Source organism: Kitasatospora sp. NPDC048194 (assembly GCF_043202455.1).
Classification (GTDB): Bacteria; Actinomycetota; Actinomycetes; order Streptomycetales; family Streptomycetaceae; genus Kitasatospora.
In genome coordinates this window covers 54,105-110,953 of the sequence record NZ_JBIDAK010000013.1, presented here as the reverse complement: position 1 = coordinate 110,953, position 56,849 = coordinate 54,105, and the positions used below count along the sequence as shown (strand labels likewise).

Annotated in this window: 45 protein-coding genes and 1 pseudogene (2 of these 46 cut by a window edge); 11 read left to right on the top strand and 35 right to left on the bottom strand. The window is 74.7% G+C overall.

Going from position 1 to position 56,849, the window contains the following annotated elements:
• Nucleotides 1-14, top strand: partial view of a hypothetical protein gene (locus ACGF07_RS18135; protein ID WP_392899787.1) — the end only. It extends 655 nt beyond the left edge of the window; the window shows 14 of its 669 coding nt (coding positions 656-669); the start codon falls outside the window, past its left edge; the stop codon is at nucleotides 12-14.
• A 95-nt stretch (nucleotides 15-109) separates the two neighbouring features.
• On the opposite strand, the gene ACGF07_RS18130 is transcribed toward ACGF07_RS18135, so the two are convergent.
• Nucleotides 110-1,585, bottom strand: a complete 1,476-nt coding sequence (locus ACGF07_RS18130) for a DUF6350 family protein (protein ID WP_392899785.1) — start codon at nucleotides 1,583-1,585, stop codon at nucleotides 110-112.
• A 132-nt stretch (nucleotides 1,586-1,717) separates the two neighbouring features.
• On the opposite strand from ACGF07_RS18130, the gene ACGF07_RS18125 reads away from it, so the two are divergent.
• Complete coding sequence (locus ACGF07_RS18125) at nucleotides 1,718-3,580, top strand: sigma factor-like helix-turn-helix DNA-binding protein (RefSeq protein WP_392899783.1); 1,863 nt, start codon at nucleotides 1,718-1,720, stop codon at nucleotides 3,578-3,580.
• 99 nt (nucleotides 3,581-3,679) lie between these two features.
• Here ACGF07_RS18125 and sucD read toward each other — a convergent pair whose 3' ends face one another.
• The 5 genes from sucD to ACGF07_RS18100 form a co-directional block, all read right to left on the bottom strand.
• Nucleotides 3,680-4,570 carry a succinate--CoA ligase subunit alpha gene (gene sucD / locus ACGF07_RS18120; RefSeq protein ID WP_350735845.1) on the bottom strand — a complete coding sequence of 297 codons (891 nt, stop codon included), beginning with the start codon at nucleotides 4,568-4,570 and terminating at the stop codon, nucleotides 3,680-3,682.
• Between the two features lie 19 nt (nucleotides 4,571-4,589).
• Nucleotides 4,590-5,762, bottom strand: coding sequence for an ADP-forming succinate--CoA ligase subunit beta (gene sucC / locus ACGF07_RS18115; RefSeq protein ID WP_350735842.1), 1,173 nt, complete (start codon nucleotides 5,760-5,762; stop codon nucleotides 4,590-4,592).
• A gap of 290 nt (nucleotides 5,763-6,052) precedes the next feature.
• On the bottom strand, nucleotides 6,053-7,234 hold the full coding sequence (locus ACGF07_RS18110) for a VWA domain-containing protein (RefSeq protein WP_392899779.1): 1,182 nt from the start codon (nucleotides 7,232-7,234) through the stop codon (nucleotides 6,053-6,055).
• Nucleotides 7,235-7,403: 169 nt separating this feature from the next.
• A complete protein-coding gene (locus ACGF07_RS18105; RefSeq protein ID WP_392899776.1) occupies nucleotides 7,404-9,800 on the bottom strand; it encodes a DUF5682 family protein in 2,397 nt (798 codons plus the stop codon).
• Nucleotides 9,797-10,879 carry an AAA family ATPase gene (locus tag ACGF07_RS18100; protein WP_350735833.1) on the bottom strand — a complete coding sequence of 361 codons (1,083 nt, stop codon included), beginning with the start codon at nucleotides 10,877-10,879 and terminating at the stop codon, nucleotides 9,797-9,799. Before ACGF07_RS18100 ends, ACGF07_RS18105 begins: the two co-directional genes overlap by 4 nt.
• A 257-nt stretch (nucleotides 10,880-11,136) precedes the next feature.
• On the opposite strand from ACGF07_RS18100, the gene ACGF07_RS18095 reads away from it, so the two are divergent.
• Together ACGF07_RS18095 and ACGF07_RS18090 are read left to right on the top strand one after the other, a co-directional pair.
• A complete protein-coding gene (locus tag ACGF07_RS18095) occupies nucleotides 11,137-12,444 on the top strand; it encodes an SWIM zinc finger family protein (RefSeq protein ID WP_392899773.1) in 1,308 nt (435 codons plus the stop codon).
• 14 nt (nucleotides 12,445-12,458) lie between these two features.
• Nucleotides 12,459-14,060: a DUF5691 domain-containing protein gene (locus ACGF07_RS18090; protein WP_392899771.1), complete on the top strand. Its 1,602-nt coding sequence runs from the start codon at nucleotides 12,459-12,461 to the stop codon at nucleotides 14,058-14,060.
• Between the two features lie 77 nt (nucleotides 14,061-14,137).
• Here the strand turns inward: ACGF07_RS18090 and ACGF07_RS18085 are convergent, their stop codons facing one another.
• Nucleotides 14,138-14,545: a cobalamin B12-binding domain-containing protein gene (locus tag ACGF07_RS18085; protein ID WP_350503520.1), complete on the bottom strand. Its 408-nt coding sequence runs from the start codon at nucleotides 14,543-14,545 to the stop codon at nucleotides 14,138-14,140.
• 339 nt (nucleotides 14,546-14,884) lie between these two features.
• Here ACGF07_RS18085 and ACGF07_RS18080 point away from each other — a divergent pair, with 339 nt between their 5' ends.
• Complete coding sequence (locus tag ACGF07_RS18080) at nucleotides 14,885-15,673, top strand: M23 family metallopeptidase (RefSeq protein WP_392899768.1); 789 nt, start codon at nucleotides 14,885-14,887, stop codon at nucleotides 15,671-15,673.
• 10 nt (nucleotides 15,674-15,683) lie between these two features.
• On the opposite strand, the gene pcrA is transcribed toward ACGF07_RS18080, so the two are convergent.
• The 3 genes from pcrA to ACGF07_RS18065 form a co-directional block, all read right to left on the bottom strand.
• Nucleotides 15,684-18,317 carry a DNA helicase PcrA gene (pcrA, locus tag ACGF07_RS18075; protein ID WP_392899765.1) on the bottom strand — a complete coding sequence of 878 codons (2,634 nt, stop codon included), beginning with the start codon at nucleotides 18,315-18,317 and terminating at the stop codon, nucleotides 15,684-15,686.
• Between the two features lie 90 nt (nucleotides 18,318-18,407).
• Nucleotides 18,408-19,112, bottom strand: coding sequence for a response regulator transcription factor (locus tag ACGF07_RS18070; protein ID WP_350735815.1), 705 nt, complete (start codon nucleotides 19,110-19,112; stop codon nucleotides 18,408-18,410).
• Nucleotides 19,105-20,553, bottom strand: a complete 1,449-nt coding sequence (locus ACGF07_RS18065) for a PspC domain-containing protein (protein WP_392899920.1) — start codon at nucleotides 20,551-20,553, stop codon at nucleotides 19,105-19,107. Before ACGF07_RS18065 ends, ACGF07_RS18070 begins: the two co-directional genes overlap by 8 nt.
• Nucleotides 20,554-20,816: 263 nt before the next feature.
• On the opposite strand from ACGF07_RS18065, the gene ACGF07_RS18060 reads away from it, so the two are divergent.
• Nucleotides 20,817-22,280, top strand: a complete 1,464-nt coding sequence (locus ACGF07_RS18060; protein WP_392899762.1) for a PspC domain-containing protein — start codon at nucleotides 20,817-20,819, stop codon at nucleotides 22,278-22,280.
• Nucleotides 22,277-22,486: a hypothetical protein gene (locus ACGF07_RS18055; RefSeq protein ID WP_350735809.1), complete on the top strand. Its 210-nt coding sequence runs from the start codon at nucleotides 22,277-22,279 to the stop codon at nucleotides 22,484-22,486. The genes ACGF07_RS18060 and ACGF07_RS18055 overlap by 4 nt, the downstream gene beginning before the upstream one ends.
• Nucleotides 22,487-22,493: 7 nt before the next feature.
• Here the strand turns inward: ACGF07_RS18055 and ACGF07_RS18050 are convergent, their stop codons facing one another.
• From ACGF07_RS18050 to ACGF07_RS18005, 10 genes and pseudogenes are all read right to left on the bottom strand, one after another.
• The gene (locus ACGF07_RS18050) at nucleotides 22,494-22,778 is read right to left on the bottom strand and encodes a Rieske (2Fe-2S) protein (RefSeq protein WP_350736011.1); all 285 of its coding nucleotides are present in this window, start codon (nucleotides 22,776-22,778) and stop codon (nucleotides 22,494-22,496) included.
• A 207-nt stretch (nucleotides 22,779-22,985) separates the two neighbouring features.
• Nucleotides 22,986-23,522 (bottom strand): annotated as a pseudogene (locus ACGF07_RS18045) (DoxX family membrane protein); the annotation flags it as partial.
• A gap of 219 nt (nucleotides 23,523-23,741) precedes the next feature.
• On the bottom strand, nucleotides 23,742-25,337 hold the full coding sequence (gene guaA, locus ACGF07_RS18040; RefSeq protein ID WP_392899759.1) for a glutamine-hydrolyzing GMP synthase: 1,596 nt from the start codon (nucleotides 25,335-25,337) through the stop codon (nucleotides 23,742-23,744).
• A gap of 988 nt (nucleotides 25,338-26,325) precedes the next feature.
• Entirely contained in the window at nucleotides 26,326-27,726 is a 1,401-nt protein-coding gene (locus ACGF07_RS18035; RefSeq protein ID WP_392899917.1) for an acyltransferase family protein, read from the bottom strand.
• A 96-nt stretch (nucleotides 27,727-27,822) separates the two neighbouring features.
• On the bottom strand, nucleotides 27,823-29,484 hold the full coding sequence (locus ACGF07_RS18030; protein ID WP_392899756.1) for a hypothetical protein: 1,662 nt from the start codon (nucleotides 29,482-29,484) through the stop codon (nucleotides 27,823-27,825).
• 422 nt (nucleotides 29,485-29,906) lie between these two features.
• The gene (locus tag ACGF07_RS18025) at nucleotides 29,907-31,709 is read right to left on the bottom strand and encodes an FAD-dependent oxidoreductase (RefSeq protein WP_392899753.1); all 1,803 of its coding nucleotides are present in this window, start codon (nucleotides 31,707-31,709) and stop codon (nucleotides 29,907-29,909) included.
• A 55-nt stretch (nucleotides 31,710-31,764) separates the two neighbouring features.
• A complete protein-coding gene (locus ACGF07_RS18020; protein ID WP_392899750.1) occupies nucleotides 31,765-33,408 on the bottom strand; it encodes a succinic semialdehyde dehydrogenase in 1,644 nt (547 codons plus the stop codon).
• A 99-nt stretch (nucleotides 33,409-33,507) separates the two neighbouring features.
• Nucleotides 33,508-35,256, bottom strand: coding sequence for a protein kinase (locus ACGF07_RS18015; protein WP_392899747.1), 1,749 nt, complete (start codon nucleotides 35,254-35,256; stop codon nucleotides 33,508-33,510).
• A 162-nt stretch (nucleotides 35,257-35,418) separates the two neighbouring features.
• A complete protein-coding gene (locus tag ACGF07_RS18010; protein WP_392899744.1) occupies nucleotides 35,419-36,498 on the bottom strand; it encodes a protein kinase in 1,080 nt (359 codons plus the stop codon).
• Between the two features lie 349 nt (nucleotides 36,499-36,847).
• A complete protein-coding gene (locus ACGF07_RS18005; protein ID WP_392899742.1) occupies nucleotides 36,848-38,719 on the bottom strand; it encodes a serine/threonine-protein kinase in 1,872 nt (623 codons plus the stop codon).
• 254 nt (nucleotides 38,720-38,973) lie between these two features.
• Between ACGF07_RS18005 and ACGF07_RS18000 the strand changes: the two genes are divergently transcribed.
• Nucleotides 38,974-39,543, top strand: coding sequence for a hypothetical protein (locus tag ACGF07_RS18000; RefSeq protein WP_392899739.1), 570 nt, complete (start codon nucleotides 38,974-38,976; stop codon nucleotides 39,541-39,543).
• 64 nt (nucleotides 39,544-39,607) lie between these two features.
• Here the strand turns inward: ACGF07_RS18000 and ACGF07_RS17995 are convergent, their stop codons facing one another.
• From ACGF07_RS17995 to ACGF07_RS17980, 4 genes are all read right to left on the bottom strand, one after another.
• Nucleotides 39,608-40,735 carry a GuaB3 family IMP dehydrogenase-related protein gene (locus ACGF07_RS17995; RefSeq protein ID WP_350735784.1) on the bottom strand — a complete coding sequence of 376 codons (1,128 nt, stop codon included), beginning with the start codon at nucleotides 40,733-40,735 and terminating at the stop codon, nucleotides 39,608-39,610.
• Nucleotides 40,736-40,918: 183 nt separating this feature from the next.
• A complete protein-coding gene (guaB, locus tag ACGF07_RS17990) occupies nucleotides 40,919-42,421 on the bottom strand; it encodes an IMP dehydrogenase (RefSeq protein ID WP_350735781.1) in 1,503 nt (500 codons plus the stop codon).
• 351 nt (nucleotides 42,422-42,772) lie between these two features.
• Nucleotides 42,773-43,489: an RNA polymerase sigma factor ShbA gene (gene shbA, locus ACGF07_RS17985; RefSeq protein WP_350735779.1), complete on the bottom strand. Its 717-nt coding sequence runs from the start codon at nucleotides 43,487-43,489 to the stop codon at nucleotides 42,773-42,775.
• A gap of 333 nt (nucleotides 43,490-43,822) precedes the next feature.
• Nucleotides 43,823-44,434 (bottom strand): response regulator transcription factor, encoded by a 612-nt coding sequence (locus ACGF07_RS17980; RefSeq protein WP_014136228.1) that lies wholly within the window; start codon nucleotides 44,432-44,434, stop codon nucleotides 43,823-43,825.
• Between the two features lie 564 nt (nucleotides 44,435-44,998).
• Between ACGF07_RS17980 and ACGF07_RS17975 the strand changes: the two genes are divergently transcribed.
• The gene (locus ACGF07_RS17975) at nucleotides 44,999-45,325 is read left to right on the top strand and encodes a WhiB family transcriptional regulator (RefSeq protein WP_350735776.1); all 327 of its coding nucleotides are present in this window, start codon (nucleotides 44,999-45,001) and stop codon (nucleotides 45,323-45,325) included.
• Between the two features lie 97 nt (nucleotides 45,326-45,422).
• Here ACGF07_RS17975 and ACGF07_RS17970 read toward each other — a convergent pair whose 3' ends face one another.
• The 3 genes from ACGF07_RS17970 to groES form a co-directional block, all read right to left on the bottom strand.
• Nucleotides 45,423-46,427: a LysR family transcriptional regulator gene (locus tag ACGF07_RS17970; RefSeq protein ID WP_392899734.1), complete on the bottom strand. Its 1,005-nt coding sequence runs from the start codon at nucleotides 46,425-46,427 to the stop codon at nucleotides 45,423-45,425.
• 595 nt (nucleotides 46,428-47,022) lie between these two features.
• Nucleotides 47,023-48,654 carry a chaperonin GroEL gene (gene groL / locus ACGF07_RS17965; RefSeq protein ID WP_350735770.1) on the bottom strand — a complete coding sequence of 544 codons (1,632 nt, stop codon included), beginning with the start codon at nucleotides 48,652-48,654 and terminating at the stop codon, nucleotides 47,023-47,025.
• 117 nt (nucleotides 48,655-48,771) lie between these two features.
• A complete protein-coding gene (groES, locus tag ACGF07_RS17960; RefSeq protein WP_014136232.1) occupies nucleotides 48,772-49,077 on the bottom strand; it encodes a co-chaperone GroES in 306 nt (101 codons plus the stop codon).
• A gap of 334 nt (nucleotides 49,078-49,411) precedes the next feature.
• Between groES and ACGF07_RS17955 the strand changes: the two genes are divergently transcribed.
• A complete protein-coding gene (locus tag ACGF07_RS17955; protein WP_392899730.1) occupies nucleotides 49,412-50,587 on the top strand; it encodes a methyltransferase domain-containing protein in 1,176 nt (391 codons plus the stop codon).
• Nucleotides 50,588-50,595: 8 nt separating this feature from the next.
• Here ACGF07_RS17955 and ACGF07_RS17950 read toward each other — a convergent pair whose 3' ends face one another.
• The 5 genes from ACGF07_RS17950 to tsaB all read right to left on the bottom strand — a co-directional run bounded on the left by ACGF07_RS17950 (nucleotide 50,596) and on the right by tsaB (nucleotide 54,320).
• Nucleotides 50,596-51,507, bottom strand: a complete 912-nt coding sequence (locus ACGF07_RS17950; protein ID WP_350735764.1) for a polysaccharide deacetylase family protein — start codon at nucleotides 51,505-51,507, stop codon at nucleotides 50,596-50,598.
• Nucleotides 51,508-51,672: 165 nt separating this feature from the next.
• Nucleotides 51,673-51,978 (bottom strand): hypothetical protein, encoded by a 306-nt coding sequence (locus ACGF07_RS17945; protein WP_392899728.1) that lies wholly within the window; start codon nucleotides 51,976-51,978, stop codon nucleotides 51,673-51,675.
• Nucleotides 51,975-53,081, bottom strand: a complete 1,107-nt coding sequence (gene tsaD, locus ACGF07_RS17940) for a tRNA (adenosine(37)-N6)-threonylcarbamoyltransferase complex transferase subunit TsaD (RefSeq protein ID WP_392899725.1) — start codon at nucleotides 53,079-53,081, stop codon at nucleotides 51,975-51,977. Before tsaD ends, ACGF07_RS17945 begins: the two co-directional genes overlap by 4 nt.
• Entirely contained in the window at nucleotides 53,074-53,622 is a 549-nt protein-coding gene (rimI, locus tag ACGF07_RS17935) for a ribosomal protein S18-alanine N-acetyltransferase (protein WP_392899915.1), read from the bottom strand. The genes tsaD and rimI overlap by 8 nt, the downstream gene beginning before the upstream one ends.
• 23 nt (nucleotides 53,623-53,645) lie before the next feature.
• Nucleotides 53,646-54,320, bottom strand: a complete 675-nt coding sequence (gene tsaB / locus ACGF07_RS17930; RefSeq protein WP_350735755.1) for a tRNA (adenosine(37)-N6)-threonylcarbamoyltransferase complex dimerization subunit type 1 TsaB — start codon at nucleotides 54,318-54,320, stop codon at nucleotides 53,646-53,648.
• Between the two features lie 157 nt (nucleotides 54,321-54,477).
• On the opposite strand from tsaB, the gene ACGF07_RS17925 reads away from it, so the two are divergent.
• Nucleotides 54,478-55,044, top strand: coding sequence for a hypothetical protein (locus tag ACGF07_RS17925; RefSeq protein WP_392899912.1), 567 nt, complete (start codon nucleotides 54,478-54,480; stop codon nucleotides 55,042-55,044).
• 11 nt (nucleotides 55,045-55,055) lie between these two features.
• On the opposite strand, the gene ACGF07_RS17920 is transcribed toward ACGF07_RS17925, so the two are convergent.
• The 3 genes from ACGF07_RS17920 to ACGF07_RS17910 form a co-directional block, all read right to left on the bottom strand.
• Nucleotides 55,056-55,253 carry a hypothetical protein gene (locus ACGF07_RS17920; protein ID WP_392899722.1) on the bottom strand — a complete coding sequence of 66 codons (198 nt, stop codon included), beginning with the start codon at nucleotides 55,251-55,253 and terminating at the stop codon, nucleotides 55,056-55,058.
• 109 nt (nucleotides 55,254-55,362) lie between these two features.
• The gene (gene tsaE, locus ACGF07_RS17915) at nucleotides 55,363-55,857 is read right to left on the bottom strand and encodes a tRNA (adenosine(37)-N6)-threonylcarbamoyltransferase complex ATPase subunit type 1 TsaE (protein ID WP_392899719.1); all 495 of its coding nucleotides are present in this window, start codon (nucleotides 55,855-55,857) and stop codon (nucleotides 55,363-55,365) included.
• Between the two features lie 97 nt (nucleotides 55,858-55,954).
• Nucleotides 55,955-56,849 carry the 3' portion of an alpha/beta fold hydrolase gene (locus ACGF07_RS17910; protein ID WP_392899716.1) on the bottom strand. 392 nt of this gene lie beyond the right edge of the window, so the window shows 895 of its 1,287 coding nt (coding positions 393-1,287); its start codon lies off the right edge, out of view; the stop codon is at nucleotides 55,955-55,957.

Sequence of the window (56,849 nt, the reverse complement as noted above, 5' to 3'; positions counted from 1 at the left end):
GCAACGCCGAGTAGGCGGCTCGCCGACCGGGCGTCGGGCCGCAGGGGCGCGGGCGCCGGACTGAGGGGGCATCAGGCCGGGGTGGTGGCGGGCCGCGCGGGCGACGGGCTCAGCCGGTGGGGTCCCCGCCCGCCAGGCGCCGCACGAGCGCGTACGTACGGGCGCGCAGCCGCAGTGCGCTCCGGCGCGCGGGCGCCGAGAGCCGGGCGCAGGCGCCCACGGTGGCCGCCCTGGCCCGAGGGGCCGCCGGAGCGAGCGCGCGGTGGCGCACCAGCAGGGCTCCCGGAACGGCGACCAGGGCGAACCAGCCGGCCGCCGCCGGGCCCGTCCACCACGGCACCGGCCCCAGCCAGGCCATCCGCCCGCCCGCCAGCGCGCCGCCCGACAGCCGGCCCAGCACCGCCGCACCGGCGCCGAGCAGCAGCGCGGCCGCCAGCGCCGCCGCCACCGTCGCGGCGGGCGGCCAGGGCGCGCCCCGCCCGTCGACGCGCTCGCCGCCCGGTCCGTCGCCGTACCCGTCACCCCACTCGTCGCCGTCCCCGGTGCCGTGCGTCTCGCCGGGCCCGGCGCCGCGCGCCTGCGGGGAGGGCCGACCGGCCGCCGCACGGCCCAGCAGGACGGCCGGCACCACTCCCGCCAGCAGCGGCAGGGCCAGCGCCGCGAGCCGCCAGCCGCCCGGGCCCTCCTCGGGCAGCAGGGCGAACAGGGGGAACTCCGGCACCGGCCCGAGCTCCGTTCCGCCCGGCGACACCCGGGTGCCCGCACCGACCACGAAACCCGGGCCCAGCGCGTACGCGGAACCCCACAGCACCGCGTTCGGCAGCAGCAGCACGGTGAGCAGCAGCAGCCCGAGCAGCGCGGCGGGACCGCCCCGGAGCAGGGACATCCCGCGCCCGCCGCCGGTCATCGCGTCCACCACCGCCGCCACCGCGACCAGCGCTCCGCCCGCCGCGACCAGCCCCGCACCCGCCGCTCCGGCCGCCCGCCGCACCGCGGCCGAGCCGCCGGTCGGCCGCCAGCCCGGGGGCAGCCGGTCGAGCAGGGACAGCGGCAGGCCCTCGGCCGGGCCGGGTCGGGCCGAGCGGACACCCGCGGCCACCGCCAGGGCGGCGAACAGGCCGACCGCCAGGAGGTCCGGCAGCACCCGGCTGCGGAACGGGCCGCCGCCCGCGCAGTGCAGTGCCACCGCGACCGCCACCGCGCAGTAGCCCGACCACAGCGCCAGCGGACCGCTCCGGGAGGAGCGCAGCGCACGCCGGGACACCACCCCGGCGGCCGCCCGGTACAGCCGCACCGCCGCCAGGGCGGCGAGCAGCAGCGGGGTGACGGTCAGCGGGGCGTCCCCGCCACCGCGCAGCACCGGCGCGCCGTGCCCCAGCAACCAGAGGGCGCCCGCCAACCGGGTGGCGCCCGCCGCGCCCGAGTCGGCGTACGGTGTCACGATCCAGAGTCCGACCACCGGTACGGTGACCACCGCGAGGCCGACCAGCGCCGTCCGCACTCCCGTCAACAGGTCGGCCAGCACAGGGCGTCCGCCCAATTCGCCGGGCACTTCCAGGATCGGACGGCCCATCAGCTGTGTCATGGGGCTCATGCTGCCAAGGCGACTCGCCATGCTCCGTGAAGCGGCAAACCGCCGCCGTGTCCCAGATTATTGGCTTATGCGCCTTTTCAGACCCTGCCCCCAAGCCGCCGGAGCCCCGGCCCGGAGCGTCTGATGACCACGCCCCCCACCCGCGCCACCGACCCGCTGCGGAAGCTGACACCCCGTGAGGCCCAGGCCATCGCCCACCTCGCCGCCGGCCACGACCTCCAGCACACCGCCTCGGCCCTCGGGGTCACCCCCGGCACCGCGCGCAACTACCTCCACCGCGCCATGCGGAAGCTCGGCTGCCCCACCGAGTCCGCCGCCGTCGCCCTCATCAGGACCGCGCCCCCCACCGGGCCCGGCCGACGACCACCGGACGCACCCGCCCGGCCGGACGCGTCCCCGGCGGCCACCGGGGAACACGGCGGCGTGACGGCCGACCCGGCCGCGGCCCGCGACCCGTCCGCCCCCCGGCCCGGCGGGAAGGGGCGGCACCGCCGCTCCCCCGGTCGCGAGGGCCGGGCCGGCGGCGCGCCCACGCAGGAACGGACCCAGGACACCCGGACGGCCGCCCGGGCCGGTGCGCCGCCCGAGGCGCCCGAGACGCCCGAGACAGTTCATGAACCCCTGGGCGCCGGGACGGACACGGCCGCGGCCGCGGTCACGGAAGCGGGGACCGGCACGGCCGCGCGACAGCACGCGGCCGCACCACGGCACACGGCGCACTCGGCCGATCCCGGCGCTCCCACCGCCCGCGACGGGCGGCCGCAGCCCACCGCCGGGCAGGACGCACCCGCCGTCCACCCCGCGCCCGGCCGGGCCGCCGCCCCGGAGCGGCACGCGCCCGCGCCGCGGACGGCGACGCCGGCACCGGTCCTCCGGGGCGCCCCGGCGCCCTCCGCCGACCGCAGGGAGCGCATCGAGCTGGCGCTCACCGAGGCCGGGAGCGGGCGGGACCTCTCGGACGAACCCGCGCCGAGCTTCGACGACCTCTACGAGCAGACGTACACCCGGCTGGTGCAGCAGGTGTTCCTGCTGACCGCGTGCCGGCACCGGGCGGTGCACTGCGTGCGGCGGGCGTTCGGGCAGGCGCGGCGCGGCTGGGACGAGGTGATCCGCTCCGGCGACCCGGAGGGCTGGGTCCGGGTGCGGGCGTCCGAGCTGGCGCTGTCGCCGTGGCACCGGGGCGGGCCGCGACGGGCGCACGCGTGGACGCTGCCGCACCGGCGGATCAGGGTACGGCCGGCGAACGAAGCCCAGGCGGTCCTGCCGGACCACGACCGGCTGACCGACCGGGACAAGGCCCTGCTGAAGGCCCTGCGCCGGCTGTCCCGGCCGCAGCGGCGGGCGCTGGTGCTGCACGACGGGCTGGGGCTGCCCGCGGCGGCGATCGCGGTCGAGGTGGAGTCCACCCTGGCGGCCGCCGAGGGCCGGGTCTGGGCGGCCCGGGCGGCGTTGGCGCAGTCGGTGCCGGACCTGGTCGGGCCGGACCCGACGGCCCCCGGCTTCGCGGACGGGCTGAGCGGGCTGCTGCACCGGGCGGCGGTACGGGGGTGCCCGGAGCCGCACCGCTCGCCGGTGCCGGTGCTGCGGGCCCGGCACCGGTTGTCGACGGCGAGCCGGACGGGCGCGGCGGCGCTGCTGACGGTCGCGGTGGGCGGGGCGACGGTGGCGACCCTGGCCGGGCTGCGACCTGCGGCGCTGTTCCAGCCGAGGGTGCAGCCGACGCCCGCGCTGTGCGTGCCGGCCCCCACCGCGGAGGTCGAGCCGCCCGGAGTGCCGCTGCTGCCGGGCGGGGCGCCGAACGGCATCGCCAGTCTGTGGTGCAGCCCGGCGGCCGGCCTGGAGGCGGTGGTGGTGGACCGGCAGCCGCAGGCGGTGGCGCGCTGGGAGCTGCCGCCCTCGGTGGTCCAGGCGCCGCCGCCGCAGCAGGGCCCGGCGGCCTGTCCGCTGTGGTCCCCGCTGCCCTGCACGACGGGCCCCAGGCACTGACACCGCGGGCACCGGAACCGCGAGGACCGGAGCCCCGGCGCCGAAACGGCGAGCGCCCCCGCCCGGGAGGGCGGGGGCGCTCGCTGCGCCGGAGCGGGATCAGGCCTGGGCGGCGATGATCTCGCGGGCCAGGCGGGCGGTCTCGGACGGCGTCTTGCCGACCTTCACACCGGCGGCCTCGAGGGCCTCCTTCTTCGCCTGGGCGGTGCCCGAGGAACCGGAGACGATGGCGCCGGCGTGGCCCATGGTCTTGCCCTCGGGGGCGGTGAAGCCCGCGACGTAGCCGACGACCGGCTTGGTCACGTTCTCCTTGATGAAGGCCGCGGCGCGCTCCTCGGCGTCGCCACCGATCTCACCGATCATGACGATGATCTCGGTCTCCGGGTCCTCCTGGAACGCCTTGAGGGCGTCGATGTGGGTGGTGCCGATGACCGGGTCACCGCCGATGCCCACGGCCGAGGAGAAGCCGATGTCGCGCAGCTCGTACATGAGCTGGTAGGTCAGGGTGCCGGACTTCGAGACCAGGCCGATCTTGCCGGCGCTGGTGATGTCGGCCGGGATGATGCCGGCGTTCGACTGTCCGGGGCTGATCAGGCCGGGGCAGTTCGGACCGATGATCCGGGTCTTGTTGCCCTTGGCGCCGGCGTGGGCCCAGAAGGCGGCGGTGTCGTGCACCGGGACGCCCTCGGTGATCACAACGGCCAGACCGATCTCGGCGTCGATGGCCTCGACGACGGCGGCCTTGGTGAACGCCGGCGGGACGAAGACGACGGTGACGTCGGCACCGGTCTTCTCCATCGCCTCGGCGACCGAGCCGAACACCGGGATCTCGGTGCCGTCGACGTCGACCGTGGTGCCGGCCTTGCGCGGGTTGACACCGCCGACGATCTGGGTGCCGGAGGCGAGCATGCGGCGGGTGTGCTTCATGCCCTCGGAGCCGGTCATGCCCTGGACGATGACCTTGCTGTCCTTGGTAAGGAAGATAGCCATGGTGTGAAAGTCCCCTTCCTTACTTGTTGGCCAGCTCGGCGGCGCGGTCCGCGGCGCCGTCCATGGTGTCCACCTGCTGGACCAGCGGGTGGTTGGCGTCGGTCAGGATCTTGCGACCCAGCTCGGCGTTGTTGCCGTCCAGACGGACGACCAGCGGCTTGGTGACCTCCTCGCCCTTCTCCTCGAGGAGGGCCAGGGCCTGCACGATGCCGTTGGCGACCGCGTCACAGGCGGTGATGCCGCCGAAGACGTTGACGAAGACCGACTTGACGTCCGGGTCGCCCAGGATGATCTCCAGGCCGTTCGCCATGACCTCGGCCGAGGCGCCGCCGCCGATGTCGAGGAAGTTGGCGGGCTTGACGCCGCCGTGCTTCTCACCGGCGTAGGCGACCACGTCGAGGGTGCTCATGACGAGGCCCGCGCCGTTGCCGATGATGCCGACCTGGCCGTCGAGCTTGACGTAGTTCAGGCCCTTGGCCTTGGCGGCGGCCTCGAGCGGGTTGGCCGCGGCCTTGTCCTCCAGCGCCTCGTGCTCGGGCTGGCGGAAGTCGGCGTTCGCGTCCAGCGAGACCTTGCCGTCGAGGGCGATGATCCGGCCGTCACCCGACTTGATCAGCGGGTTGACCTCGACCAGGAGGGCGTCCTCCTTGACGAAGACGGTCCACAGGGTCTGCAGGACCTCGGCGATCTGCGGGGCGACGTCGGCCGGGAACTTCGCGGCGGCCACGATCTCGGCGGCCTTCTCCGCGGTCACGCCCTCGTTCGCGTCCACCGGGATCTTCGCGAGGGCCTCGGGCTTGGTGGCCGCGACCTCCTCGATGTCCATGCCGCCCTCGACGCTGGCCATGGCCAGGAAGGTGCGGTTGGCGCGGTCCAGCAGGTAGGAGACGTAGTACTCCTCCTGGATGTCCGCGGTCTGGGCCAGCATCACCTTGTGCACGGTGTGGCCCTTGATGTCCATGCCGAGGATCTGCTCGGCCTTGGCGACGGCGTCCGCCGGGTCGGCGGCGAGCTTGACGCCACCGGCCTTGCCTCGGCCACCCACCTTCACCTGAGCCTTGACGACGGCGCGGCCGCCGAAGCGCTCCGCGATGGCGGCAGCGTCTGCGGCGGTCTCGATGACATCGCCGTCAAGCACGGGCACGCCGTGCTTGGCGAAGAGGTCCCTCGCCTGGTACTCGAACAGGTCCACGTGTTTGTCCTTGTTCGTGGTCGCGGATTGTGTCTCTACGAGCGTGCCACGGCAGGATCTTCGCTGCGGGTCGTCGGGGCGGTGCGGGTACGCAGAGGTACGGCCTTGCGGCCCACACAGCCACGGGCGCACACGTCAATCAACACGCGCGTCACGTCCGTCTGGCAGGTTATCCCCGTGGGACGGGCCTGTTCCGCCCGGGGCCTGTCCGGCTTGGGTGAGAACCGTCACAGATCAGCCCGGACGCCCGGTCCGCCGATCGGGCGGGTTCACCCGCCCGGGTGAGGCCGTCACACCCCCCGTTCCGCCCCCTTGACCAGGTGCCACGGGAGCGGGCGCTTCTCGATCGCCGCCGCCATGATCTCGGGGAAGACGTCCGGGGTGCAGGCGAAGGCCGGGGCGCCGAGGGCGGCCAGCGCGGCCGCGTGGGCGTGGTCGTACGACGGTGCGCCCTCGTCGGACAGCGCGAGCAGGGCGATGAACTGGACGCCGGCCGCCTTCATCGCGGCGACCCGCTTGAGCATGCCGTCCCGAATGCCGCCCTCGTAGAGGTCGCTGATCAGCACCACGACGGTCTCGGACGGCCGGGTGATCCTCGACTGGCAGTAGGCGAGCGCGCGGTTGATGTCCGTGCCGCCGCCGAGCTGGGTGGCGAACAGGACGTCGACCGGGTCGGTGAGCTGCTCGGTGAGGTCGACCACCGAGGTGTCGAAGACGACCAGCCGGGTGTCCAGGGTGCGCATCGAGGAGAGCACCGCGCCGAACACCGCCGAGTGCACCACCGACGGCGCCATCGAGCCGGACTGGTCGACGCAGAGGATGACCTCCTTCTTCACCGCGCGCTGGGCGCGGGCGTAGCCGACCAGCCGCTCGGGGACGACGGTGCCGTGCTCCGGCAGGTAGTTCTTCAGGTTGGCCCGGATCGTCCGGTCCCAGTCGATGTCCCGCTGACGCGGCCGGTTCACCTTCGCGCTGCGGTCGAGGGCGCCGCCCAGGGTGGCCCTGGTCCGGTCGGCGAGCCGGCGCTCCAGGTCGGCGACCACCTTGCCGACCACGGCGCGGGCGGTCTCCCGGGTGGTCTCGGGCAGCGCGTGCTTGAGCGAGAGCAGGGTGCCGACCAGGTGCACGTCCGGTTCGACGGCCTCCAGCATCTCCGGCTCCAGCAGCAGCCGGTCCAGGCCGAGCCGGCTGATCGCGTCCTGCTGCATCAGCTGGACGACGGTCGACGGGAAGTACTCGCGGATGTCGCCCAGCCAGCGGGCCACCTGCGGGGCCGAGCCGCCGAGGCCGGCGCTGCGGCGACCGCCGCGCGGGGCCCGGCCGCCCTCCTCGGGAGCGCTCCGGTAGAGCGCGGCCAGGGCGCCGTCCATCGCGGCGTCGCGGCCGCGCAGGGTGCAGCCGGTGCCGTCGGCCTCGCCGCCGAGCACCAGGCGCCAGCGGCGCAGCCGTTCGTCGGTCGTGGGCGCTGCCATCTCGGCCTCCTGCTTCAGCGGTAACGCGGTGGTCGGGTGTTGCGGTGGGTGGTGCGGGTGGGCGGCGCGGCCGCCGGGTGCTGCGGTGGCGGGGTGGTGCGGTGGCCGGGTGGTGCGGTGGCCGGGTGGTGCGGGTGAGCGGTGCGGCCGGCATCAGGTGCCACCGGCGTCAGGTGTCGCGGCCGGTGGTCTGCCGGGGGATCCTCGGGCGGACGCCGAGCAGCAGGGCCACCACGGGGACGGCCGCTTCCGCGCGGTCCCGGTCCAGTTCGCCGGCCGTCCCGGACGCCGCCGGGGGCGCGCCCAGCGGGCCGGCCGCGACCCGGCCGCCGATGGTGGTGCGCACGCCCGCCTCGAGGCCGGCGAAGGTGCGGCGCAGCAGCGGCAGGACGTCGGTGAAGACCTCGCCGCTCACCCCCGTCAGCCACTCGTCCAGCAGGGCGAGCAGCCGGGGGTCGTGCAGCAGCAGGGCGCCGCCGCCGGTGAGGAAGCCCTCGACCCAGCCGGCCGCGTCGGCCGGGGCGCTGGCGACGGACAGCACCAGCCGCAGTCGGCGGCCGGCCTGCTCCGAGTCGAGCCGGCCGTCGTCCAGCAGCAGCCGGACGGCCCGGCCGCGCAGCAGACCGGGGGCGCCGGTGGCCGGTCCGCCGGACGGCTCGCGGGCGGCCAGCGAGCGCAGGGCGGCGGCCCAGCGGTCGGCCAGGCCGGCCGGGCCGACGCGGTCCGGTGCCCCCTCGGCGGCCCCCGGGCCGCCCGGCGTCCCCGGACCGGCCGCGTCCGCCGCCGGGTCGGCGGTCCCGCCCCCGGCGGAGGCCAGCAGGCCGATCGCGCCGTGCACCTCGTCGATCCGCACGCGCATCGCCGCCGCGCTCTCCGCGTCCAGGCCGACGCAGGCGGGTGGCAGTCCGACGCAGACCCGCTCGGCCAGGCCCGCCGCCGCCTCGGCGAGCGCGCCGTGGTCGGTGCCGCGCACGTCGCCGTAGCGCAGCGCGCGGACCAGCGCGGGCAGCGCGCCGGCCAGGTGGGCGACGTCGGTGTCCAGGGCCGCGCAGTCGGTGAGCACCCGCATCACGGCGGGCAGCGCGTCGGACAGCCCGGCCAGCAGGCAGGTCTCCACCAGCCCGGTCAGCTCGGCGAGTTCGCCGGCGGCGCGGGCGGTGCCGACCGCCTTGTGGCCGGCGGCCTCCTCGACCGTGGTGCCCCACTGGGCGGCCTCGGCGATCCGGACCGAGAACTCGGGCTGCCAGCACAGCCGCCAGCTCTCCCGGAAGGTGCCGGTGGAGGCCACCGAGGAGCGGGCGGGCACGCCCCACTCGATGCCGAGCAGCCGCAGCCGGTGCAGCAGCCGGGACCGGGCGGCGTCGGTGTCCTTGCGCAGGTCCAGGTCGAGGTCCCGCGGCGCGGCCGCGGGCTTGAGGCGCAGCGAGCGCTGCAGCCGGGCGAGGTCGCGCTGCAGCGGCACCGTCGGTGCGGCGTCGGGGACCTCGCCGAGTTCGTCGCCGACCACCAGGCGGTCCCGGACGAGCTCCAGGGCGACCTCCGAGCCCTCGCAGAGCACCGCGCGGACGGCGTCCAGGGTCTCGGTCAGCCCGGCGAGCGGACGGCCGCGCAGCACCGCGAGGGTCTCGGCGAGCCGGACCGCCTCGATGACGTGCGCGGAGGAGACCGGGTGGTCCTCGGCGCGCAGCAGCTCGGCGGCCCGGGTGAGCCAGCGCGGCACCGGGTCGCCGGTGGTGGTGAACAGGTGGTGGTACCAGCCGGGCGACTGGACGCCCGCGCCGTAGCCGGTGGACTGGGAGAGCCGGCGGTGCGTCCACGGGATCCAGGTGATGTCCGCCCGTACCTTCTTCGGCAGCTCGGCGAGCAGCGCCCGGTCGTGGGCGACGGTGGGCATCGCCGCCAGCGCGGGGACGTGGAAGGCCCCGCAGACCACGGCGATCCGGCGGTGGCCGGCCCGGCGGGCGGCGCGGATCCGCTGGCGCATGTGCGCCTCGCGCAGCCGGTCCCGGCGGGACTCGCCGAGCCCCTCGGCGCGCAGCGCGCCCATCGCCTCGGCGACGGCGGCGAACGGCGCCAGCACGTCCTCTCCCGGGGCGCGATGCTCGATGACGTCCTCCCACCAGCGCTCCGGGTCGTCGTACCCGGCGGCTTCGGCGAGCAGGGCCAGCGGGTCGGCGGCCGGTCCGCCGGCGCCGTCGGTGCCGCCGGTGCCGTCGGCGTCGGCGGTGCCGTCGGCACCGGTGAGCGGCTCGAAGCCGTAGCCGGCGGGCAGGTCGATGAAGTGGACCGGCAGGCCGTGCTCGACGCCGTGGCGGATCGCCACCCACTCGGGGGAGAACTCGGCGTACGGCCAGAAGGCGGCCCGCGCCGGGTCGTCCACGGCGTGGGCGAGCAGGGCGACCGGCGGGACGAGGTCCTTCCCGGCGGCGAGGTGGACGATGTCGTCGGCCTCCGGCGGTCCTTCGATCAGCACCGCGTCCGGCTGCCACTGCGTCAGCGCGGCGGCCACCGCCCGGGCCGAGCCCGGTCCGTGGTGCCGGATGCCCAGCAGGGCGACCTCGGTCATGCCGTCACCTCGCGGGCGGCGCGGTAGAAGTCCTTCCAGCCGTCGCGCTCGCGCACCACCCCTTCGACGTACTCGCGCCACACCGCCCGGTCGGCGACCGGGTCGCGGACGACGGCGCCGACGACGCCGTCCGTCACGTCTCCGGCGCGCAGCACGCCGTCGCCGAAGTGGGCGGCCAGGGCCAGGCCGTTGGTGACCACCGAGATCGCCTCGGCGGTGGAGAGGGTGCTGCTCGGGGTCTTCACCTTCGTCCGGCCGTCCACCGTGACCCCGGCCCGCAGCTCGCGGAAGACGGTGACCACCCGCCGGATCTCCTCGGCGCCGCCGGGCAGTTCGGGCAGCTCGAGCGAGCGGCCGAGCTGGTTGACCCGGCGGGTGACGATGTCGACCTCCTCCTCCAGCGAGCCGGGCAGCGGCAGCACCACGGTGTTGAAGCGGCGGCGCAGCGCGCTGGACAGCTCGTTGACGCCGCGGTCCCGGTCGTTGGCGGTGGCGATCACGTTGAAGCCGCGCACGGCCTGGGTCTCGGTGCCCAGTTCCGGTACCGGAAGGGTCTTCTCGGACAGGATGGTGATCAGGCTGTCCTGCACGTCGGCGGGGATGCGGGTCAGCTCCTCGACCCGGGCGATCCTGCCGTCGGCCATCGCCCGCATCAGCGGCGAGGGCACCAGGGCGTCCCGGCTGGGGCCGTGGGTGAGCAGCTGGGCGTAGTTCCAGCCGTACCGGACGGCCTCCTCGGGGGTGCCGGCGGTGCCCTGCACCAGCAGGGTGGAGTCGCCGCTGATCGCCGCGGCCAGGTGCTCGGACACCCAGGTCTTGGCGGTGCCGGGCACACCGAGCAGCAGCAGCGCGCGGTCCGTCGCCAGGGTGGTGACGGCGACCTCCACCACCCGGCGCGGGCCGATGTACTTGGGGGTGATCGCGGTGCCGTCGGGCAGCTCGCCGCCGAGCAGGTAGGTCGCCACGGCCCACGGGGAGAGCTTCCAGCGCTCGGGGCGCGGCCGGTCGTCCTGCGCGGCCAGTGCGGCCAGTTCGCCGGCGAAGGCGTCCTCGGCGTGTTGCCGCAGAACGTCGGTCATGAGGGCTCCTTCGGGTCGGCGCCGGGCACACGGGTGGCCCGGCGACGGGGTGATCGGGGGGAGCCAGGTCGGCGTCCCGGCCTGTGGGAACCACCCTGCAACGTGCCACTGACAACGCCCGGGCGGTGGCCGGCGGAGCGCGGAGGCGACGGCCGGCGGAGCGCGGAGGGGCGGCCGGCGGACGGCCGGTGGGGTGTCGGCCCGCGCACCGGACGGTCAGTCAGCCGCTGTCAGTGCCGCCGCCTACCGTCGGTCGCATGGAGGAACGCTGGAGCACCGAACACGTCCTGTCCCTGGCACCTGACGCCCCGTCGCGGAAGGCCGCAGGCAAGCTCTCGTCGCCCGCGCCGTGGTCCGGGACGGGCACCGACGGCGCCGCACTGTGGGGCGAGTGCCAGGGCAGCGGCCGGACGCCGTACCGCACGGTGGTCGAACTCGCCACGCCCGCCTACCAGTGCAGCTGCCCCAGCCGGAAGTTCCCGTGCAAGCACGCGCTCGGGCTCCTCCTGCTGTGGAGCAGCGCCGCCGAGGCCGTACCGGTCGGCGAGCCCGCCGGGTGGGCGGCCGAATGGCTCGCCGCCCGGCAGGAGCGCGCCGCGAAGCGCGCGGCGCCTCCGGCGGCCCCGGCGGACCCGGAGGCCGCGCGCCGCCGGGCCGAACGGCGCGGCGCCCGGGTCGCGGCCGGCGCGGCCGAGCTGCGGCTGCGCCTGGCCGACCGGGTCCGGCACGGCCTGGCCGACCAGTCCACCGCCGGGCCCTGGGAGGAGGTCGCCGCCCGGATGGTCGACGCCCAGGCCCCCGGACTCGCCACCCGCGTGCGCGAGTTGGACGACCTGCCGGAGGAACGGATGTTGGAGGAGTACGCCATGCTGCACCTGCTCGCGACCGCCGCCACCCGGGTCGACGAACTGCCGTCCGAGCTGGCCGCCACCGTCCGCGCCCGGGTCGGCTACACCCTGGACGCCGCCGAGGTGCTGGCCGGGCCCACCGTCCGGGACCGCTGGCAGGTGCTCGGCAGTCGGGACACGGCCGACGAGCGGCTCACCACCCGCCGGGTGTGGCTGCGCGGCGCCAAGACCGGCCGGCACGCCCTGGTGCTCGCCTTCGGCCGCCCCGGCCAGGCCCCCGACGTCGCCCTGCCCACCGGCCACCTGCTGGAGGCCGAGCTGGCCTACCACCCCGGCGCCCGCCCGCTGCGCGCCGCACTCGGCACCCGCTACGGCGCCCCCGAACCCGGCCCGGCCGCCGCACCGGCCGGGCTCACCGTCGCCGAGGCGGTGGCCGGGTACGGCACCGCGGTGGCCGACGACCCGTGGCTGGACAGCTGGCCGACCGTCCTCGCCGGAGTCGTCCCGGTCCGCACCCCGGACGGCTGGTGCCTGACCGACGGCCACCACACCGTCGCGGTCCGCACCTCGGCCGTCCCGGAGGCGGCGCTGTGGCGGCTGGCCGCGGTCTCCACCGGCCGCCCGCTGACCGTCTTCGGCGAGTACGGCCACCAGGGCTTCGCCCCGGTCACGGCCTGGCCCGCCGACCACCGCCCGGTCGGCCTCACCAACCCGTAGGAGGACGACGGAACATGACGACCATCCAGGACCCGTGGGAGACCTTGCGGACCAGCGCCCTGCTCGGCACCGACCGCCGGCCCGTCCCGGCCACCGCCCTGCCGTTCGCGGAGGCCGTGGACCCGGACGACCCGGCCACCGCGCTGCTGGAGCTGGCCGCGCTGGCCACCGTCCGCCGCCGGGCCGGGGCACTGCCCGTACCGGCCGTCGAACCGCCCGGCCCGCCCGCGCCCCCGGACACCCGCCCCGAACTGCCCGAGGCCGCCGCCCACCGGCTGGCCGTGCTGCTCGCCGGACGCTCCGGCAGCGGCGGCACCCTGGCCAACCTGCTGCCGCAATGGCTCACCGCCGCCCGCGCCCAGGGACTCCGGCCGCCCGCCGCGCTGATACCCGGTCTGCTCGACGCCGCCCGCGCACGCAGTGAACTGCGCCCCGACGCCGTCGCGTTGGCCGGTCCGCTGGGCCGCTGGCTGGCCGAGCAGAACCCCGACTGGCGGTTCGTGCTGCGCACCGCCCCGCCCGAGCCGACCCGGCAGCCGGAGGGGGCCGGCGACCACCGGATCTGGCACGAGGGCCTGTTCGCCGAGCGGGTCACCCACCTCACCCTGCTGCGCCGCAGCGACCCGGCCGCCGGGCTGGAGCTGCTGCGGAGCACCTGGTCCACCGAGCGCGCCGAGGACCGGGTGCTCTTCCTGGACGCCCTGCAGGACGGCCTCTCCCCCGCCGACGAACCGTTCCTGGAGGCCGCGCTCTCCGACCGCAGCAAGAACGTCCGGACCACCGCCGCCGAGCTGCTCTCCACCCTGCCCGGGTCCGCGCTGGCGCACCGGATGGCCGAGCGGGCGCTGGCCGCCGTCCGCCTGGCGGAGGGCGGCACCCATCTGGTGGTCACCCCGCCCGCCGAGTGCGACGAGCGGATGCAGCGCGACGGGATCGCGCCGACCTCGCCCACCGGGCGCGGCGAACGGGCCTGGTGGTTCGGCGAGGTGGTGGCCGCCGCCCCGCTCGCGACCTGGGCGCGGAGCACCGGCCTGAGGCCCGAGCAGTTGCTCGCGCTGCGGGTCGGCGACAGCGTGGACGAGACCAGCAGCAGCTGGGCCGACGACCTGCGCGAGGCCTGGGCCCGCGCCGCCGTCCGCCAGCAGGACGCCGAGTGGGCCCGCGCGCTGCTCGGGCCCGCGCCCGCACCGCCGGCGGCCCGCGGCACCGGGCGGGCCAGGGCCCAGCGGGTCACCGGGGCGCCGGCCAAGCTGCTGGCCGTCCTCCCGCCGGAGGAGCGGGCCGCCTGGACGGCCGCCTTCATCGAGGTGCACGGCCTGGGCGAGGCCTTCCAACTGCTCGGCGCCTGCGCCACCCCGTGGACACCGCCGCTGTCCCTCGCGGTGGTGACGGCGCTGGCCCGCGCCGCCGCCTCCGGCGCGTACCCGTGGAGCCACAGCGGGGTGCTCGGGATGACGGAACGCGCGCTCGCCCCCGAGACGGCCGACGCGGTGGAGGAGCTGGCCGCCGGGGCCGCGCCCGACACCGCCTGGTCGGAGACCTTCGCCCAACTGGCCTGGACGCTGCGCTTCCGGGCGGCGATGCTGGGCGAGCTGACGGCCCGACCGGCGCGGTGAACGGCCGAGCGGGCCGGTCCGCACAGGTGACCGGCCCGCTCGCCGCGCCCGAGCTCAGCCGCCCGCCGCGCGGGACGTCAGCCGGCGGCGCGCAGGTTGGCCTCGACCCAGGCCACCACGTCCCGGGTGGGCGTGCCCGGGGTGAAGATGTCGGCGACGCCCATCGCCTTGAGCTCGGCGATGTCCTCGTCCGGGATGATGCCGCCGCAGAAGACCTTGATGTCCTCCGCGTCGCGCTCCTTCAGCAGTTCCAGCACCCGCGCGCACAGCGTCATGTGGGCGCCGGAGAGGATCGACAGCCCGATGCCGTCCGCGTCCTCCTGGATCGCGGTGTCGACCACCTGCTCGGGCGTCTGGTGCAGCCCGGTGTAGATGACCTCCATGCCGGCGTCGCGCAGGGCGCGTGCGATGACCTTGGCGCCACGGTCGTGACCGTCCAGTCCCGGCTTGGCGACCACCACACGGATCGGCCCCGACACACTCATCACTGCCTCCTGGACCTCGTCGTCCACTTTCCGACCGGACCTAGTGGGCCCACGGGCGCGGTTGACGCGGTTAACGCTCGATAACCAACCAACCTGAGGGGAGATTAGCGCCACCCGGCCCGGTTGGCCGCGCCGCCTCCCAAGAGGAGGGCAAAGTCACAGCTTCAGGACTTGCTACCCGCGGGTAGAGCGGTCTCGGGCGCGCCGCGGCCCCGGGTGCCCCGGGCGACCCCTTGACAACCGGAGGTTTTTCCGGGGCGTCGGCCTTGGGACTACAGTCACGGCTGTTCACCCCGCGCCCGACGACGTGCCCGAGGCCCACCGAGGAGGCAGCCCCTGATGGCTCCCGAAGCAGCCGCCCGCCCGACCCGTGCGGAGCTGCGCCTCGCCGCCCGCGAGCAGTCCCGCGCCCAGCGCCGCGGCGCCGCCAAGGCGGCCACCCGGGCCGCACTGTTCCGGGTCGCGGTCCCCTCGGTCGCCGCGCTCGGGGTCGCCGGGGCCGCGGCCGTCACGGTGGTGCAGGAGCAGGCCGACCGGGTGTCCCCGCAGGCGGCGGCAGCCGACGCCCCGGACGCCGCGGCCGCCCGGCAGACGGCCCGGCAGGCCGTGGACGCCACCGACCAGACCCAGGCCTCGCGCGGCGACGCCCGTCAACCGCTGGCCGGCACCCAGCCGGTCGACGCCCCGGCGGCCGGCGCCCCGACGGCCCAGCCGACCCCGGAACCGGCCAAGCCCAAGGTGGTCATGCCCGTCGCCCAGCACGGCCTCGGCGAGTTGTTCGGCGCGGCCGGCACCCACTGGGCCCGGCGGCACACCGGCATCGACTTCCCGGTGGACGGCGGCTCCGAGGTCTACGCCGTCACCGACGGCACCATCCGCACCCAGTGGAACCCGTTCTACGGCTACATGTCGATCCTGAAGACGAGCGACGGCACCGAGGCCTGGTACTGCCACCTGCGCGCCTACAAGGTGCGCAAGGGCCCGGTGAAGCAGGGCGACGTGATCGCCTTCGTCGGCAGCAGCGGCAACAGCACCGGACCGCACCTGCACTTCGAGGTGCGGCCGCAGGGCGGCGGGCCGGTCGACCCGCTGCCCTGGTTCCTCGCGAACGGGCTCGACCCCCGCTAGGACATACCCGCTAGAGCTTCTCCACCGGGGCGTAGCGCAGCAGCAGCTGCTTGCGCCCCTCCGAGCCGAAGTCGACCGTGGCCTGCGCCCGGTCACCGACGCCGGTGACGCCCACCACCGTGCCCAGGCCGAAGGTGTCGTGGGTGACCCTGTCCCCGACCGCGAGCGAGACGACCTCGCGCTCGACGACCTTGCCGCCGCGCCGCGCCGACTGGCCCCAGCCCGCCTTCGGCGAGGCGGCCGCCGAGGAGGACCCGGCGGAGCGCGACCCGCCCGAGGAGGACTTGCCCCAGGACGAGCCCGAGGAGAAGCCGCGGCCGGCCGGCGCCTGCGCGGCGCCCGTCCGCTTCCACTCGACCAGCGTGTCCGGGATCTCCTCCAGGAACCGCGAGGCCGGGTTGTAGGCCGGCTGCCCCCACGCGCTGCGCAGCACCGAGCGGGTCAGGTAGAGCCGCTCCCGCGCCCGGGTGAGCCCCACGTAGGCGAGCCGGCGTTCCTCCTCCAGCTCCTTGACCTGGTTGAGCGCCCGCATGTGCGGGAAGATCCCGTCCTCCATGCCGGTCAGGAAGACGACGGGGAACTCGAGGCCCTTGGCGGTGTGCAGGGTCATCATCGTGATGACGCCCTGCCCCTCCTCGTCCTCGTCGGGGATCTGGTCCGAGTCGGCGACCAGCGCGACCCGCTCCAGGAAGTCGGCCAGCGAGCCGACCGGCGGCGCGCCCTCCTCCCCGGCGTCCGGTCGCTCGCCCGGGTCCTGCTCGTACTCCAGGGCGACGGAGGCGAGTTCCTGCAGGTTCTCCACCCGGGTCTCGTCCTGGGGGTCGGTGGAGGCCTGGAGCTCGGCCAGGTAGCCGGTCTCCTCCAGGACGGCCTCCAGCACCGCCGCCGGGCCCGCGCCCGACTCGACGACCTGGCGCAGCCCGGCCATCAGGGTGTTGAACTTCTTGACCGCGTTGGCCGAGCGCGCGGCCATCCCGTACGCCTCGTCCACCCGGACCAGCGCCTGGGCGAAGGAGATCCGCTCCCGCGCGGCCAGCGCGTCGATCATCGCCTCGGCCCGCTCGCCGATGCCGCGCTTGGGCACGTTGAGGATCCGGCGCAGCGGCACGGTGTCCTCCGGGTTGGAGAGCACCCGCAGGTACGCCAGGACGTCCCGGACCTCCTTGCGCTCGTAGAAGCGCACCCCGCCGACCACCTTGTACGGCAGGCCGACCCGGATGAACACCTCCTCGAACACCCGGGACTGGGCGTTGGTGCGGTAGAAGATCGCGACGTCGCCGGGCTTGGCCTCGCCCTTGTCGGTGAGCCGGTCGATCTCGTCGGCGATGAACTGGGCCTCGCCGTGCTCGTCGTCGGCGACGTAGCCGATCACCTTCTCGCCGTGGTCCCCGGCCGTCCAGAGCTTCTTCTCGCGCCGGTTGGCGTTGCGCTCGATGACGGCGTTGGCGGCGCTCAGGATGGTCTGGGTGGAGCGGTAGTTCTGCTCCAGCAGGATCGTGGTCGCGTTCGGGTAGTCCTCCTCGAACTGGAGGATGTTGCGGATGGTCGCGCCGCGGAAGGCGTAGATCGACTGGTCCGCGTCGCCGACCACGCACAGCTCGGCCGGGGGCACCTCGGCGAGCCGGCCGGCGGCGGGGTTCACGAGGTCGCCGTCGGCGGTGCGCTTGGGCGCGGCCGCGACGGACCCTCCGCTCAGCTCCCGCACCAGCATGTACTGGGCGTGGTTGGTGTCCTGGTACTCGTCGACCAGGATGTGCCGGAAGCGGCGGCGGTAGTGCTCGGCGACGTCGGGGAAGGCCTGCAGCAGGTTCACCGTCGTCATGATGATGTCGTCGAAGTCCAGCGCGTTCGCCTCGCGCAGCCGCCGCTGGTACAGCGCGTACGCCTCGGCGAGCTTCTTCTCCATCGGGTTGGCGGCCTGGTCGGCGAAGGTCTCCTCGTCGATCAGCTCGTTCTTCAGGTTACTGATCTTCGCCATGAAGGCCTTCGGCGGGAACTGCTTCGGGTCCAGGTCGAGGTCGCGGCAGACCAGCGACATCAGCCGCTGCGAGTCGGCCGAGTCGTAGATCGAGAAGCTGGAGGTGAAGCCCAGCTGCTTGGACTCGCGGCGCAGGATCCGCACGCAGGCGCTGTGGAACGTGGACACCCACATCGCCCGGGCGCGCGGGCCGACCAGCGCCTCGACGCGCTCGCGCATCTCGCCGGCCGCCTTGTTGGTGAAGGTGATCGCCAGGATCTCCCCCGGCTGCACCCCGCGCGCGCCCAGCAGGTACGCGATCCGGTGGGTCAGCACCCGGGTCTTGCCGGAGCCGGCGCCGGCCACGATCAGCAGCGGCGAGCCCGCGTGCAGCACCGCCTCGCGCTGCGGGTCGTTCATCCCCTCGAGCAGCTGCGCCGGGTCCACCACCGTCCGGGCGGCTCCGTTGCGGTACCAGGCGTCCCGCTCGGCCTCGGCGGCGCCGCCCGGCTCCTTGAAGGCGGTGGACCGGAACAGCCCCTCCGGGATGGCCTCCTCGTACGCGTCGTACGGCGCGTCGTCCTCGTACGGCGGGGGCTCCTCGTCGAGCGGGGCGGCGGGCTGCTTCGACCCGGCGGCGGGTGCCTCGAAACCGGGGAGCGGGAGGTCGTCAAAGAGGCTACTCATGGCACTGACGAGTCTATGGCCACCCGCGGACAAGCCCGCCCGGTCCGTGGAAACCGGCCGGACGGGCTCGCCCCGGTGCCCGCGGCGGGCTCAGACCAGGCGCCGCGCGGTGGCCCAGCGGGTGAGCTCGTGGCGGTTGCTGAGCTGGAGCTTGCGCAGGACGGCGGAGACGTGGCTCTCGACGGTCTTCACCGAGATGAAGAGCTGCTTGGCGATCTCCTTGTAGGCGTAGCCGCGGGCGATCAGCCGCAGCACCTCGCGCTCGCGCTGGGTGAGGCGGTCGAGGTCCTCGTCCACCGGCGGGGTGTCGGTGGCGGCGAAGGCGTCCAGGACGAAGCCGGCCAGCCGGGGCGAGAAGACGGCGTCGCCGTCGGCGATCCGGAAGATCGCGTCGACCAGGTCGGTGCCGGTGATCGTCTTGGTGACGTAGCCGCGCGCCCCGCCCCGGATGACGCCGATGACGTCCTCGGCCGCGTCCGAGACGGACAGCGCCAGGAACTTCACCCCGCCCTGCTCGCCCATCAGTCCGGCCGAGCGGCGCAGCACCTCGACGCCGCCGCCGCCGGGCAGGTGCACGTCGAGCAGCACCACGTCCGGCCTGGTCTCGGCGACCACCCGGACCGCCGAGTCGACGTCGTCGGCCTCGCCGACCACGTCGATGCCGGTCGCCTCGGTACGGCCGATCTCGGCCCTGACCCCCGTCCGGAACATCCGGTGGTCGTCCACCAGGACGACCCTGGCCGTGCGCCCCCCGCCTTCGGTCGGGGGGACCCCGGCCGGCGCTGCCTCAGTCATTCGTTCTCTCCATCTCCAGCTCGACCTCGGTGCCGCCGCCCGCCGCCGGCCGCACCCGGGCGGTGCCGCCGTTGCGCTTCATCCGGCCGATGATCGACTCCCGTACGCCCATCCGGTCCTCGGGCACCGTGTCGGGGTCGAAGCCGGGGCCGTGGTCGCGCACGAACACCGACACCGTCCTCCCCTCCACCTCGGCGTAGACCTGGACCGGTCCCCCGCCACCGTACTTGGCCGCGTTGACGGTCGCCTCCCTCGCGGCCTGCATCTGTGCCGCGATCCGCTCGTCCATCGGGCAGTCGCCGACGATGACCAGCTCGACCGGGACGCCGTGCCGGTCCTCGACCTCGGCGACGGCGGCGCGCAGGGTCTCCGCCATGGTGTCCGGCGCGGCCTCGGCGGCGGCCTCCGGCCGGTACAGCCACAGCCGCAGCTCGCGCTCCTGGGAGCGGGCCAGCCGCAGCACCTCCTTGGGGTCCTCGGCCCGACGCTGGATCAGGGTCAGGGTGTGCAGCACCGAGTCGTGGATGTGCGCGGCGATCTCGGCCCGCTCCTGGGCGCGGATGCGGGCGGTGCGCTCGGCACCGAGGTCCTGCCACAGCCGCAGGCCGTACGGGCCGAGCAGGACCAGCACCCCGGCGAGCACCGCGAGCGAGGCCTCGATCACCGAGCCGAGCGTGGAGCCGCTGCCCTGCATGGCCAGCAGCGCGATGGTGCCGGCCATCGCGAGCAGCACGCCGGCGCCGACGCGGGTGTAGGCGCCGCGGCGCTTCTCGCCCTCCTCGATGCCGAACCAGCGCTGCCAGCGCGAGTCGTCGGCCTGCCGCCAGACCAGCGCGACGCCGACCCCGATCGCCAGCAGCGGCCAGGTGTAGGGCTTGGCGGTCTGCCAGCCGAGCACGTTCAGCAGGGCGATCAGCCCGATCACGACCATGACCAGGGCGGCGAGTTGGCCGAGGCCGCCCTGCCCGCTCCGCGCGGCCGGCCGCAGGGCGGCGGCTCCGGCGCCCGCGGCGGTCACGGTGGTCCCCGCGGTCTCGGTGGTGCCGGCCGTCCCGGTGGTGCCGGCCGTCCCGGTGGTGCCTGCGGTCCCGGGCGCCGCACCGGCCTCGCCGCCGGCGGCGGGGGGAGCCACCGGCTCGCCCTGGAGGGCGTGCTGGAGCAGTTCGCGCAGTCGGCCGACCCAGCCGCGGCCGGGCTTGGACAGCCGGGTGCCCGGCCGGAGCCAGGGCGAGGTCGGGATGTAGACGCCGTTGACGTTCACCCAGTGGGTGCCACCGCGCTGCGAGGGCTCGCCGATGCCGATCGGCACCACGAACCAGAACGCGGCGTACAGCAGCGCGCCGATGCCCTGCGCGAAGAACAGCAGGACGAAGGCGAGCCGGACCCAGCGCACCGGCAGCCCGAGGTGCACCGCCAGACCGTGCGCGACGCCGCCCAGCATCCGCCCCTGCGGGCTGCGGTAGAGCCTGCGGTACGGCGGCCGCCCGCCGTCGGGCACGGTCGGGTCACCGCCGGCCGGCGCAGCTGCGTCGGGGGCGAGGGATCGGGGGTCGGTACCGGGTGCTGCCACGCCACCGATGGTTCCACGCGCGGACGGCCGGGCGCATCAGGGTGTGCCCCTGGCCGGTATCAGGGACAAGTCAGGGTACGGGCAGGGCCGGGCCCGGTTGGGCCGGACCGGCCCCTGCCGGAAGGATGGAGCCCATGACCGAGGACCACCGCATCCAGGAGGCCGGGCCCGCCGCCCCGCCGGAACCGGAACGCCCGCCGCTGACCCGGACCGAGCACCACCGGGTGGTGGCCGGCGTCTGCGGCGGCCTCGGGCGGCACCTGGACATCGACCCGGTGGTCTTCCGGGTGGTCACCGTGGTGCTCTGCCTCTCCGGCGGCCTCGGACTGTTCCTGTACGGCCTGGCCTGGCTGATCGTCCCCACCGAGGGCGCCGCCGACGGCAAGGGCCGGGGGGCGCGGACCGAGCTCCAGCGGGTGCTGACCGGCCGGGTCGACGGCCAGTCCGTGGGGGCGGTGCTGCTGACCGTGATCGGCACCGGGGTGTTCTTCTCCTCGATGGGCGACGGCGACCAGCTGTTCCCGCTGCTGCTCCTCGGCGGCCTGGTCTTCCTGGCGGTGCGCTACGACCCGGACCGCCGCCGCGGCCGGATCCGCGGGCGCCGGCGCGGCGGACCGTACGACCGCCACTTCCCCGGGGCCGAGGACCACACCTGGCCGGGCCCCGGACAGGACGACGCGGCCCGCGCCCGGCACGCCGCCGACCAGGCCGCCGGCACCGTCCCCGCCGACTCCCCCGTCCCCGGCCCGAGCGGCTACCTGTGGGATCCGCGCCACCCCGAGCGCAACCCGTACGGCGCCACCGCCCCGGCCTCCTCGGCCACGCCTGCCTGGGGGACACCCCGGCCGGAGGCCGGAGGGGGCACGAAGCTGCCGCCGCCGGGCAGCCCGGCCCAGGCCTGGTGGCAGCGCGCCGACCTGCCGGAGGGCGATCCGCTGCGCAAGGGCCGCCCGGACGGCCGCCGCGAGCCGGCCGCCGTCCGGCACCCCAAGGAGCACTCGGCGCTCGGCTTCTTCGGCCTCCTGCTGGCGATCGGCGCGGCGACCGCGGTCTGGTCCGCCTCGGTCGGCCACACCGACGTCACCAGGCTGAGCACCGTCGTCCTGGCCACCGGGCTGCTGGTGATCGGCCTGACGCTGCTGCTGGCGGCGAAGTTCGGCAAGGCCCGCAAGCTCGCGGTGCTGGGCCTGCTGGTCACCCTGGCGCTGGCCTTCGTCGGCCGTACGCCGCACGCCGTGCAGGACGCCATCGGCGACCGCTCGTGGACGGTCGCCTCGGCGGCCGACCTGAAGGACCGCTACAACCTGGGCGCCGGCGACATCCGGCTGGACCTGGCCGGGCTCGACCCCGCCGGGGGCTCCCTGGCGACCAGGGTCGACCTCGGCGCCGGCCAGCTGACCGTCACCCTGCCGCCGGACGTCACGGTGAACCTGGTGGCCCGGGTCGGCGTCGGCAGCATCAACGTCCCCGGCGACCACAACAGCGGGACCGGGCGGCACACCTACCTGCTCAGCCCCCCGGTCGGCCACGCCTCCAAGGGCACGCTCGACCTCCAACTCGGCATCGGCATCGGCGACATCAAGGTGGTCCAGCAGTGAGGAAGCACCGGCTCGACCTGTTCTCGCTGATCGCGGGCGCCCTGTTCACCGCGATCGCCGTGCTCTACCTGGTGGCGGCGCTCGACGACCGGACGGTGAACGGGCGGATCGTCGTCCCGGTCGCCTTCATCGTGCTGGGCGTCGGAGGCCTGGCCGGCGCCGTGGCCGCGGTGGCCCGGCGCAACCGGCCCGACCGCGACGGCTGAGCCGTGCTCAGCTCTGCAGCGGGCCCAGGGTCAGCTTGTCGCCGTCCTTGCGGACGGCGTACCTGGGCAGCGGTTTGACCGCCGGCCCGTTGACCACCGCGCCGGTGGCGGCGTCGAACCGGGAGCCGTGGCACGGGCAGTACAGCTGCCCGTTCTTCGGTGCGTCCACCGCGCAGCCGGAGTGGGTGCACACCGAGGAGAAGGCGCAGTACTGGCCGGCCTTGGGCTGCACGATGTAGACGGCGTCCCCGGTGGCCGGGTCCTTGACCTGCGCCGAGCCGCCGACGGGCACGCTCGCCGCGGCCACCGAGGGGGCCGGCGCCGTCGCGGCGGGGGTCGGGGCCGCGGACTGCTTGGGGGCGGCCTGGTCCTTCCGGCCGAAGGTCCGGGTGAGCGAGCCGGCCAGCAGGCCGGCGCCGCCGATCGCGACCGCCGCGATCCCGCCGTCCACCAGCGCCCGGCGCCTGACGTGGTCCTCGGCCAGCCCGCGCGAGCGGTCCCGCCGGGCCCGGCGGGCCAGGTAGCCGTCCACCGACAGGTACGGCGTGCCGGCCAGCAGCAGCGGCGTCCAGGCCATCAGGTAGGCGAGGTCGTTGCCGAGGTAGTACGGCGAGACGCCCCAGCTGACGGTGAGCCAGAGGCTCAGGTTGATCAGCGCGCCGCCGAGCGCCGCGACCCGCCCCCAGAGGCCGAGCAGGGTGCCGAGACCGACCGCCAGCTCGCCGAAGGCGATCGCGAGGGCGGACAGGGTGGGCGCGTCGAGGGCCGGGCCGAGCAGGAAGGAGATCGGGCTGCCGCCGGCCCGGGCCGCCCGGGTCTGGGAGACGAAGGAGGCCGGATCGCCCGCGCCGGCCAGGAAGTGGGCGTCGGAAAGCTTGTCCAGGGCCGCGTAGACGAAGGTGACGCCGAGGAAGAGCCGCAGCGGCAGCAGCGCGTACGTGGACGCGAACGCCCGTCGCTCGGCCGCCCGGTCGGCCCGGTCGGCCCGGCCCGACGCGTCCCCGTCGGTCACCACGGAGTTGCTGGCCTCCGACATCCCTCACACCTTCCTTCACGGCCTGCCACTCCCTGACAGGTCCGGTCCGCATTCTGCCCGCTCCTGCTCGCTTTCGGTGGGAGGTCCCACCCCGGGGGCTGGAGGTCCCCACCCGGGAGCAGGAGCTCCCGCCCCGGAGGAACGAACGGCCGCGCCGCCGCTCCCCTGTACGGGAACGACGGCGCGGCCGTTCAGCACCGGCTCAGCGGTGCGGAGTTCTCACTCCCACTCGATGGTGCCCGGCGGCTTGCTGGTGACGTCGACGACGACGCGGTTCACGTCACGGACCTCGTTGGTGATCCGGGTGGAGATCCGGGCCAGCACGTCGTAGGGCAGGCGCGACCAGTCGGCGGTCATCGCGTCCTCGGACGAGACCGGGCGCAGCACGATCGGGTGGCCGTAGGTGCGGCCGTCACCCTGCACGCCCACGCTGCGGACGTCGGCGAGCAGCACGACCGGGCACTGCCAGATCTCGCGGTCCAGACCGGCCGCGGTCAGCTCCTCGCGGGCGATCGCGTCGGCCTCGCGGAGCAGGTCCAGACGCTCCTTGGTGACCTCGCCGACGATCCGGATGCCCAGACCCGGGCCCGGGAAGGGCTGGCGCTGGACGATCTCCTCCGGCAGGCCCAGCTCCTGGCCGACCATCCGGACCTCGTCCTTGAACAGCTTGCGCAGCGGCTCGACCAGCTGGAACTGGAGGTCCTCGGGCAGGCCGCCGACGTTGTGGTGGGACTTGATGTTGGCGGTGCCGGTGCCGCCGCCGGACTCCACCACGTCCGGGTACAGGGTGCCCTGGACCAGGAAGTCGACCGACTCGCCGTGCTCGCCGGCCTCGGCGACGATCTCGGCCTGGGCCTGCTCGAAGACCCGGATGAACTCCCGACCGATGATCTTGCGCTTCTCCTCGGGGTCGGTGACCCCCTTCAGCGCGTCCAGGAAGCGCTCGGAGGCGTCGACGACCTTCAGCTGGACGCCGGTGGCGGCCACGAAGTCCTTCTCGACCTGCTCGGTCTCGCCCTTGCGCATCAGGCCGTGGTCGACGTAGACGCAGGTCAGCCGATCGCCGATGGCCTTGTTGACCAGGGCCGCGGCGACCGCGGAGTCCACGCCGCCGGACAGGCCGCAGATCGCGCGCTTGTCGCCGACCTGCTCGCGGATCAGGGCGATCTGCTCCTCGACCACGCTGCCGGTGGTCCAGGTCGGGGCGATGCCGGCGCCGCGGTAGAGGAAGTGCTCGAGGACCTGCTGGCCGTGGTCGGAGTGCAGCACCTCGGGGTGGTACTGGACGCCGTACAGGCGGGCCTCGTCGTTCTCGAAGGCCGCGACCGGGACCACGTCGGTGGAGGCGGTGACGGTGAAGCCCTCCGGCGCGGCGGAGCAGGCGTCACCGTGCGACATCCACACCGAGTGCTGCGCGGGAACGCCCTCGAACAGGGTGGAGCCGCTGCGGGAGACGGTCAGCGGGGTGCGGCCGTACTCGCGGGCACCGGTGTTGTCGACGGTGCCGCCGAGGGTCACGGCCATCAGCTGGAAGCCGTAGCACATGCCGAAGACCGGGACACCGGCCTCGAAGATCGCGCGGTCGATCTGCGGCGCGCCCTCTTCGTAGACCGACGACGGGCCGCCGGAGAGGATGATCGCCTTGGGGTTCTTGGCGAGCATCTCGGCGACCGGCATGCTGCTCGGCACGATCTCGCTGTAGACCCGCGCCTCACGCACCCGACGGGCGATGAGCTGGGCGTACTGGGCACCGAAGTCGACCACCAGCACGGGGTCGTTGTCCGGCGCGGACTGGACGGGAATTGCAGAGGACACAGACGGCCTTCCGGCAGCGGTATCGAGGTGTCGCGCTGAACCGCGCCCCGGCAGGGGCTGCGGCGGCGGACGGGTGTGGGGTGTCTGGACTCCGATTCTACCGGGCTGTCCGGTTTCACTCGTCTGCCCGTCCAAAGGACCGTGACCGGTCGGGCCCCCGGTTCGTTGCTTCTGACGACCGCACGGCCGCGCCGCGTCCGCCAGACGCGCCGCTCCGCCCCCGCCGGGGGCACCAGCCGTACGGGCTGCACGACCACGCGTGGAGCTTCACCCCAGTCCACCGGCGCACGAGGCGCCGCCGCCCCGGCCCGGCCGGGGAGCGCGGCTCCGTGGGACCGTGCGCGGGTGCCGCGGCCGGCCAGCAGGGGACAGCGACCCCGGCCGCGACTGGGCCGACAGGTGGGGCGGCCGGCCCCCGGGGACGCCCGGGGCCGGCCGTCGCACCGATGGTTCACTCCGGGCACACCCCGGGCGCACCACCCCTCACCCCTCGCGCGCCGCTACGCGCGTCCCCGTGCGCCGCAACCGCTTCGACCACTACTCACCGTGATCATTCGGAGCGTAGTCCGCCGTAAATGGGCCGTACCGAAGTGTGCCGAACCGGTTGCAGAGCACGCCCTCCGTCCAGCACGATGCTCCGTGTGAACGGTTCTCCCGGCGGCCGGCAGGCACATCGCGGAGACCGGGACCACCGTCTCCGCCGTGGCCCCGCACCGGGGCGACAGCGGTCCTCACTTCACGCTCCGTGAGCGCGGGCCCGGCGCACGCCAGGCGCCGACCCGCCGCCGCACGGAAGTGCGCGCCCCGCCGCGCCGGCCACCCACGCCGGAGCCGCGCGGACGCGACCCCGGACCAACCGACACGACGGCGCTCCTCCCCCGGCGCCGTCACTCCAGCACCGGCGCCGCCCTGACGCCAGTGCTGAGCGACAAAGGGCCCCGTTCCCCCGCGGGGCCCTTTGCCCTTTTCCGCCACCGGCGCCGGACGGTCAGCGGGTCAGGACCGGCTCCTGCTGCTCCCGCTCGGGCCCCTCGCCCTCCGCCCGGGCCGCGGGCACCGCGGCGGCCACGGTCGCGGCCAGGGCCACGGCTTCGGCCCGGCGCGCGTCGAACGCGTTCAGCCGCTTGATCACCTTGCGGCCGAGCTTCTGCATCGGCATCTCGACCAGGGTGTAGAGCAGCTGGCTGGCCACCAGGACGCAGGCCAGGTAGCCGAGGACCCAGACGACCTTCTGGGAGGCGGGGCTGGCCACCGTCGGGTGGGTCAGGAGCGGGCCGTCCACCGCGTACAGCACCGGGACGTGCACCAGGTACATCGAGAAGCTGATGGCACCGAGCCAGGTCAGCGGCCGCGGGAACCGGCGCTTGCGGAACAGCATGGCGACGCCGAAGGTGGCCCAGGCCAGCACGTAGGAGTTGCACCAGGCCATCCAGCCCGAGGTCCAGGTCGCCTCGGCGTTGGCGCCCCGGTTGTACAGCCACCCCACGAGGACGCCGGCGGCGACGACGAACCCGCAGACGAGCCACCCCTGGAGCCGGTCGATCTGGCCGTTCTCCGCCCGGTAGACCACGGTGCCGGCGAACATCGTCGCGAAGACCATGAAGGTCTCGAAGCCGATCGCCCGGCCGTTCTGGAAGGCCAGCACCACGCCGACGACGCCGAGCAGCAGCGCACCGGTGCGGACCAGCTCGGTCCGGCCGGTCATGATGAAGACGAGGGCCGAGCCCACCAGCAGGGCGACCGCCATCACCAGGTGGGTGGTCGCCGCCGGGCCGGTGGACAGCCCGTGCTGGGTGAGGGTGACCCCCAGCAGCAGGGCGCCGGCGGCGAGCCCGACCGCGATCCCGCTGGTCCGGCGGTGCCAGCCGCGCACGAACAGGGCGGTGACCATGAAGTAGAAGACCATCTCGAAGGAGAGGGTCCACATCACCCGCAGCGAGTTCGGCTGGCCGAGCATGTCCTGGAGCATCATGGCGTTCGCCGTCAGCACGGTCGGCACGTGCGGCACGTTGAGGAGCAGCACGGGCATGTGCTCGTCCGGCAGCGTCAGCAGGCAGATCACGATCGTCACGATCAGCGCCGGGTGGATGCGGAAGATCCGGCCGAGCCAGAACGCCCGGACGTCGCCACGCCGCTCCAGCGAGGCCGGGATGATGTAGCCGCTCACCAGGAAGAACGTCATCACGCCGTAGAGGCCGAAGTCGAAGTGGACCCAGACCTCGTTGCCCCAGGGCACCAGCCGCCAGATGTCGAAGTGCTGGAGGACGACCGCGAACGCGGCGATCCCGCGCACGGCGTCGAGCCAGCCGAGCCTGGACTGGGCGGCGCCGGCAGCGGCGCCACGGGAGCGACGGGCCGCGAGCGGGGTGAGGAGTTGTCGGATTCGCATCACTCGCGGGACATTAACGGATCAGGCGATTCGTTGGACATCCCGGACCGGGCGGTGGGGCCGGGTCCGCGGCCCCGCCCACCCGGCCCGGTGGCGTCACGGCTGCTTGCGCCAGACGCTCGGGTCGACCGGCTCCTCGGCCGGCGGGGGCGCGGCGGCGGGGGTCGGCGGCGCCTCGTGCGAGCCGATCACCTCGCTCACCGCGGTCCCGGGGACGCCCGGCACCACGTCCTGCGGAGCGGCCGGCGGCGCCGACGGAGCCGGCGGCGTGACGGGCGGCAGCGCGGGCGGCAGGGCAGGGCCCTGGGACGGGACGGGGCCCTGCGGCGGGACGGCCGGCGGCGGGGCGCCGTACGCCGGACCCGCGGGGTACGGCGCCTGCGGCGGCACGGCGCCGTAGGGCCCCTCCGGCGGCCCGTACGGCGCGGCGCCGGAGGCGGGCTCGGCGACCGGGCCCCGGGCCCCGAGGGCCGACAGCAGCGCGGGCACCACCAGCGCGCCGACCACCGCCCACACCACGGCGGCGACCAGCACGCTCGGGAACGACAGGGCCACGGCGGTCTCCTGCGAGGTGGTCCGGCTGCCCGAACCGCCCCAGCCCTGGACCGCCGGCGTCACGTACGACATCGACGTGGTCATCAGTGCGCCGGACACCGCCGAGAGCAGGGTGAGCACCCCGGCGTACACGGCCGCCAGCCGCAGCCGGTCGGCGGTGTCCAGCCGCCGCCGGTAGGCCGCCCAGCCGAGGAAGCCCGCCGAGGCCAGCGCCAGCAGGCCGGTCCAGCGCCAGTCGGCGCTCTGGTCGTGCAGGTCGAAGAAGGAGAACTCGCTGCTGTCGCCGCCCCGGCCGGGCCAGTCCGACACCTCCCCGCCGAGGTCGCTGCGGCTGCGGAAGGTCGCGCCCGAGCCGATGCCGAGCAGGACCAGGCCGAGGTTCGGCAGGAAGGCCAGTGAGCCCGCCGTCACCGAGCCGTTGCCGCTGTTGACCGCGACCAGCACGAAGCCCGTCACCGAGGCCACGGCGACGGTCAGCGCCAGCGCCCGGCCCGCGGTCAGCGCGGCCACCGCCCAGCCGCGCACGGCCCGGCTCCGCCAGGCGGCCCAGCGCAACGCGTCGGTGCCGTACACGGCGAAGGCCAGCAGCCCGCCCAGGACGGCGGCCCAGCCGACCGCCCACAGCCAGCCGGAGTCCGCGGAGAAGGTCGACTTGCCCAGGTTGGTGGCGCCGGTGCCGTAGTAGTCGGAGTCGAGCCCGCGGCCGCCGGGCTGCCAGCTGGTGCTGCCGAGCAGTCCGAGCAGCAGCGCGGCGACGCCGAGGACCGCGGCGGTGCGCAGGGCCTCGCCGGCCGCCTGGGCGCGGGTCAGCTGGGAGCCGTCGGCCCTGCGCCGGCGCAGCCCGGCCCGCAGACCGAGCCAGAGCGCCAGGCACCACAGGACGGTGACGGTCAGCGGCACCGTCCAGAGGGTGATGGCCATGCCCTCCGAGCGGCTCCTGGAGAGCGGGTTCTGGTAACCGAGCCGGAACGGCGCGCCGAGCGCGTTCAGGGCCAGGGACAGTGCCCCGCAGAAGCGCTCGCCGAAATCGGGCGCGGGGAAGGCGCCGTCGTAGGTGTAGCCGCTGGGGACGGCCACGATCAGCGCCGTCAGCAGCAGGACCAGCGTCGGGGCGACGGCCGCCAGGAAGGCCGGGCGCCAGCCCGGTCCGACGAGCAGCCGCTTGGGCTCCTCGTACGGGACGCCGGCACCCCAGCGGCCCACCGGGGGCGGGCCGCCGGCCGGCGGGTACCCGGCGCCCGGGGCGGGCTGCGGGTGGTCGCCGGGCGGCGGGCCGGGGTGCGGCCCGTACCCGGGCGCCTGGGGTGGTACCGCGGCCGGGGCCTGGGGCGGAGGCGGCGGTACCGCGGCCGGGGCCTGGGCCTGGGGCGACGGCGGAGCCGGGGCCTGGGGCGGGGCCTGGGGTGCCGACGGTCGGCCGCACGAGCCGCAGGCGGGCGCCCCCTCCGCCGAAGTCGCGCCACACGATGCGCAGTTGGCCATGGACCGTGTTCCCCCCGCTCGACGAGTCCCTGGTCCCCCAGGGAGCCCGTTTATCCCATCGGACCCGAACGGCTGTCAACCGTGTTGGCCGGTGGGCAGGTTGGCCCCGAACCGACGGCTCCGGGGCCGGCCCGCCGTCACGATCAGCGCTTCTTCGGCACCTCCGGGACGGGCAGCAGCGGCAGCCGCAGCGCGCCGAACGCGCCCTCGGGTACGGCCGGCCGCACCGGCGCGACGGCGGGGACGGGCCGGTACGCCTCGCCGGGGGCGGGGCGCGGGTCCTCCTCGCCCTTGTTCGGCCACATCGACATGGCGCGCTCGGCCTGCGCGGTGATGGTGAGCGAGGGGTTGACGCCGAGGTTGGCGGAAACGGCCGCGCCGTCCACCACGCTGATCCCGGGGTGCCCGTACAGCCGGTGGTACGGGTCGACCACGCCGGTCTCGGGCCCGTCGCCGATCGGGCAGCCGCCGAGGAAGTGGGCGGTCATCGGGATGTCGAAGATCTCGCCGACGGTGCTGCCCGGGAAGCCGTTGATCTCGTCCGCCAGCGCCTGGGCGCCCTTCTCGGCGGCCGGGATCCAGGTGGGGTTGGGGGTGCCGTGGCCCTGGGTCGAGGTGAGCCGGGGCTTGCCGATCGGGCCCTTCTTGAGCGAGACGGTGATCGAGTTGTCCAGCGACTGCATCACCAGGCCGATGATCGTCTTCTCGGACCAGCCGCGCTGGTTCATCGAACGGGCGAAGGTCACCGGGTGGAGCACCGAGTTGCCCAGGTAGCGCAGCCAGCGCGGGACCTTCCCGCCGCCCTTGACCTGCGCGATGGACAGCGCACCCATCGCGTTGGAGCCCTTGCCGTAGCGGACCGGCTCGATGTGGGTGTTGGCGTCGGGGTGGATCGAGGAGGTGATCGCGACGCCCTTGGTGAAGTCCGCCTTGGCGCCGTAGCGCCGGTCGGTGGTCTGCGCGCCCACCAGGGCCTCGGAGTTGGTGCGGGTCAGCTCGCCGAGCCGGGCGGAGATGCGGGGCAGGTGGCCGGCGTCGCGCATCCGGTGCAGCAGCGACTGGGTGCCGTAGGTGCCGGCCGCGACGACGACCCGGGCGGCGGTGATCGTCCGCGCGCCCGCCTTCACGCGGTCCGTCCTGGAGCGGGAGTCGGTACGGCGCACGTCCACGGCGTAGCCGGCGTTCCCGCGGCTGTCGGCCTGCTCACGGATCCGGGCCACCGTGGTGAGCGGGTGGATCTCGGCACCCAGTCGCTCGGCCAGGTACAGGTAGTTCTCGGTGAGCATGTTCTTGGCGCCGTGCCGGCAGCCGGTCATGCACTCGCCGCACTCCACGCAGGCCTTGCGAGCCGGGCCGGCGCCGCCGAAGTACGGGTCGGCGACCTCCTCCCCGGGCGCCGCCTTGGCGGCGCCCCCGGCGTCCTCGCCGTCACCGAAGAACACGCCGACCGGTGCCATGTGGAAGGTGTCGCCGACGCCCATCCGCTCGGCGGCCGCCTTGAGGTGCTCGTCCGAGGGGGTGACGGTCGGGTTGAGCCGGACCCCGAGCATCCGCTGCGCCTGGTCGTAGAACGGCGCCAACTCCTGCTGCCAGTCCGTGATGTGGCGCCACTGCCGGTCCTCGAAGAACGCCTTCGGCGGGACGTACAGGGTGTTGGCGTAGTTCAGCGAGCCGCCGCCGACCCCGGCGCCGGCCAGGATCAGCACGTTGGCCAGCAGGTGGATCCGCTGGATGCCGTACAGCCCGAGCTGCGGCGCCCACAGGTAGTTCGGCAGGTCCCAGGAGTTCCGCGGCAGTTCGTCCCGCTCGAAGCGCCGCCCGGCCTCCAGGACGGCGACCCGGTAGCCCTTCTCGGACAACCTCAGCGCCGCGACCGAACCGCCGAAGCCGGACCCGACCACGACCACGTCGTAGTCGAACTCCGCCGCACCGCCGGACTCCACCATCTGCCACTGCTCCTTCGGGGGTCGAACCTGCCTGGGGGGATGAGCCCGTGGGGCGTCACTTGAGCCGCAGGGCCTTGAGCACCCGCAACCCGCCGGTCATCACGGCGGCGAACTGCCGGTCGTCCAGGCCGAACGCGGGCGCCAGCGGCATCACCCGCTGGGTCGAGACGGTCTGCGCCTCGGTGAAGCGCAGGATCCCCTCCGCGCCGTGGCGCCGGCCGAGCCCGGAGTCGCCCATGCCGCCCATCGGGGAGGCGACCGAGCCGTACGCGGCCGCGTAGGCCTCGTTGACGTTGACCGTGCCGGTGCGCAGCCGCGCCGCGACCGCCCGGCCGCGCCGCTGGTCCCTGGTCCAGACGCTGGAGTTCAGGCCGTACGGCGTGGAGTTGGCGGCGGTGACCGCCTCCTCCTCGGTGTCGAAGCGGTAGACGGAGACGACCGGGCCGAAGGTCTCCTCGGCGCAGACCGCCATCTCCGGGGTCACCCCGTCGAGGATGGTCGGCTCGTAGAAGTACGGGCCGAGGTCGGGCCTGGCCCGCCCGCCGGCCAGCACGGTGGCGCCGGCCTTGACCGCCTCCTCCACGTGCCGGGTGGTGGTGTCCAGCTGGCGGGCGGAGACCAGCGAGCCCATGTCGGCGCCGTACGCCAGGCCGCCGCCGAGGCGCAGCGCCCGGGTGCGGGCGGTGAAGCGCTCCAGGAAGTCGTCGGCCACCGAGCGGTGCACCAGCAGCCTTTCGATCGAGATGCACAGCTGCCCGGCCGAGGAGAAGCAGGCCCGTACGGCGCCCGCGGCGGCCGCGTCGAGGTCGGCGTCGGAGAGCACCAGCATGGCGTTCTTGCCGCCGAGTTCGAGCGAGGCGCCGACCAGCCGGGCGGCGGCCCGCTGGGCGACCTCGCGGCCGGTGCGGGTCGAGCCGGTGAAGGAGACGTAGTCGGCGTGCTCCACCACGGCGGGGCCGATCACCGGGCCGTCGCCGATCACGACCTGCCACAGGTCGGCGGGCAGCCCGGCCTCGATCAGCAGCTCACGGGCCCACAGGCCGGTCAGCGCGGTCTGGGTGTCGGGCTTGTTGACCACGGCGTTGCCGGCCGCGAAGGCGGGCAGCAGGTCGCCGACGCACAGTTCCAGCGGGTAGTTCCACGGCGAGATGTGGCCGACCACGCCCTTGGGGCGGCGGGCCTCGACGGTGTGGGTGAGCACCGGCAGCGCCCCGCCGCGGCGGCGGTCCCGGAGGTACCCCTGCGCGCCGCGGCCGTAGTGCCGGGCGGCCATGGCGACGGCGAGCACCTCCTCGAAGGCGTGCAGCCGGGCCTTGCCGGTCTCGGCCTGGATCAGGTCCAGCACCTCGTCCTGCCGCTTGAGCAGCAGGTCGTGGAAGCGCAGCAGGACGGCGGCGCGGCGGCGCACCGGCAGCGCGGCCCAGGCGGGCTGGGCGCGCCGGGCCAGCTGGAAGGCGACCTCGACGTCGGCCGGGGTGGACTGCGGCAGGCCGGCCAGCCGCTCACCGGTCAGCGGGGCGACGGTCTCCACCACGCTGGGCTCGCCGGTCGCGGTGACCCCGGCGGCCAGTCGGCCCACCAGGGACGGCGGGACGGCGGCGGAGACGGTGCGTCCCCCGCCGGGAGCTGCCGGGTTGCCGCTCGCGGGCCCGGCGCCGGGGTGTTCGGTGGCCGCTGCATCTGCTGTGAGGTCCGACATACGGCGCAGCCTAGGCCTTCGGGGGCCGGTGCGGTACCCGTCGGTAACAAGAATCTGCCGCAGTCGGGCGATACCGGGCGCGGCGGTCCGCGGGCGGGTTCAGCGGGTCGGTGTGAAGTGGTTGAGCACCGTGGTGAAGCGCTGCTCGGCCTCGTTCCACTCGTTGCCCTTGTCCGGGCTGGACGAGTAGATCGCGTACGCGGTGCCGTCCTCGTCGATGAACTCGGCCTCGATCGCGCGGCGCCGGCCGCCGCCCTGGGCCAGGTAGCTGAACTCCCAGACGGCCGCCTCGTGGCCGTTCACGGCGGCGCTCGCCAGCCGGTGCTGCTTGTAGTCCTTGAGCGACTTGGAGACGGTCGCCTCCATCTGCCTCATGTGGTCCAGCGGCTTGATCGACTGGCCGACGGTGACCGCGAACTGCAGGTAGTGCACCTTGCCGTCGGGGCTGTAGAAGATCTGGTTGTTGTCCGTCCCGGTGATCCGCTGCCAGGCCGGAGTACCGGTCGGCAGCGGGAAGCGGAAGCCCGCCGGGTCGTCGACCCAGTGGTAGCCGCCCGGTGCGGAGGCCTCGGAGTCGGCGGTGCTGCTCGGCTCCGGCTCGGTGGTCTCGGCCGGGCCGGTCGGGGTGGTGCCGGCGTCCGGGGTGTCGACCACGTGCCGGGTGGCGAAGAAGGTCGCCAGGGCCGCCAGCAGCCCGACCGCCACCGCGACGGCGACCAGCTTCATCCGGCCGCGACGCTTGGCCGGTCCGCGCGCGGGCGCGACGGTGTGCGCGACGGGCGTGCCGACAGCGGCGTGCGCCTGCGGCGTGGTGGATGCGCTCTCGGCGACGGCCGGGACGGCGGGGGTGTCGGCGGTCCCGGCGCGGACCGGGCGCGGTTCGGTGGGCTCCTCCGAACCCTCCACCGGCGGCTCCGCGGCGCCCTCCGTCACCTCGCTGCGGTCCACCACGGGCACCGACTGGGTCGGCATGCGGACCGGCGCGACCGACTTCAGGCCCATGGTGTGCCCGGCCTGCACCTCGGCCAGCATCCGGGCCGCCTCGTCCGCGCTCGGCCGCTCGGCCGGGTCCTTGGCCATCAGCGCGGCCAGCACCGGCCCGAGCGGCCCGGCCCGGCGCGACTCCGGCAGCGGCTCGTCCACCACCGCGGCGAGCGTGGTGATCGGCGAGTCCCGGCGGAACGGCGACTGCCCCTCGACCGCCGCGTACAGCGTCGCCCCCAGACCCCAGAGGTCTGAGGCCGGCCCGGGCCGCTGGCCCTGGGCGCGTTCGGGCGCCAGGTAGTCCGGCGAGCCGACCAGGTCCCCCGGCCGGGTCAGCTCGGTGGAGCCCTCGTACTTCGCGATGCCGAAGTCCAGCAGCACCACCCGCCCGGTGCCGCGCTCCAGCAGCACGTTGGCCGGCTTGACGTCCCGGTGCAGCACGCCGAGCTGGTGGCCGCGGTGCAGCGCGGCCAGCACCTGGCTGCCGACCTCGGCGGCGGCGCGCGGCGGGAGGGTGCCGTCCTGGCTGATCACGTCGGCCAGGGAACGGCCGTCGACCAGCTCCATCACGATCCACGGCCGGCCGTCCTGCTCCAGCACGTCGTGCACGGTGATCACACCGGGGTGCTTGATCCGGGCGGCCGCGCTGGCCTCGCGCTTCATCCGCGCGTGCAGGATCTGCAGGTCCTCCTCGGGCAGGTGGTTGACGGTCAGCTCCTTGACCGCGACCTCGCGGTCCAGCATCCGGTCCCAGGCCCGCCAGACCGTCCCCATCCCGCCGCGGCCGAGCCGCTCGCCGAGCTCGTACCGCCCGGCCAACAGCCGCTCCGCCTCAGCCGCCTCCGGCCGGTCCTGCACGCCCATCGGCGACCGCTCCCCCTCTCGATTCCACTCGCCGTCACCGCGACGGATCGCATGGTGCAGACCACTGTTCGAACAAATCCCACGCACACATTAGGCGTACCTCGCGCACCCCGGTAATCACGCCCACCCTCCGGACCGGCGGGCGGGTGCGCGCCGGGGCCGTCAGCCTGCGAACAGCACCACGGCGGTCATTCCCAGCACCAGCAGCAGGAACACGCCCCCGACCAGCAGCGGCCCCAGCAGCGCGGGGGGTATCCGCGGCGTCCTGGCGCCGGGCTCCACCCGGGGCCCCGGCCGGCCGGCCCGGACGCGCCGGCGCCGCAGCGGCACCAGCGGCGCGTCGGGCTTCAGCTCCACCGCCCGCGCCACCCGCTCGCCGTCGACCGGCTCCGGCGCACCCGCGAGAAGCACCGCCAGCTCCCCCCGCACCCCCTCCGCGGTCGGCCGCAGCGCCGGGTCCGGCTGCAGCAGCCGCTCGGCCAGCGGGGCCAGCGGCCCGCAGGCCACCGAGGGCTCGCGCCGCCCGTCCCGCACGGCGGTCACCAGCTCCGGCACCCCGCCCTCCGGGTACGGCGCACGGCCGGTGACCATCCGCTGCACCAGCACCCCGAGCGCCCAGCAGTCCCCCGCCGGACCGCCGTCCAGCGGCCAGCGCTCGGCCACCGGGCCGACCAGGGTGGCCCGGACCTCGTACCGGCGGCGGCCCCCCGGCCCGCCGAGGTCCTCCGCCAGCGCCTCCTGCGCCACCCCGGCCAGCAGCCCGCCGAGCATCGCCGCGCCGTCCTCGCAGACCAGCACCGACTCGGCGGTCAGATTGCCGTGGGAGAGCCCGGCCTCGTGCAGCGCCCGCAGGGCACCGGCCACGTCCGCCGCCAGCTCGGCCGCCCGGTAGGGCGGCACCGGACCGGCGGCCAGCAGCTCGGCCAACGTCTGCCCGGCCGGACGCTCCTCCACCGTCCACAGCAGCTCGCCCTCGACGAAGGCCCCGACCCCGCGCAGCAGCCGCGGATGCCAGGACGGCGCGGCCGAACCGACCGCCGCCACCCGCCGCACCAGCCGGTCTCCCTGCCCGGTCGCCTCCGCCTCCGGGTCCTGACCGGCGGTCAGCAGCACGGGCAGCTCCACGGCGCGCAGCAGCACCGACTCGCCGGTCCGCTCGTCCACCGCGAAGGCGCGCAGCAGTTCCGGACGGTCCGTCAGCCGGTACCGCCCCGCCAGCAACTGCCCAGGGCCGCCTCGCATGCCAGTTCCTCTCGCTCACGAGCAGCCTACTGAGCGGCTCCTCGGGCTCGGCCCCACGTCCCGGACCGGACCGATCCGACCCGCACCGCCTGCCGCGGGGGGCCACGGCCAAGCCAACCAGGCGCGGGCCGTCCGCACGCGCGGAGCCACGGTCATCGACGGCGAGAAGCCCGCCGCCTCGGCCGGCCGGCCCACCCGGACGCCTCGGATGGGCGTGCCGGCACCGACCGCGCGTCGGATGCTCTCTCCGAAAGACGGCGAACCCGCCCGTTCCGGTTCCGTCGACGGCCGTCACCGACGCCCGTCGACGCCACCGCGGCCCGCGCCGAGGAGGAGTCCGGCGGACGGGCTACGGCGCCGGCTGGAAGCTGTTGAACACCACGTCGCGGACCGGCGCCTGGGCGGCCCACTGGGCGTCCGGGACGATCCAGTAGATCGAGTAGCCGTACTTGGCCGGGGTGCCCGTCACGAAGCCGCGGTTGAGCGAGTGCGTCCGGGGCGTGCCGCTGGTCCACTCCCAGTCCGCCGCGTTGGTCCACTGCCGGTAGGTGATCGCCGACAGGTTCAGCCGCTGGTAGTTCGTCACCTGGGCGCGCAGGTCGGGCTCGGAGTCCTGCCAGTCCGCGACGGCGCTCGCGTGCGGGGTGGTGCTCCACTCGATCCGCAGCTGGCTGCCGTCGGCCGCGTTCTTGAAGATCCGCCGGTTGGCGTCCGACCCGGCGGGCTGCAGCCAGTCCGGCAGGACGACCGAGAAGCCGCTCGGGTCCTTGTACTCGTGGTACCCGGCCGGCACGGCCTGGGTCGGGGCGGGCGCGGCCGTCGGAGTACCGGCGGCCGACGGCGGTGCGGTCGGGGCCGGCGCGGCCGACGGCGGCGCCGCGGCCGCCGTGGTCTCCGGCGCGGCGGCCGTACCGGCGGGCTCGGGTTCGGTGGACGGCGCCGCCGGAGCGTGGCTCGGCACGGCCTCGGTGGTCGCCGCCACCGGCGCGGTGGCGCCCGCGCTGTGGGTGCCCCCGCCGTTCGAACCGCCGTCCTCGCCGCCCACGGCCTTGACCACCGCGACCACTCCGGCGATCAGCAGCAGGACGACCACCACCGTGGCGATCGCCAGCCGGCGCCGACCGGTGCGCGGGTCGGCCCCGGCCGCCTGGGTCGCACCCCTGGTCCACTCGCTGGTCACCGGCCGGATCGGTTCGCCCGCCGGAGCGGGCTCCGGCTCGGCGGCGGGCTTCGCGACGGGCTCCGCCGCCTCCTCGTCCCGGGCCCGGCTGCCCACCCGGACCGTCCCCAGCAGCCCGCCGACGGTCCGCTTCGGCGCCTCCGGCTCGGCGGTGGCCACCACCTGCTCGACCGGCATCGCGTGCTCGGTGGTCGACTCCGCCTTCACGGTCGCCTCGGCGACCACCCGCTTGAGCATCGACCGGGTCTGCGAGGCGTCCAGGCGCTTCGCCGGGTCCTTCTCCAGCAGCCCCTCGATGACCGGCAGCAGCGGCCCGGCGTTCGCCGGCGGGGCGAGCTCCTCGGTCATCACCGCGGTCAGCGTCGCCAGCGCCGAGCCCCGGTCGTACGGCGGCCGCCCCTCGACCATCGCGTACAGCGTGCCGCCCAGCGACCACAGGTCCGCCGGCGGCCCGGGCTTCTGCCCGCGCGCCCGCTCCGGGGATATGTACGAGGGCGCGCCGACCAGCATGCCGGTGGAGGTGACCGAGGCGTCGCCCTCCACGCTGGCGATCCCGAAGTCGGTCAGCACCACCCGGCCGTCCTCGCCGATCAGCACGTTGGACGGCTTGACGTCCCGGTGCAGGATGCCCAGCGCGTGGGCCGCACTCAGCACGCCCAGCACGTCCAGCGCGATCTCCGCCGCCCGGCCGGGGGCCAGCGGCCCGTCCTCCCGGACCACGTCGGCCAGCGAGCGGGACTCCACCAGCTCCATGACGATCCACGGCCGGTCGTCCTCGTCGACCACGTCGAAGACGGTCACCGCCGAGTTGTGCCGGATCCGCGCGGTCGCCTTCGCCTCGCGCAGCGTCCGGACGATCAGCCGGTGCTTCTCCTCCTCGTCGACGCTGGCGTTCATCCGCAGTTCCTTGACCGCGACGGTCCGGCCCAGCATCTCGTCCTCGGCGCGCCAGACGGTACCCATGCCGCCACGCCCGAGCACGCCGTTCAGCCGGTAGCGGCCGGCCAGGAGGCGGCCGGTGGAACCCTGCGCCTGGGTCATTCGGAACGTTCCCCCATGTGCTGCTGGCGGTCGTGGTGACGGCGCGTCGGCCCGGCCCGGGCCCGAACGCCCAAGCCTCCATCATCTCCTGTCCCGAGGGGCCCCGACCACCCGACCCCCGTCCCAAGCCAGGACGAACCGGAACGGGTGCGGCGCTCCGTGCTCGATCTGTGATCGAAAACTCGCCAAGATCTGTTCGAAGCGCTGCTAACGTTCGGCAGCTGATCGTCTTTTTCCGGGGGAACTCGACGCCCATGTCCGCACCAGCACCCGGCGCTGACGGCCCATCGCCCCGGCCGCGCACCGCCGAGCACTACTCGGTCGCACCGGCCCTCGAGACCCCGGACGGGTACGTCGCCCCCGGCATGCCCGGCGTCCCGGTCCCCGGCTACGACCCCACCACCCGGGCGGACCGCCGCCGGGCCGCCCCCCGGCGCCGCACCGCCCTGGCGGTCACCCTCGCCCTGCTCGCCGCCCTGCTCGGCGGCCTCGCCTACGGCTGCGCCCCGCTGCGCGCCGCCGACAGCCTCGGCTGGCTCACCATCGCCCAGGCCGGCCTGGTCGCCCTCCCCCTCGGCCTCCTCGGCGGCCGGAACCGCCTGCTCCCACCCCTCGGCGCCCTCCTCGCCGCCACCGCCCTCCTCCTCGGCCAGCTCGTCCAGCACCTCCGCCTGACCCACGCCGCCGGCCCCGCCCCCGACGGCCTCCTCCCGGCCGCCCTCTCCTCCTGGCGCGCCGACCTCCGCCCCCTCGACGCCGCCTTCTACGCCATCGCCCTCATCGGCGGCTTCCTCCTCACCCGCCGCACCGCCACCCGCACCTGATCCGGCCCCGGGAACGCCGAAGGCCCCCGCCCGGCGATCCGGACAGGGGCCCCCGCACGTCGACTCAGCGGTGGTCCAGCGCCGGGTTCACCGTGACCTCCACCCGCTGGAACTCCTTCAGCTCGGTGTACCCGGTCGTCGCCATCGCCCGCCGCAGCGCACCGAACAGGTTCATGGTCCCGTCCGGGGTGTGCGACGGCCCCGTGAGGATCTCCTCGGTGGTGCCGACCGTGCCGAGGTCCATCCGCTTGCCGCGCGGCAGCTCCTCGTGGACGGCCTCCATCCCCCAGTGGAAGCCCTTGCCCGGCGCGTCGGTGGCCCGGGCCAGCGCGGCACCGATCATCACCGCGTCGGCGCCGCAGGCGACGGCCTTGGGGATGTCGCCGCTGTAGCCGACGCCGCCGTCCGCGATCACGTGCACGTAGCGGCCGCCGGACTCGTCCATGTAGTCGCGGCGGGCGGCCGCCACGTCGGCCACGGCGGTGGCCATCGGCACCTGGATGCCGAGCACGTTGCGGGTGGTGTGGGCGGCGCCGCCGCCGAAGCCGACCAGCACGCCGGCCGCGCCGGTCCGCATCAGGTGGAGCGCCGCGGTGTAGGTGGCGCAGCCGCCGACGATCACCGGCACGTCCAGCTCGTAGATGAACTGCTTGAGGTTGAGCGGCTCGGCGGCACCGGAGACGTGCTCGGCCGAGACGGTGGTGCCGCGAATGACGAAGACGTCCACGCCGGCGTCCACCACGGCCTTGGAGAACTCGGCGGTGCGCTGCGGCGAGAGCGCGGCGGCGGTGACCACGCCGGAGTCGCGGACCTCCTGGATCCGCTGCTTGATCAGCTCCGCGCGGATCGGGGCGGAGTAGATCTCCTGGAGGCGGCGGGTCGCCGTCGACGCGTCGGTGATCGAGGCGATCTCGTCCAGCAGCGGCTGCGGGTCCTCGTAGCGGGTCCAGAGGCCTTCCAGGTTCAGCACGCCCAGACCGCCCAGGCGGCCGATCTTGATGGCCTGCTCGGGCGAGACGACGCTGTCCATCGGGGCGGCCAGGAACGGCAGCTCGAAGCGGTAGGCGTCGATCTGCCAGGCGATCGAGACCTCCTTCGGGTCACGCGTACGGCGGCTGGGGACGACGGCGATGTCGTCGAAGGCGTACGCCCGGCGGCCGCGCTTGCCTCGCCCGATCTCGATCTCAGTCACTTCGAGCCCTTCTGGTTTGTTGCTCATGCCCGCCGGGTCACCCCGGCCGCCCCCAGTATCCCGTACCCGCGCCGGCGGCGCCCCGACGGCCCACACCCCGAACAGGCCGAGGGCCCGCCGTCGCCGTGCGACAGCGGGCCCTCGGACCTCGGCCGTTCGAGCCGTCCGGACCGGCCGGGCCGGTCAGCGCGAGGAGTAGTTCGGCGCCTCGACGGTCATCTGGATGTCGTGCGGGTGGCTCTCCTTGAGGCCCGCCGAGGTGATCCGGACGAAGCGGCCCTTGCTCTCCATCTCGGCGATGGTGGCGGCGCCGACGTAGCCCATGGTCTGGCGCAGACCGCCGACCAGCTGGTGCAGCACGGCCGACAGCGGGCCGCGGTAGGGCACCTGGCCCTCGATGCCCTCGGGGACGAGCTTGTCGTCCGAGGCCACCTCGGCCTGGAAGTAGCGGTCCTTGGAGTACGAGCGGCCCTGGCCGCGGGACTGCATGGCGCCCAGCGAGCCCATGCCGCGGTAGGACTTGAACTGCTTGCCGTTGATGAACATCAGCTCACCCGGGGACTCCTCGCAGCCCGCCAGCAGCGAGCCGAGCATCACCGTGTCGGCACCGGCGGCGAGCGCCTTGCCGATGTCGCCCGAGTACTGCAGGCCGCCGTCGCCGATGACCGGCACGCCGGCCGCCTGGCAGGCCTGGGCGGCCTCGTAGATGGCGGTGATCTGCGGGACGCCGATGCCGGCGACGACGCGGGTGGTGCAGATGGAGCCGGGGCCGACGCCGACCTTGACCCCGTCCACGCCGGCGTCGATCAGCGCCTGGGCGCCGTCGCGGGTGGCGACGTTGCCGCCGACGACGTCGATCCGGACGGCCGACTTGATCTTCTCGATCCAGGCCAGCGCGTTGTGGCTGTGGCCGTGCGAGGTGTCGACGACCAGGAAGTCCGCGCCCGCCTCGACCAGGGCCTGGGCCCGGTCGAAGGCCTCCGCGCTGGCGCCGACCGCGGCACCGACCAGCAGACGGCCCTCGGCGTCCTTGGCGGCGTTCGGGTACTGCTCGGCCTTGACGAAGTCCTTGACGGTGATCAGGCCCTTGATCCGGCCCTCGTCGTCGACCAGCGGCAGCTTCTCGATCTTGTGGCGGCGCAGCAGCGCCATCGCGTCCACGCCGGAGATGCCGACCTTGCCGGTGATCAGCGGCATCGGGGTCATGATCTCGCGGACCTGGCGGCTGCGGTCCGACTCGAAGGCCATGTCCCGGTTGGTGACGATGCCGAGCAGCTTGCCGCTCTCGTCGGCGATCGGGACGCCGGAGATGCGGAACTTGGCGCAGAGCGCGTCGGCCTCGGCCAGGGTGGTGTCGGGGCCGACGGTGATCGGGTCGCTGACCATGCCGGACTCGGAGCGCTTCACCAGGTCGACCTGGTTGGCCTGGTCCTCGACCGACAGGTTGCGGTGCAGCACGCCGACGCCGCCCTGGCGGGCCATCGCGATGGCCATCCGCGCCTCGGTCACCTTGTCCATCGCCGCGGACAGCAGCGGGATGTTGACGCGGACGTTCCGGGAGACCCGCGAGGAGGTGTCGACCTGGTTCGGCAGCACCTCGGAGGCCCCGGGCAGCAGCAGGACGTCATCGAACGTGAGCCCGAGCATGGCGAACTTCTCGGGTACGCCTGCGGCGTTGTAAGACATGGTGGGGGGTACCTTCCGTGGCCGGCCTTATCCGCTCACGCCCTGAGGGAGGGGGCGCGTTCATCGCTCACTCGCGCAGACCGCCGAAAGCCGGGTGGGATTGGACGAACCTCCAAGGGAACCCCGCGCACACCCGCGAAACTTTGGCAACCTGCCCAGGCGCCGATACCCCATGGTACTGGCACCTCGAATGTGCCCTCGTCTGCCCTTGACAACAACCCCCCGCCGGAGCTCATTCCGGACGGCGAAGCCCCGGCGCCGACCGCCCGGCCCGACGCGGAGCCGCACCGGGACCCGCAACGGAACCCCGCACCGGGAGCCCGACCGGAACCCCGTTCGGAGGCTCACGCCTCAGGAGGACTCCTCGGCGAGCGCCCGAAGTCTGCTGAGCGCCCGGTGCTGGGCCACCCGGACGGCCCCCGGCGACATCCCGAGCACCTCGCCGGTCTCCTCCGCGGACAGCCCCGCGGCCACCCGCAGCAGCACCAGCTCGCGCTGACGGGCCGGCAGGTTGGAGAGCAGTTCCTTGGCCCAGGCCGCGTCACTGCTGAGCAGCGCCTGCTCCTCCGGGCCGAGCGCCTCGTCCGGCACCTCCGGCAGGTCGTCCTGCGGCACGACCGTCGACCCGGGCCCGCGCATCGCGGCCCGCTGCAGATCGGCGATCTTGTGCGCGGCGATCCCGTAGACGAAGGCCTCGAACGGCCGCCCCTGGTCCTTGTACCGGGGCAGCGCGCACAGCACCGCGACGCAGACCTCCTGGGCCACGTCGTCCACGTGGTGCCGGGCCCCGCCGGGCAGCCGGACCAGCTTGGCGCGGCAGTAGCGCAGGGCCAGCGGGTGGACGTAGGCGAGCAGGGCGTCGATGGCCGGGCCCTCGCCGCGGACGGCGGCCGCGACCAGCTCGCCCACCAACGGCGAACCGCCCGTGCCGAGCACCGGCGGGCGCCCCGGTCCGGCCCCCGCGCCGGGGCCGCCGGATCCGGCGTACGACGGATCGTGACCCGGGCCGGAGGGCTCGGCCTCACCCGGGTCCGCCTGGCCGGCCGCACCGGCGACGTCGTCGCGCATCGGTCCATGGTGCCTGGTCGACCGGGAAAACGCGGCACCGCGTCCGGAGTTGTGCACCGGAACGTTATGCGCTGCGGCACTGCGCGGCGTTCCGCGCCTCACCGGCCCCTCCTGCACCGTGCCGCCTCCCGCACCGCCGCCGTGGGTGGTCCCGTCCGTCGCGCCGTCCGCCGAGTGTCCTGCGGCTGCGTGGTTCGCCGCAGTGCCTGTCCGCTGGTCCCCGAGGTGCTCCACTCCTCCATGGTGCAACCTCGGGACCGGAACGTCACACGCCCGTGCGGCTCCCGCTCCGGGGATCGACGGCGGCGCGCCGCTTCCCCGGCGCCGCCGCGGTCAGCGGACCAGGCCCCAGCGGAAGCCCAGCGCCACCGCGTGCGCGCGGTCGGAGGCCCCGAGCTTCTTGAACAGCCGTCGGGCGTGGGTCTTGACGGTGTCCTCGGAGAGGAACAGCTCGCGGCCGATCTCGGCGTTGCTGCGGCCGTGGCTCATGCCCTCCAGCACCTGGATCTCACGCGCCGTCAGGGTCGGTGCGGCGCCCATGTCGGGGCTGCGCAGCCGGCGCGGGGCGAGCCGCCAGGTCGGGTCGGCGAGGGCCTGGGTGACGGTGGCCCGCAGTTCGGCGCGCGAGGCGTCCTTGTGCAGGTACCCGCGGGCACCCGCGGCCACCGCGAGCGCGACACCGTCGAGGTCCTCGGCGACGGTGAGCATGATGATCCGGGCGCCCGGGTCGGCCGACAGCAGCCGCCGGACCGTCTCGACCCCGCCGAGGCCGGGCATCCGGACGTCCATCAGGACGAGATCGGAGCGGTCGGCCACCCAGCGGCGGAGGACCTCCTCCCCGTTCGTCGCGGTGGTGACCCGGTCCACGCCGGGTACGGTCGCGACGGCGCGGCGAAGCGCCTCGCGGGCGAGCGGGGAATCGTCGCAAACGAGAACGGAAGTCATGACCGTCGTCCTCCGCAGCTGATCCGCGTCACGTTGAGCCTCCTGGCTGGTACGAACCTCTCCGACACGGCCGATCGGCGACGGACCCCGGCCTGATCGCCCCGACTTGCCCGCGATCGTTCCCGACGTCCGGCGCCCGCTAACCGCCTCCGCACTTCCAACGACCGTCACTCGAATGAGTTACGGCCTTCAGGCCATCTCCACCACTGTACGTGGCCGACCCGTTACGGATCAGCCGCATCGCGGTGCACACGCCGCACTTTTGCGCAGCTCGCGCGCGGTCGGCGCACGACCCGCACACCGGTGCGGGTCGCCTGCGCGCCCGTCGGCCACCCGATTGCCGCACCCTCGCCCGCCGAAACCCCTTGCCCACTTTGCCCGTTTTTATAGCTTTCGCATGGTCATTGACTGTTGTGCCCGTGTGTGGGTGACTTGTCCATGGAGTTGCCTTAAGTCATATTTCCAGGTGTCCACACCAGCGCGGGACGCCCCGCCGGGCACCGCTCGGCAGCAGCCCGCCGACACGCCCGGCTGAAGGCCGACCGCATCCGAAGGGAATGAGCCATGGCAGATTTCTCCCGCCTCCCCGGTCCCAACGCGGACCTCTGGGACTGGCAGCTCTCGGCAGCCTGCCGCGGCGTGGACAGCTCGCTCTTCTTCCACCCGGAGGGCGAGCGCGGGGCGGCCCGCAGTTCGCGCGAGGCGAGCGCCAAGGAGGTCTGCATGCGGTGCCCGGTGATCGCCGAGTGCGCCGCGCACGCCCTGGCGGTCCGCGAGCCGTACGGCGTCTGGGGAGGAATGACGGAGGACGAGCGCGAGGAGATGCTGGGCCGCTCGCGGCACCGCCTGGTGGAGGTCCCGCTGACCCCGCCGGCCGTCGCGCGGCGTTAGACCCGCCTCCGCGGTGCGCCGTGAAGAAACGTTTCTTCGCGGCGCCTCAGGCCGCGCACAGTCGGTGCGCGCCCCGAGGGAAGGGCATCGCCGGACGTCAGTGGTCGGCGGCCGCGCCCGCCAGCCGCTCCAGCATCAGCGCGACGGCCGGCACCTCGGCCAGGTCCGGCAGGGTCAGCGCCACCACCTGGCGCAGCGCGGGAGCCCCGGAGGCCGTCCGCACCGGCACCGTCGACACGCCGTCAGGGCGCACCGACCGCAGGGCCAGCCGGGGCAGCACCGCGACCCCGAGCCCGGCCGCCACCAGGCCGACCACCGCCGGGTAGTCGTCGGTCGCGAAGTCGATCCGGGGCTCGAAGCCCGCTCCGGCGCACAGCTCCACCAGGTGCCCCCGGCACTGCGGACAGCCGGCGATCCACTGTTCCCCCGCCAGCTCCGCCAGGCTCACCGCCCCGCCCCGCCCGGCCAGCGGATGGGCGGCGGGCAGCAGGCCCACGAGCGGATCGTCCAGCAGCGGGGTGACCACCAGATCGGACCAGTCCGACCCGGCGGACAGCTGCTGCGCCTCCAGGTTCGCCTCCGCCCGCGCCTCGCGCGGCGTCCCGTGCGCGGGGGCGGGGGCGGGCAGCGCCACGGCGCCGTCCGACTGCGGGTAGCGGAAGGCCAGCGCGATCTCGCACTCGCCGCCGCGCAGCATCGCCAGCGACTCCGGCGGTTCCGCCTCGACCAGCGACACGCGCACCCCCGGATGGCCGTCCCGCAGCCGGGCTACCGCGGGCGGCACCAGGGTGGAGCTCGCGGTCGGGAACGAGACCAGCCGCACCCGACCGGCCCGCAGTCCGGCGATCGCGGCGACCTCCTCCTCGGCGGCGGAGAGCCCGGCCAGGATTCCGGTGGCATGCTTGAGCAGCACCCGCCCGGCCTCGCTGAGCTGCATCCCGCGGCCCGAGCGGACCACCAGGGGGGTGTCGACCGACTTCTCCAGCGCCTTCATCTGCTGGCTGATGGCGGGTTGGGTGCACCCCAGCTCGCGGGCGGCGGCGGAGAAGGAGCCGGTGCGGGCGACGGCACGCAGGACGCGCAGGTGGCGGGCCTCGATCATGCCTCAGTTATAAGGCAATCTTTGCATTCTGCAAAATTCTACTGATAGTTGAAGCCTCAAAGGTCCGGCGATCGGGCGAGCCCCCCGGCCCGAGCCGAAGGGGCGCGCCGGTGCCGAAAGGGAGAAGCGAGGAGGCCCGAGGAACGAGGGCCTTGGAGCGCCGACCGTCGGCACCGGGTCGGAGCGCCCCGCAGGCGAGCGGGTGAGCACCCGCCCCGAGCCGAAGGGGCGCGCCGGTGCCGAAAGGAAGAAGCGAGGAGGACCGAGGAACGAGGGCCTTGGAGCGCCGACCGTCGGCACCGGGCCGGAGCGCCCCGCAGGCGAGCGGGCGAGTAACAGCCCCCAGCCACGCGAACCGGCGAGCGGGCGACCCCGCCCCGAGCCGAAGGGGCGCGCCGGTGCCGAAAGGGAGAAGCGAGGAGGACCGAGGAACGAGGGCCTTGGAGCGCCGACCGTCGGCACCGGGCCGGAAGCGCCCCGGAGGCGAGCGGGCGAGCAGCAGCGCGCCCCGCAGGCGAGTGGGCGAGTAGCAGGGAGGCCCGGCCCGCCACCCCTTGCAGGGTGCGGACCGGGCCTCCGGTCAGGCGTCGGAGCCTCAGTGCGAGTGGCCGTGGCCGTGCGAGTGGCCGTGACCGTTCTCGGCCTCCTCCTCCTTCTTCTCCACCACGAGGGTCTCGGTGGTGAGCAGCAGGGAGGCGATCGAGGCGGCGTTCTCCAGGGCGGAGCGGGTGACCTTGACCGGGTCGATGACGCCGGCCTTCACGAGGTCGCCGTACTCGCCGGTGGCGGCGTTGTAGCCCTGGCCGAGCTCCAGCTCGGAGACCTTGGAGGTGATGACGTAGCCCTCGAGGCCGGCGTTCTGGGCGATCCAGCGCAGCGGCTCGTGCAGCGCCTTGCGGACCACGGCGACACCGGTGGCCTCGTCGCCCGACAGGCCCAGGCCGTCGTTCAGCACCTTGGCGGCGTGGACCAGGGAGGCGCCACCACCGGCGACGATGCCCTCCTCGACCGCGGCGCGGGTCGCCGAGATGGCGTCCTCCAGGCGGTGCTTGCGCTCCTTCAGCTCCACCTCGGTGGCGGCGCCGACCTTGATGACGCAGACGCCGCCGGCCAGCTTGGCCAGGCGCTCCTGCAGCTTCTCGCGGTCCCAGTCGGAGTCGGTCGCGGCGATCTCGCCCTTGATCTGGGCGACGCGGCCGGCCACGGCCTCGGCGTCACCGGCACCGTCGACGACCGTGGTGGCGTCCTTGGTGATGGTCACGCGGCGGGCGGTGCCCAGCACGTCCAGACCGACCTGATCGAGCTTGAGGCCGACCTCCTCGGAGATGACCTGGCCGCCGGTCAGGACGGCGAGGTCGCCGAGGATCGCCTTGCGGCGGTCGCCGAAGCCCGGCGCCTTGACGGCGACGGCGTTGAAGGTGCCGCGGATCTTGTTGACGACCAGGGTCGACAGCGCCTCGCCGTCGACGTCCTCGGCGATGATCAGCAGCGGCTTGGAGGAACCGCCCTGCAGGATCTTCTCCAGCAGCGGCAGCAGCTCCTGGATGGAGGAGATCTTGCCCTGGTTGATCAGGATGTACGGGTCCTCGAGGACCGCCTCCTGCCGCTCCGCGTCGGTGACGAAGTACGGCGACAGGTAGCCCTTGTCGAACTGCATGCCCTCGGTGAAGTCCAGCTCCACGCCGAAGGTGTTCGACTCCTCGACGGTGATGACACCGTCCTTGCCGACCTTGTCGATCGCCTCGGCGATCAGCTCGCCGACCTGGGGGTCCTGGGCGGAGAGGGACGCGACGGCGGCGACGTCGTCCTTGCCCTCGATCTCGCGGGCCACGGACAGCAGGTGCTCGGAGACGGCGGCGACGGCCTTGTCGATGCCCTTCTTCAGGGCGGCCGGGCCGGCACCGGCGGCGACGTTGCGCAGACCCTCGTTGACCAGGGCCTGGGCCAGCACGGTGGCGGTGGTGGTGCCGTCACCCGCGACGTCGTTGGTCTTGGTGGCGACCTCCTTGACGAGCTGCGCGCCAAGGTTCTCGTACGGGTCGTCCAGCTCGACCTCACGGGCGATGGTGACACCGTCGTTGGTGATGGTCGGGGCGCCGAACTTCTTGTCGATGACGACGTTGCGGCCCTTGGGGCCGATGGTCACCTTGACGGTGTCGGCCAGCTTGTTGACACCGCGCTCCAGCGAGCGGCGGGCGTCCTCGTCGAACTGCAGGATCTTCGCCATGTTCCCTATTCCCTCGGGGCTGCGGCCGACCGACCGGCCGCCGACAAACGTGAACCAACAACCACGCCCCGGGCCGCTGTCGTGGAGGACACGGTTCCGGGGCGGGTCGGGGACGTCTTACTTCTCGATGATCGCGAGGACGTCGCGAGCGGAGAGCACCAGGTACTCCTCGCCCTGGTACTTCACCTCGGTGCCGCCGTACTTCGAGTACAGGACGATGTCACCGACGGCGACGTCGAGCGGCAGACGCTGGCCGTCCTCGAAGCGGCCCGGGCCGACGGCCAGGACGACGCCCTCCTGGGGCTTCTCCTTGGCGGTGTCCGGGATAACCAGGCCGGAGGCCGTGGTGGTCTCGGCGTCGAGCGGCTGGACCACGATGCGGTCCTCGAGCGGCTTGATGGCAACCTTGCTGCTGGTGGTCACGTCCGAGCTCCCCTTCGGAGATTACGGGGCTTTCTTACGGGTATGGGGCGAACCTGCGAGCCTGCCGTCGCGGGGGTCAGACACGCGTCTTCGCGTTAGCACTCCCCCATTGGGGAGTGCCAAGGACGACCATAGGCCTGTGTTAGCACTCAGTCAACCAGAGTGCCAACGGCGCGCCCGGAGGGCCCGTGCCGCGCGCGACCGGCCGCACGTGTGTGCGGCCCGGGGCCTGCGGCGGGCGGTCCGTTCGGACCGGCGCACCGCGCCCGCGCGCCCGGCGCACCGGCCGGGACGCCGTCGTGAGCCCGGCCCGGGCACCGGCGAGAATGGCCCCGTGGACACCGAGAACCTCCAGCCCCTGCTGACCCCCGAAGGTCAGGCCCTGCTCGCCGAGTTGCGCGAGTTCGCCCCCGAGGAGGAGCTGGCCCTGGCCACCCGGCTGCGGCGGGAGCACCCGGCGGAGCTGGTGTCCGCGGCGTTCGGCCAGGCCCGGCTGCGGCAGCGGGCGCGGGCGAAGTTCGGTGCGGACGCCGACCGGATGTACTTCACGCCCAACGGCGTCGAGCAGTCCACCCGGCGCAGCGTGGCCGAGTGGCGGGCCCGCCGGTTCGCCGGACTGGGGGTGCGGCGGCTCGCCGACCTGTGCTGCGGCATCGGCGGGGACGTGCTGGCGCTGGCCCGGGCCGGCATCGAGGTGCTGGCCGTCGACAGGGACCCGGCGGCCTGCGCCGCGACGGCGGCCAACGCCGCCGCGCTCGGCCTCTCCGAGCTGGTCGAGGTGCGCTGCGCGGACGTCACCGAGGTGGACGTCACCGGCTACGACGCGGTGTTCACGGATCCGGCCCGCCGCACCTCGCGCGGCCGGGTGTTCGACCCCGAGGCCTACACCCCGCCGCTGTCCTGGGCGGTCGAGGCCGGGCGGCGGACCCTGATCGGCGCGCTGAAGGTCGCCCCCGGCATCCCGCACGAGGCCGTCCCGGCGGACGCCGAGGCGGAGTGGGTGTCCGACCACGGGGACGTCAAGGAGGCGGTGCTCTGGTTCGGCACCCGGGCGGACCGCCCGCACCGCGCCACCCTGCTGCCGCAGGGCGCCAGCCTGGCCGGAGGGGACCTGCCCGACCCGGCGCCCGGCCCGGCCGGGCGGTACCTGTACGAGCCGGACGGCGCGGTGATCCGGGCGCACCTGGTGGCCGAGGTCGCCGAGCAGGTCGACGGCCGGCTGATCGACCCGAAGATCGCGTACCTGACCTCGGACCGGCTGGTCGCCACCCCGTACGCGCACGCCTTCGAGCTCACCGACGTGCTGCCCTTCCACATCAAGAAGCTGAAGGCCCTGCTGCGCGAGCGCGGCGTCGGCACCGTGGTGATCAAGAAGCGCGGGATGGCGATCACCCCGGAGGAGCTGCGCCGCCAGCTCAAGCCCTCCGGGCCGAACACCGCCACGGTGATCCTCAGCCGCACCGACCGGGGGCCGCTGATGATGCTGGGGCAGCCCGTGACGGCCCCGTAGGGGCCGCCCTAGGAGGCGGGCGGCTGGATGTAGTCGTCCAGCCGGGCCACCGAGAAGCCCTGCTCCTGGATCCGTGCCAGGAGGTCGCCGAACATCTGGGTCATCGTGGCGCCCTTGAGCTCCTTGGGGCCCCGGAAGTGCGCCAGGATGATGTCGCCGGGCTTCAGCTTCTTGTCGGCGGCCTGGTACTGCATGTCGTGGATCTGCATCGACTCGCGCCACAGCACGATCGCGCGCGGACCGCACTGCTGCACCGAGGAGTTGAGCGTCGGGGTGTTGGCGCCGTCGCCGAACGGCGGGCGGAACAGCAGCGGGGCGGTGCCGTACTGCTGGGTGAGGGCGGCCTGGTCGTCGCAGATCTCGGCCTTCTGCTTGTCCGGCGGGAGCTTGCTCATCACCGGATGGGTGACGGTGTGGTTCTGGATGTGGTTGCCGAGCGCCTGGAGCGGCTTGAAGTAGCCGTAGTCGTTCTTGACGATGTCCTTGGTCAGGAACATCGTGATCGGCACCTTGAGGTCGGTCAGCATCTCGACGAACTTCGGGTCCTTCTCGGCGCCGTCGTCGATGGTGATGAAGACGACCTTGTCGTTCGTCTTCACGTCGCTGAACACCGGCACGGTGCCGCTGCGTTCGAGCTTGACCGGCTTGTCGGCCGGCGGCGCGGGGGCCGGGGCGAGCGGCTTGAGGTTCCACTTCGCCCAGGCCGCGGTGTCGCCCTGGACCGGGGCCGCGCCGGGCGTGGTGGCCGCGGCCGTCGGTGCGGCGCCGCCGCCGGACGGCTGGGACGCCGCCGGAGCAGTCCTCGTCGCGGCCGCCGTACCTCCGCCGCCCCCGTTGTCGCCGCACGCGGTGGTGAAGGCCAGCAGGGCCAGCGCCCCCGCCGCGCACGTCCTGGTCCTGCTCCGCCCGTCCCTGTTCACCGCACCGCGCTCCCGGTTCCGTCCAGCTTCCTCTCAGCTATGCACGGTAGCGGCGGGGGCGGCGGTTCCCGACCACGTCCATCCGGCTGACCGGGCTTTCGGCTGACCGGCCGTTCGACTGTTCAGCCGTCCAGCCGTGCGGCCCTTCGGTCGTGCGGCTCCCGGCTACGCGGCTGCGCCGCCGTCCGGCCGTTCGACGTGCTCACTGGTGAAGGACCAGCGGTGCACCGGGCGGCCGATCAGCTCGGCCGGCGGGTCGGCGACGGGTACCGGCTCGCCGCTCCACCAGGTGATCAGCAGCACCCTCTCCCGGTCGTCGGCCGGCCGGGAGCCCGGTGCCGAGAGCAGCTCGAGGCGTTTTAGCCCGGCCGCTCCGCGCACCGCGGGCAGCGCCGACTCCCGCACCCAGGCGGCGAGTTCGGCGCCGCGGCCGTCCGCCGCCCGGGCCTCCCACATGACGGCGACGGTCACGCGGCGCCGCCTCCCAGCGCGTCGTAGGCCTGGCCGTGGAGGTCGCCGTGCCCGATGGCCGGGGAGGGCACGTGGACGTCGGTGACGGGCAGCGAGGAGTCCGCCGACAGGTCGAAGGCGGACGGCGTGCGGCCGCGCCACACCATCTCGGAGCCGAGCGCGGCGACCATTGCGCCGTTGTCGGTGCACAGGCCCGGCCGGGGCACCCGCAGCCGGATGCCGGCCCGGTCGCAGCGCTGCTGGGCCATCTCGCGCAGCCGGGAGTTGGCGGCGACGCCGCCGCCGATCATCAGGTGGTCGACGCCGTTGTCCTTGCACGCCTTGACGGCCTTGCGGGTGAGCACGTCGGTGACCGCCTCCTGGAAGGACGCCGCGACGTCGGCGATCGGCACCTCCTCGCCGGCCCGGCGCTTGGCCTCCACCCAGCGGGCGACGGCGGTCTTCAGCCCGGAGAAGGAGAAGTCGTACTCCGGGTCGTTCTTCCCGGTCAGGCCGCGCGGGAAGGCGATCGCCCCCGGGTCGCCCTCGCGGGCCGTCCGGTCGACGACCGGGCCGCCGGGGAAGCCCAGGCCGAGCACCCGGGCGACCTTGTCGAAGGCCTCGCCGGCCGCGTCGTCGATGGTCGCGCCGAGCGGGCGGACGTCGGTGGTGATGTCCTCGCTGAGCAGCAGCGAGGAGTGCCCGCCGGAGACCAGCAGGGCCATCGTCGGCGAGGGCAGCCGGCCGTGCTCCAGCTGGTCGACGCAGATGTGCGAGGCGAGGTGGTTGACCCCGTACAGCGGCTTGTCCAGCGCCCAGGCGTACGCCTTGGCGGCGCTGACGCCGACCAGCAGCGCGCCGGCCAGCCCGGGGCCGGCGGTGACGGCGATGCCGTCCAGGTCGCTGGCCTTGACCCCGGCCGTGTCCAGGGCGCGCTGGATGGTCGGGACCATCGCCTCCAGGTGGGCGCGGCTGGCGATCTCCGGGACGACGCCGCCGAACCGGGCGTGGTCGTTCACGCTGGAGGCCACCGCGTCGGCCAGCAGGGTGGTGCCGCGCACGATGCCGACGCCGGTCTCGTCGCAGGAGGTCTCGATGCCGAGGACGAGCGGTTCGTCAGCCATGGGGGGTGTCCTCAATGTCCTTCGGGTCGGTGCTGTCGGTGCGGGGGTGGTCGGGGCCCGGACGGTCCGGGCTGGGGCGGTCGGGGCCCCGGTGGTCGGGGCTGGGGCGGTCGAGGCGCATCACCAGGGCGTCGACGTTGGCGGGCTGGTAGTAGCCCCGCCGGATGCCCACCGGTTCGAAGCCGTGGCGCTCGTACAGCCGTTGGGCGCGGGGGTTGTCCACCCGCACCTCCAGCAGCAGTTCGGCGCAGCCGCGCCGGCCCGCCTCGCGGATCAGGTCGGTGAGCAGCGCCGCGCCGAGGCCGGTGCCCTGGTGGCGCTCGTCGACGGCGATGGTCTGGACGTCGCCCTCGCCGGCGACCGCCATCAGCCCGGCGTAGCCGACGACCGCGCCGTCCCCGGTGGTGGCGACGGTGTAGTGGCGCGTCCCGCCGTGGTGGGCCTCGGCGAGTTCGGACCAGTACATCCCGTGGGACCAGGCGTCCTCGGGGAAGAGCTTGAGCTCCAGTTCCATCACCGGCTCGATGTCCCACCAGCGCATCGGGCGCAGGGTGGTGCCGTGGTTCACGCCGGGAGCACCGCCTTGCCCCCGAGAACGGTCTTGTACCCCGCCGGGACTTGGGCGTCCGGCCGGCGCAGGTACAGCGGGAGGTTCGGCAGCAGCTCGCGGCCGGCGGCCAGCTCGGCGGCGGCGAAGCCGGCCAGGGCGCCGGCCGAGACGTGCTCGGGCCCGTGGGCGCCGGGGAAGGCGTCGGGGTAGAGCAGCGCGCCGGCGCCGACCGAGCGGGCCTGCGGGGTCAGCTCGGCGGGGCGGTCCACGCCCGGGCCCTCGGTGCGGCGGCCCTCGGCGTCGTAGGAGGCCCAGTAGACCTCCTTGCGGCGCGCGTCGGTGGCCACCGTGAACGGTTCGCCGTCCAGGCCCTCGGCGCGGGCCTGGAAGGCGATCGCGTCCAGGGTGCAGACGCCGTGCACCGGCAGGCCGAGCGCGTGCCCGAGCGCGGCGGCGGTCACCAGGCCGACCCGCAGACCGGTGTACGGGCCCGGGCCGACGCCGACCGCGATGCCGGTGAGGCGGTGCTTGTCCACCCCGGCGGCGTTCAGGACCTCGTCGATCGCGGGCAGCAGCAGTTCGCCGTGGCGCCGGGCGTCGACCTGGTGGGTCTCGGCGAGGACGGCCGTGCCGTCGTGGACGGCGGCGGTGACGGCGGGGGTAGCGGTGTCGAACGCGAGCAGCAGCACGGGTCAAGGTTAGACCGACGTTGGGCCGACCGGCCGATCGAGCTGGTGTCCCCCTCGGGAACACACGTACTGGGCGCTGCGGACCGGCCGGGCGGACCTGGCACGATAAGGGGCGGTACGGACAGCGGACGACAGCGGGGAGCGGCACGTGGCGAAGATGGGTCCTGGAGTGGTGGTCACGGGGTTGACCCTGGGGGCCCTGGCAGTGGTGAGCCTGCTGGCCTTCCAGGCCAACGGCGCGCAGGACCGCGCCGGCGGAGCCCGCCCCACCACCGCGGCGACGTCCACCGGGCCGGCCGCCTCCGCGACGCCGAGCGCCTCGGCGACCCCGACCGCGCCGGCGCTGCCGGTCAGCTCGGGCAGCGGCACCCGGGTGGTCTACTCGGTGAGCACCCACTACGTCTGGCTGGTCGACCCGAAGAAGAACCCGCAGGTCACGGCCGCCTTCCAGGTCGCCCCGGGCTCGGTCGAGCCGACCCCGGGCAGCTACTCGGTGTACAGCCGCACCCCGAGCGGCACCGGTACGGACGGCCGGCAGATCGAGCACGTGGTGCGGTTCGCCCAGCAGAACGGCGTGGTCTTCGGCTTCAGCTCGGCGCTGGACGGCACGACGCCGACCCCCGACCCGAAGACCAGGACGGGCGGCATCCGCAGCGGCCGCGCCGACGGTCAGCTGCTGTGGGACTTCGCGCCCAACGGCACCAAGGTGGTCGTGATCCCCTGAGGCGGGCGCCGTCAGGCGGCGGCCCGGGGTGTTCCCGTCCCGGGCTCGTCGGCCTGCCGCGGCTCGGGTTCGGGCGGAGTGGAGACCGCTTCGGCGGCCGCGCAGGCGGCCAGCAGCGCCCGCATCGGCGCTCCCGGAGCGCGGCGGGCGGACTCTCCGGCCCCGGTGTCGCGCGCGGAGCGCTCCGGGGCGGGGGTGGTGCTCGACATGGCGCCTCCCTAGTTAGGCAGACCTAACCGCAGCACCCATCCCACCACGCCCGGCACCCCGCCCGCAACACCATGCCGACACGCTGTCGGCAAAACGGGGGCGGTCCGGTCAGGCCAGTTCCTCCAGCCGCGCGTCCGCCCAGCGGTCCCCGATGCCGGTCAGCACCACCCGGCGCGGGTCGTGGTCCTCCCCGGCGGTGTCACCGATCGCCCGCTCGATCCGCACCTCCAGCCGGTCGTCGGACAGCCGCTCGACCTTGCCCTCGCCCCACTCGACCACGACCACCGACTCCGGCAGCGAGACGTCCAGGTCGAGGTCCTCCATCTCGTCCAGGTCCCCGCCCAGCCGGTACGCGTCCACGTGCACCAGGGCCGGCCCGCCGACCAGCGAGGGGTGCACCCGGGCGATCACGAAGGTCGGCGAGGTCACCGCCCCGCGGACCTTCAGCCCCTCCCCCAGGCCGCGGGTCAGCGTGGTCTTCCCGGCCCCCAGCTCCCCGGAGAGCAGCACCAGGTCACCCGGCCGCAGCAGCGCGGCCAGCTCCCGGCCGAGCCGGCCCATCCGCTCCGGCGTGGGGACGGTGAGAGTGGCGTGCGAGCCCATGCGTGTGTCTTGCCCTTCGCTCCGTAGCGGCGCACCGACCACCGGCCGCCACCGCTACCGTGCCACATCGCCGGGCCCCGCCGTGGCGGGCGGGGGGTCAGGCCGGGTCGACGGCCGGGTCCGGGCCCTGGTCGCCGGCCCGGTCCCGGTCCTCGCCCTGGTCCTGGCCCTGGGGCTGTTCGCCGGCCAGTCGGAGGACACCGGCCGGCAGCGGCGCGGCGCCGGCGAAGGCCGCGGCCCGGCGCAGCAGCCGGGCCAGCTCGTGGTCGAGCAGCCCCGGGCACTCCAGCAGCACCAGGTGCCCGGCGCCCTCGACCAGGACCAGCTCGGCGCCGGGCAGCCGTTCGGCCATCGCCTCGCTGTGCGTGGCGGGCGTGAGCAGGTCCTTCGTCCCGGCCAGCACCAGCGCCGGCAGGCCGCGCAGGGCGGCCAGCGCCTCGTACTTCTCGTGCGCGCCGAACACCGGGAAGAACTCGGCGACCACGTCGATCGGAGTGGCGTCCAGCAGCTGTTCGGCGAACCGCACCACCGAAGGGTCGACGTCCCGGCTCCCGAAGGAGAACCGCCGGTAGAGGACGGCGCTGAGGTCCGAGCCCGCCCGCCTGGTCGCCTCCACCAGCTCGACCTGACGGCCGAGCAGCTTCACCACGCCGGGCGCCACCCTCCGGAACAGCTTCGCCCCGGCCTTCGGGAGACCGAGGCTCACCTCGTTCCAGCCCCCCGCGAGGGTGCCGACCAGCGCGACCCCGGCGACCCGCTCCCGGAACAGCTCCGGGTGCTGGTCGGCCAGCGCCATCACCGTCATGCCGCCCATCGAGTGGCCGACCAGCACCAGCGGCCCGGTGGGCGCGACGGCGTCGATCACCGCCTTGAGGTCGCCGCCCAGGTGGTCGATGCTGGCCGACTCCCCCGCCAGGTAGGAGCGGGAGCGCTCGGAGCGGCCGTGGCTGCGCTGGTCCCAGAAGACCAGCCGCATGCCCTCGCGCAGCGCC

Excerpts from the sequence above, each read along its gene's own strand:
- ACGF07_RS18130 (WP_392899785.1), bottom strand. The coding sequence starts at position 1,585 with ATGACACAGCTGATGGGCCGTCCGATCCTGGAAGTGCCCGGCGAATTG.
- ACGF07_RS18125 (WP_392899783.1), top strand. The coding sequence starts at position 1,718 with ATGACCACGCCCCCCACCCGCGCCACCGACCCGCTGCGGAAGCTGACA.
- sucD (WP_350735845.1), bottom strand. The coding sequence starts at position 4,570 with ATGGCTATCTTCCTTACCAAGGACAGCAAGGTCATCGTCCAGGGCATG.
- ACGF07_RS18110 (WP_392899779.1), bottom strand. The coding sequence starts at position 7,234 with ATGGCAGCGCCCACGACCGACGAACGGCTGCGCCGCTGGCGCCTGGTG.
- ACGF07_RS18105 (WP_392899776.1), bottom strand. The coding sequence starts at position 9,800 with ATGACCGAGGTCGCCCTGCTGGGCATCCGGCACCACGGACCGGGCTCG.
- ACGF07_RS18100 (WP_350735833.1), bottom strand. The coding sequence starts at position 10,879 with ATGACCGACGTTCTGCGGCAACACGCCGAGGACGCCTTCGCCGGCGAA.
- ACGF07_RS18095 (WP_392899773.1), top strand. The coding sequence starts at position 11,137 with ATGGAGGAACGCTGGAGCACCGAACACGTCCTGTCCCTGGCACCTGAC.
- ACGF07_RS18090 (WP_392899771.1), top strand. The coding sequence starts at position 12,459 with ATGACGACCATCCAGGACCCGTGGGAGACCTTGCGGACCAGCGCCCTG.
- ACGF07_RS18085 (WP_350503520.1), bottom strand. The coding sequence starts at position 14,545 with ATGAGTGTGTCGGGGCCGATCCGTGTGGTGGTCGCCAAGCCGGGACTG.
- ACGF07_RS18080 (WP_392899768.1), top strand. The coding sequence starts at position 14,885 with ATGGCTCCCGAAGCAGCCGCCCGCCCGACCCGTGCGGAGCTGCGCCTC.
- pcrA (WP_392899765.1), bottom strand. The coding sequence starts at position 18,317 with ATGAGTAGCCTCTTTGACGACCTCCCGCTCCCCGGTTTCGAGGCACCC.
- ACGF07_RS18070 (WP_350735815.1), bottom strand. The coding sequence starts at position 19,112 with ATGACTGAGGCAGCGCCGGCCGGGGTCCCCCCGACCGAAGGCGGGGGG.
- ACGF07_RS18065 (WP_392899920.1), bottom strand. The coding sequence starts at position 20,553 with ATGCTGGGCGGCGTCGCGCACGGTCTGGCGGTGCACCTCGGGCTGCCG.
- ACGF07_RS18060 (WP_392899762.1), top strand. The coding sequence starts at position 20,817 with ATGACCGAGGACCACCGCATCCAGGAGGCCGGGCCCGCCGCCCCGCCG.
- ACGF07_RS18035 (WP_392899917.1), bottom strand. The coding sequence starts at position 27,726 with ATGCGAATCCGACAACTCCTCACCCCGCTCGCGGCCCGTCGCTCCCGT.
- ACGF07_RS18025 (WP_392899753.1), bottom strand. The coding sequence starts at position 31,709 with ATGGTGGAGTCCGGCGGTGCGGCGGAGTTCGACTACGACGTGGTCGTG.
- ACGF07_RS18020 (WP_392899750.1), bottom strand. The coding sequence starts at position 33,408 with ATGTCGGACCTCACAGCAGATGCAGCGGCCACCGAACACCCCGGCGCC.
- ACGF07_RS18015 (WP_392899747.1), bottom strand. The coding sequence starts at position 35,256 with ATGGGCGTGCAGGACCGGCCGGAGGCGGCTGAGGCGGAGCGGCTGTTG.
- ACGF07_RS18010 (WP_392899744.1), bottom strand. The coding sequence starts at position 36,498 with ATGCGAGGCGGCCCTGGGCAGTTGCTGGCGGGGCGGTACCGGCTGACG.
- ACGF07_RS18005 (WP_392899742.1), bottom strand. The coding sequence starts at position 38,719 with ATGACCCAGGCGCAGGGTTCCACCGGCCGCCTCCTGGCCGGCCGCTAC.
- ACGF07_RS18000 (WP_392899739.1), top strand. The coding sequence starts at position 38,974 with ATGTCCGCACCAGCACCCGGCGCTGACGGCCCATCGCCCCGGCCGCGC.
- guaB (WP_350735781.1), bottom strand. The coding sequence starts at position 42,421 with ATGTCTTACAACGCCGCAGGCGTACCCGAGAAGTTCGCCATGCTCGGG.
- shbA (WP_350735779.1), bottom strand. The coding sequence starts at position 43,489 with ATGCGCGACGACGTCGCCGGTGCGGCCGGCCAGGCGGACCCGGGTGAG.
- ACGF07_RS17980 (WP_014136228.1), bottom strand. The coding sequence starts at position 44,434 with ATGACTTCCGTTCTCGTTTGCGACGATTCCCCGCTCGCCCGCGAGGCG.
- ACGF07_RS17975 (WP_350735776.1), top strand. The coding sequence starts at position 44,999 with ATGGCAGATTTCTCCCGCCTCCCCGGTCCCAACGCGGACCTCTGGGAC.
- ACGF07_RS17970 (WP_392899734.1), bottom strand. The coding sequence starts at position 46,427 with ATGATCGAGGCCCGCCACCTGCGCGTCCTGCGTGCCGTCGCCCGCACC.
- groL (WP_350735770.1), bottom strand. The coding sequence starts at position 48,654 with ATGGCGAAGATCCTGCAGTTCGACGAGGACGCCCGCCGCTCGCTGGAG.
- tsaD (WP_392899725.1), bottom strand. The coding sequence starts at position 53,081 with ATGGCTGACGAACCGCTCGTCCTCGGCATCGAGACCTCCTGCGACGAG.
- rimI (WP_392899915.1), bottom strand. The coding sequence starts at position 53,622 with ATGCGCTGGTGGGACATCGAGCCGGTGATGGAACTGGAGCTCAAGCTC.
- ACGF07_RS17925 (WP_392899912.1), top strand. The coding sequence starts at position 54,478 with ATGGGTCCTGGAGTGGTGGTCACGGGGTTGACCCTGGGGGCCCTGGCA.
- ACGF07_RS17920 (WP_392899722.1), bottom strand. The coding sequence starts at position 55,253 with ATGTCGAGCACCACCCCCGCCCCGGAGCGCTCCGCGCGCGACACCGGG.
- tsaE (WP_392899719.1), bottom strand. The coding sequence starts at position 55,857 with ATGGGCTCGCACGCCACTCTCACCGTCCCCACGCCGGAGCGGATGGGC.